Annotated in this window: 57 protein-coding genes (1 of these 57 running past the window's edge); 13 read left to right on the top strand and 44 right to left on the bottom strand. The window is 44.1% G+C overall.

The features are described from left to right. Positions 1 to 1,121, top strand: the 3' portion of a protein-coding gene (locus AB4512_RS17310) for a hypothetical protein (RefSeq protein ID WP_372052274.1). It extends 337 nt beyond the left edge of the window; only the last 1,121 of its 1,458 coding nucleotides appear in the window; its start codon lies off the left edge, out of view; it ends in the stop codon at positions 1,119 to 1,121. A gap of 151 nt (positions 1,122 to 1,272) precedes the next feature. On the opposite strand, the gene AB4512_RS25510 is transcribed toward AB4512_RS17310, so the two are convergent. From AB4512_RS25510 to AB4512_RS17285, 5 genes are all read right to left on the bottom strand, one after another. Beyond that, positions 1,273 to 2,661, bottom strand: coding sequence for a hypothetical protein (locus tag AB4512_RS25510; RefSeq protein WP_408063695.1), 1,389 nt, complete (start codon positions 2,659 to 2,661; stop codon positions 1,273 to 1,275). A 201-nt stretch (positions 2,662 to 2,862) separates the two neighbouring features. After that, positions 2,863 to 4,260, bottom strand: a complete 1,398-nt coding sequence (gene pntB, locus AB4512_RS17300) for a Re/Si-specific NAD(P)(+) transhydrogenase subunit beta (protein ID WP_102320801.1) — start codon at positions 4,258 to 4,260, stop codon at positions 2,863 to 2,865. A gap of 10 nt (positions 4,261 to 4,270) precedes the next feature. Next, positions 4,271 to 5,818 carry a Re/Si-specific NAD(P)(+) transhydrogenase subunit alpha gene (gene pntA / locus AB4512_RS17295; protein WP_136974587.1) on the bottom strand — a complete coding sequence of 516 codons (1,548 nt, stop codon included), beginning with the start codon at positions 5,816 to 5,818 and terminating at the stop codon, positions 4,271 to 4,273. A gap of 300 nt (positions 5,819 to 6,118) precedes the next feature. Further along, positions 6,119 to 6,400: an HlyU family transcriptional regulator gene (locus tag AB4512_RS17290; protein WP_004731023.1), complete on the bottom strand. Its 282-nt coding sequence runs from the start codon at positions 6,398 to 6,400 to the stop codon at positions 6,119 to 6,121. Between the two features lie 39 nt (positions 6,401 to 6,439). After that, positions 6,440 to 6,808 (bottom strand): late competence development ComFB family protein, encoded by a 369-nt coding sequence (locus AB4512_RS17285; protein ID WP_017060104.1) that lies wholly within the window; start codon positions 6,806 to 6,808, stop codon positions 6,440 to 6,442. A 476-nt stretch (positions 6,809 to 7,284) separates the two neighbouring features. Between AB4512_RS17285 and AB4512_RS17280 the strand changes: the two genes are divergently transcribed. After that, entirely contained in the window at positions 7,285 to 8,526 is a 1,242-nt protein-coding gene (locus AB4512_RS17280) for a GGDEF domain-containing protein (RefSeq protein ID WP_032545705.1), read from the top strand. Positions 8,527 to 8,670: 144 nt separating this feature from the next. Here AB4512_RS17280 and AB4512_RS17275 read toward each other — a convergent pair whose 3' ends face one another. Beyond that, the gene (locus AB4512_RS17275) at positions 8,671 to 9,681 is read right to left on the bottom strand and encodes a Solitary outer membrane autotransporter beta-barrel domain (RefSeq protein WP_029235232.1); all 1,011 of its coding nucleotides are present in this window, start codon (positions 9,679 to 9,681) and stop codon (positions 8,671 to 8,673) included. 78 nt (positions 9,682 to 9,759) lie between these two features. After that, complete coding sequence (locus AB4512_RS17270) at positions 9,760 to 10,731, bottom strand: diguanylate cyclase (protein ID WP_170791831.1); 972 nt, start codon at positions 10,729 to 10,731, stop codon at positions 9,760 to 9,762. A gap of 131 nt (positions 10,732 to 10,862) precedes the next feature. Between AB4512_RS17270 and AB4512_RS17265 the strand changes: the two genes are divergently transcribed. After that, positions 10,863 to 11,300: a DUF3069 domain-containing protein gene (locus tag AB4512_RS17265; RefSeq protein WP_017060108.1), complete on the top strand. Its 438-nt coding sequence runs from the start codon at positions 10,863 to 10,865 to the stop codon at positions 11,298 to 11,300. Positions 11,301 to 11,611: 311 nt separating this feature from the next. Here AB4512_RS17265 and modC read toward each other — a convergent pair whose 3' ends face one another. From modC to AB4512_RS17245, 4 genes are read right to left on the bottom strand one after another with little or no spacing between them, the layout of a single operon-like run. Then, positions 11,612 to 12,718, bottom strand: a complete 1,107-nt coding sequence (gene modC, locus AB4512_RS17260; RefSeq protein WP_017060109.1) for a molybdenum ABC transporter ATP-binding protein ModC — start codon at positions 12,716 to 12,718, stop codon at positions 11,612 to 11,614. Further along, positions 12,715 to 13,413 carry a molybdate ABC transporter permease subunit gene (modB, locus tag AB4512_RS17255; RefSeq protein WP_372175236.1) on the bottom strand — a complete coding sequence of 233 codons (699 nt, stop codon included), beginning with the start codon at positions 13,411 to 13,413 and terminating at the stop codon, positions 12,715 to 12,717. The genes modC and modB overlap by 4 nt, the downstream gene beginning before the upstream one ends. Beyond that, on the bottom strand, positions 13,414 to 14,172 hold the full coding sequence (gene modA / locus AB4512_RS17250) for a molybdate ABC transporter substrate-binding protein (protein ID WP_372175235.1): 759 nt from the start codon (positions 14,170 to 14,172) through the stop codon (positions 13,414 to 13,416). 56 nt (positions 14,173 to 14,228) lie between these two features. Continuing rightward, a complete protein-coding gene (locus tag AB4512_RS17245; RefSeq protein ID WP_372175234.1) occupies positions 14,229 to 15,695 on the bottom strand; it encodes a cobyric acid synthase in 1,467 nt (488 codons plus the stop codon). Positions 15,696 to 15,966: 271 nt separating this feature from the next. Here AB4512_RS17245 and AB4512_RS17240 point away from each other — a divergent pair, with 271 nt between their 5' ends. Further along, entirely contained in the window at positions 15,967 to 16,359 is a 393-nt protein-coding gene (locus AB4512_RS17240) for a YgiW/YdeI family stress tolerance OB fold protein (RefSeq protein ID WP_017064574.1), read from the top strand. Between the two features lie 98 nt (positions 16,360 to 16,457). Further along, positions 16,458 to 16,982, top strand: a complete 525-nt coding sequence (locus tag AB4512_RS17235) for a hypothetical protein (RefSeq protein ID WP_017060115.1) — start codon at positions 16,458 to 16,460, stop codon at positions 16,980 to 16,982. Between the two features lie 137 nt (positions 16,983 to 17,119). Here AB4512_RS17235 and AB4512_RS17230 read toward each other — a convergent pair whose 3' ends face one another. From AB4512_RS17230 to AB4512_RS17215, 4 genes are all read right to left on the bottom strand, one after another. Further along, complete coding sequence (locus AB4512_RS17230) at positions 17,120 to 18,727, bottom strand: ABC-F family ATPase (protein ID WP_080582218.1); 1,608 nt, start codon at positions 18,725 to 18,727, stop codon at positions 17,120 to 17,122. A gap of 324 nt (positions 18,728 to 19,051) precedes the next feature. Continuing rightward, positions 19,052 to 19,738, bottom strand: a complete 687-nt coding sequence (locus AB4512_RS17225) for an ATP-dependent zinc protease (RefSeq protein WP_017069095.1) — start codon at positions 19,736 to 19,738, stop codon at positions 19,052 to 19,054. 11 nt (positions 19,739 to 19,749) lie between these two features. After that, positions 19,750 to 20,934 carry an amino acid aminotransferase gene (locus AB4512_RS17220; RefSeq protein WP_017060118.1) on the bottom strand — a complete coding sequence of 395 codons (1,185 nt, stop codon included), beginning with the start codon at positions 20,932 to 20,934 and terminating at the stop codon, positions 19,750 to 19,752. Positions 20,935 to 21,145: 211 nt separating this feature from the next. Continuing rightward, positions 21,146 to 21,982, bottom strand: a complete 837-nt coding sequence (locus AB4512_RS17215) for an AraC family transcriptional regulator (protein ID WP_372175233.1) — start codon at positions 21,980 to 21,982, stop codon at positions 21,146 to 21,148. Between the two features lie 211 nt (positions 21,983 to 22,193). On the opposite strand from AB4512_RS17215, the gene AB4512_RS17210 reads away from it, so the two are divergent. Beyond that, positions 22,194 to 23,579, top strand: a complete 1,386-nt coding sequence (locus tag AB4512_RS17210) for an MATE family efflux transporter (RefSeq protein ID WP_372175232.1) — start codon at positions 22,194 to 22,196, stop codon at positions 23,577 to 23,579. 104 nt (positions 23,580 to 23,683) lie between these two features. On the opposite strand, the gene nrdG is transcribed toward AB4512_RS17210, so the two are convergent. Beyond that, entirely contained in the window at positions 23,684 to 24,154 is a 471-nt protein-coding gene (nrdG, locus tag AB4512_RS17205; RefSeq protein WP_017069098.1) for an anaerobic ribonucleoside-triphosphate reductase-activating protein, read from the bottom strand. A gap of 155 nt (positions 24,155 to 24,309) precedes the next feature. Beyond that, entirely contained in the window at positions 24,310 to 26,430 is a 2,121-nt protein-coding gene (gene nrdD, locus AB4512_RS17200) for an anaerobic ribonucleoside-triphosphate reductase (RefSeq protein ID WP_102394372.1), read from the bottom strand. A gap of 303 nt (positions 26,431 to 26,733) precedes the next feature. Between nrdD and AB4512_RS17195 the strand changes: the two genes are divergently transcribed. Further along, on the top strand, positions 26,734 to 27,609 hold the full coding sequence (locus AB4512_RS17195; protein WP_017064569.1) for an endonuclease/exonuclease/phosphatase family protein: 876 nt from the start codon (positions 26,734 to 26,736) through the stop codon (positions 27,607 to 27,609). Positions 27,610 to 27,772: 163 nt separating this feature from the next. On the opposite strand, the gene AB4512_RS17190 is transcribed toward AB4512_RS17195, so the two are convergent. The 5 genes from AB4512_RS17190 to AB4512_RS17170 form a co-directional block, all read right to left on the bottom strand. Then, on the bottom strand, positions 27,773 to 28,204 hold the full coding sequence (locus tag AB4512_RS17190; RefSeq protein ID WP_016787649.1) for a YeeE/YedE family protein: 432 nt from the start codon (positions 28,202 to 28,204) through the stop codon (positions 27,773 to 27,775). After that, complete coding sequence (locus AB4512_RS17185) at positions 28,204 to 28,665, bottom strand: YeeE/YedE family protein (protein WP_010429747.1); 462 nt, start codon at positions 28,663 to 28,665, stop codon at positions 28,204 to 28,206. The genes AB4512_RS17190 and AB4512_RS17185 overlap by 1 nt, the downstream gene beginning before the upstream one ends. 202 nt (positions 28,666 to 28,867) lie before the next feature. Beyond that, the gene (locus AB4512_RS17180; protein ID WP_372175231.1) at positions 28,868 to 30,100 is read right to left on the bottom strand and encodes a glycosyltransferase; all 1,233 of its coding nucleotides are present in this window, start codon (positions 30,098 to 30,100) and stop codon (positions 28,868 to 28,870) included. A gap of 97 nt (positions 30,101 to 30,197) precedes the next feature. Next, a complete protein-coding gene (locus AB4512_RS17175; protein ID WP_029235379.1) occupies positions 30,198 to 30,662 on the bottom strand; it encodes a GNAT family N-acetyltransferase in 465 nt (154 codons plus the stop codon). Positions 30,663 to 30,684: 22 nt separating this feature from the next. Further along, a complete protein-coding gene (locus tag AB4512_RS17170; protein WP_017060124.1) occupies positions 30,685 to 31,782 on the bottom strand; it encodes a ketoacyl-ACP synthase III in 1,098 nt (365 codons plus the stop codon). A 122-nt stretch (positions 31,783 to 31,904) separates the two neighbouring features. On the opposite strand from AB4512_RS17170, the gene trxC reads away from it, so the two are divergent. Continuing rightward, positions 31,905 to 32,339 (top strand): thioredoxin TrxC, encoded by a 435-nt coding sequence (gene trxC, locus AB4512_RS17165; protein ID WP_017060125.1) that lies wholly within the window; start codon positions 31,905 to 31,907, stop codon positions 32,337 to 32,339. Between the two features lie 102 nt (positions 32,340 to 32,441). Here trxC and AB4512_RS17160 read toward each other — a convergent pair whose 3' ends face one another. Continuing rightward, positions 32,442 to 34,121 (bottom strand): GMC family oxidoreductase, encoded by a 1,680-nt coding sequence (locus AB4512_RS17160; protein ID WP_136978230.1) that lies wholly within the window; start codon positions 34,119 to 34,121, stop codon positions 32,442 to 32,444. Continuing rightward, on the bottom strand, positions 34,114 to 35,718 hold the full coding sequence (locus AB4512_RS17155; RefSeq protein WP_372175230.1) for a long-chain fatty acid--CoA ligase: 1,605 nt from the start codon (positions 35,716 to 35,718) through the stop codon (positions 34,114 to 34,116). Before AB4512_RS17155 ends, AB4512_RS17160 begins: the two co-directional genes overlap by 8 nt. 369 nt (positions 35,719 to 36,087) lie before the next feature. On the opposite strand from AB4512_RS17155, the gene AB4512_RS17150 reads away from it, so the two are divergent. Continuing rightward, positions 36,088 to 37,113, top strand: a complete 1,026-nt coding sequence (locus AB4512_RS17150) for an AraC family transcriptional regulator (RefSeq protein ID WP_372175229.1) — start codon at positions 36,088 to 36,090, stop codon at positions 37,111 to 37,113. 57 nt (positions 37,114 to 37,170) lie between these two features. Here the strand turns inward: AB4512_RS17150 and AB4512_RS17145 are convergent, their stop codons facing one another. Then, complete coding sequence (locus AB4512_RS17145) at positions 37,171 to 37,410, bottom strand: hypothetical protein (protein WP_017060129.1); 240 nt, start codon at positions 37,408 to 37,410, stop codon at positions 37,171 to 37,173. Here AB4512_RS17145 and AB4512_RS17140 point away from each other — a divergent pair. Beyond that, positions 37,382 to 38,533 (top strand): MFS transporter, encoded by a 1,152-nt coding sequence (locus AB4512_RS17140; protein ID WP_029235229.1) that lies wholly within the window; start codon positions 37,382 to 37,384, stop codon positions 38,531 to 38,533. The genes AB4512_RS17145 and AB4512_RS17140 overlap by 29 nt on opposite strands. A 136-nt stretch (positions 38,534 to 38,669) precedes the next feature. Here the strand turns inward: AB4512_RS17140 and AB4512_RS17135 are convergent, their stop codons facing one another. Next, entirely contained in the window at positions 38,670 to 39,563 is an 894-nt protein-coding gene (locus AB4512_RS17135; protein ID WP_136978232.1) for a helix-turn-helix domain-containing protein, read from the bottom strand. Positions 39,564 to 39,613: 50 nt separating this feature from the next. Here AB4512_RS17135 and AB4512_RS17130 point away from each other — a divergent pair, with 50 nt between their 5' ends. Beyond that, the gene (locus AB4512_RS17130; protein ID WP_372175228.1) at positions 39,614 to 41,011 is read left to right on the top strand and encodes an MATE family efflux transporter; all 1,398 of its coding nucleotides are present in this window, start codon (positions 39,614 to 39,616) and stop codon (positions 41,009 to 41,011) included. 108 nt (positions 41,012 to 41,119) lie between these two features. Here AB4512_RS17130 and AB4512_RS17125 read toward each other — a convergent pair whose 3' ends face one another. Together AB4512_RS17125 and AB4512_RS17120 are read right to left on the bottom strand one after the other, a co-directional pair. Next, complete coding sequence (locus tag AB4512_RS17125) at positions 41,120 to 41,515, bottom strand: nitrous oxide-stimulated promoter family protein (protein ID WP_372175227.1); 396 nt, start codon at positions 41,513 to 41,515, stop codon at positions 41,120 to 41,122. Between the two features lie 3 nt (positions 41,516 to 41,518). Beyond that, positions 41,519 to 42,034 carry a GNAT family N-acetyltransferase gene (locus AB4512_RS17120; protein ID WP_372175226.1) on the bottom strand — a complete coding sequence of 172 codons (516 nt, stop codon included), beginning with the start codon at positions 42,032 to 42,034 and terminating at the stop codon, positions 41,519 to 41,521. A 97-nt stretch (positions 42,035 to 42,131) separates the two neighbouring features. Here AB4512_RS17120 and AB4512_RS17115 point away from each other — a divergent pair, with 97 nt between their 5' ends. After that, the gene (locus AB4512_RS17115; RefSeq protein WP_017060973.1) at positions 42,132 to 42,341 is read left to right on the top strand and encodes a DUF2986 domain-containing protein; all 210 of its coding nucleotides are present in this window, start codon (positions 42,132 to 42,134) and stop codon (positions 42,339 to 42,341) included. A gap of 114 nt (positions 42,342 to 42,455) precedes the next feature. Here the strand turns inward: AB4512_RS17115 and AB4512_RS17110 are convergent, their stop codons facing one another. From AB4512_RS17110 to AB4512_RS17070, 9 genes are all read right to left on the bottom strand, one after another. Further along, entirely contained in the window at positions 42,456 to 43,379 is a 924-nt protein-coding gene (locus AB4512_RS17110; RefSeq protein WP_372175225.1) for an ABC transporter substrate-binding protein, read from the bottom strand. A 2-nt stretch (positions 43,380 to 43,381) separates the two neighbouring features. After that, a complete protein-coding gene (locus AB4512_RS17105) occupies positions 43,382 to 44,257 on the bottom strand; it encodes a metal ABC transporter permease (RefSeq protein WP_065206162.1) in 876 nt (291 codons plus the stop codon). After that, complete coding sequence (locus AB4512_RS17100; protein WP_372136568.1) at positions 44,257 to 44,991, bottom strand: metal ABC transporter ATP-binding protein; 735 nt, start codon at positions 44,989 to 44,991, stop codon at positions 44,257 to 44,259. The genes AB4512_RS17105 and AB4512_RS17100 overlap by 1 nt, the downstream gene beginning before the upstream one ends. Continuing rightward, positions 44,991 to 45,926, bottom strand: a complete 936-nt coding sequence (locus AB4512_RS17095) for a metal ABC transporter solute-binding protein, Zn/Mn family (RefSeq protein WP_372175224.1) — start codon at positions 45,924 to 45,926, stop codon at positions 44,991 to 44,993. Before AB4512_RS17095 ends, AB4512_RS17100 begins: the two co-directional genes overlap by 1 nt. 16 nt (positions 45,927 to 45,942) lie before the next feature. Next, positions 45,943 to 46,521 (bottom strand): DUF6162 family protein, encoded by a 579-nt coding sequence (locus AB4512_RS17090; RefSeq protein ID WP_372175223.1) that lies wholly within the window; start codon positions 46,519 to 46,521, stop codon positions 45,943 to 45,945. After that, a complete protein-coding gene (locus AB4512_RS17085; RefSeq protein WP_017062543.1) occupies positions 46,518 to 46,853 on the bottom strand; it encodes a hypothetical protein in 336 nt (111 codons plus the stop codon). The genes AB4512_RS17090 and AB4512_RS17085 overlap by 4 nt, the downstream gene beginning before the upstream one ends. Before the next feature lie 116 nt (positions 46,854 to 46,969). Further along, on the bottom strand, positions 46,970 to 47,806 hold the full coding sequence (locus AB4512_RS17080) for a DUF4198 domain-containing protein (protein WP_017062544.1): 837 nt from the start codon (positions 47,804 to 47,806) through the stop codon (positions 46,970 to 46,972). Positions 47,807 to 47,906: 100 nt separating this feature from the next. After that, complete coding sequence (locus AB4512_RS17075) at positions 47,907 to 48,425, bottom strand: DUF2271 domain-containing protein (protein WP_372175222.1); 519 nt, start codon at positions 48,423 to 48,425, stop codon at positions 47,907 to 47,909. 71 nt (positions 48,426 to 48,496) lie between these two features. Continuing rightward, positions 48,497 to 49,126: a PepSY-associated TM helix domain-containing protein gene (locus AB4512_RS17070; RefSeq protein WP_372175221.1), complete on the bottom strand. Its 630-nt coding sequence runs from the start codon at positions 49,124 to 49,126 to the stop codon at positions 48,497 to 48,499. Between the two features lie 343 nt (positions 49,127 to 49,469). Between AB4512_RS17070 and AB4512_RS17065 the strand changes: the two genes are divergently transcribed. Beyond that, positions 49,470 to 49,790: a hypothetical protein gene (locus AB4512_RS17065; RefSeq protein WP_372175220.1), complete on the top strand. Its 321-nt coding sequence runs from the start codon at positions 49,470 to 49,472 to the stop codon at positions 49,788 to 49,790. A gap of 129 nt (positions 49,791 to 49,919) precedes the next feature. Here the strand turns inward: AB4512_RS17065 and AB4512_RS17060 are convergent, their stop codons facing one another. The 7 genes from AB4512_RS17060 to AB4512_RS17030 all read right to left on the bottom strand — a co-directional run bounded on the left by AB4512_RS17060 (position 49,920) and on the right by AB4512_RS17030 (position 57,129). Next, the gene (locus AB4512_RS17060) at positions 49,920 to 51,098 is read right to left on the bottom strand and encodes a tetratricopeptide repeat protein (RefSeq protein WP_372164754.1); all 1,179 of its coding nucleotides are present in this window, start codon (positions 51,096 to 51,098) and stop codon (positions 49,920 to 49,922) included. Next, positions 51,095 to 51,715 (bottom strand): energy transducer TonB, encoded by a 621-nt coding sequence (locus AB4512_RS17055; protein WP_008219721.1) that lies wholly within the window; start codon positions 51,713 to 51,715, stop codon positions 51,095 to 51,097. The genes AB4512_RS17060 and AB4512_RS17055 overlap by 4 nt, the downstream gene beginning before the upstream one ends. 19 nt (positions 51,716 to 51,734) lie before the next feature. Further along, on the bottom strand, positions 51,735 to 52,139 hold the full coding sequence (locus tag AB4512_RS17050; protein WP_004739212.1) for a biopolymer transporter ExbD: 405 nt from the start codon (positions 52,137 to 52,139) through the stop codon (positions 51,735 to 51,737). After that, complete coding sequence (locus AB4512_RS17045) at positions 52,136 to 52,696, bottom strand: MotA/TolQ/ExbB proton channel family protein (RefSeq protein WP_010429842.1); 561 nt, start codon at positions 52,694 to 52,696, stop codon at positions 52,136 to 52,138. The genes AB4512_RS17050 and AB4512_RS17045 overlap by 4 nt, the downstream gene beginning before the upstream one ends. After that, positions 52,696 to 54,072, bottom strand: coding sequence for a MotA/TolQ/ExbB proton channel family protein (locus AB4512_RS17040; RefSeq protein ID WP_372175219.1), 1,377 nt, complete (start codon positions 54,070 to 54,072; stop codon positions 52,696 to 52,698). The genes AB4512_RS17045 and AB4512_RS17040 overlap by 1 nt, the downstream gene beginning before the upstream one ends. Beyond that, entirely contained in the window at positions 54,072 to 54,839 is a 768-nt protein-coding gene (locus tag AB4512_RS17035) for a DUF3450 domain-containing protein (protein WP_102333605.1), read from the bottom strand. The genes AB4512_RS17040 and AB4512_RS17035 overlap by 1 nt, the downstream gene beginning before the upstream one ends. Positions 54,840 to 55,032: 193 nt before the next feature. After that, positions 55,033 to 57,129, bottom strand: coding sequence for a TonB-dependent siderophore receptor (locus AB4512_RS17030; RefSeq protein WP_372175218.1), 2,097 nt, complete (start codon positions 57,127 to 57,129; stop codon positions 55,033 to 55,035). Positions 57,130 to 57,671: the final 542 nt, after the last annotated feature.

Genomic DNA, 57,671 nt, shown 5'->3' with positions numbered 1-57,671 from the left:
TTTCTTATCGTGGGCTCGAAAAAAAATCAATCAGCAAAATTACTGAAAATAAAACGGTAGGAGTTGCAGGTTCAAGGGAATCATACACCGTTTCAACTTTTTCTGTTTACGATTACGTGAATGGTATCATTTTGCCGAAGAAGGCAAGATTTCACTCAGTAAAAGCAGCACCAGTACGAAGTATTGTTGCCAACGTTGGTCACCTTGAAAGACTCCAAGCCGCTTACGCAAAATTGAAACAGTCAGGAACAGAATCAAGCCTATCTTGGCAATCATCTCTTTCAACAGCCAAAGACTTACTGAGAGAAGGAGAGCAACGATTATCTATAGTAAAGTCTGAAATTGAACAACTATCAATTCAGAAAGAACTAACTCAGAACACCTTTATTGCAACCAAAGAAAACGTAGACTCACTGAAAGCTTTAGAGGTTGAGACTCAAGATTCCATCGAGTCAAAAACAGCAGAAGTAAACGAACTGACGAGTAAGTCCGCCGCTCTGTTTCTGGAAATTGATAAACTTGGAAAATCAAGAAAAAGCATATTCGATAATCTAAACAGTGACAGAGATGAGCTAACCGAAATCCGTACGGAGTTAAACGAGGCCAAAAAACAAAAATTACTCACTAATTACGAATCGATAGCCCATACAAAAGAAGCGGGTAAGCAAGCCCTTATGTACTACACTGCCTCAGCTATCGTATTTGCTGCGTTGTGTCTGTTTGTTAAATACTTATACAAAAATGCCATGAGTTTTGAAGAGCTTCTTCCTCAATTGGCGTCAAAAGACCTCAGTTCGTGGGACGTTTTAATAAGTCGTTTACCACTGGTCACAGCTACAACTCTTATCATTGGTACTTTATCTGCCCTACTATTGTTCTTAATACGTCAAATAGTTACTTTAAATAAAGAAAAAATGACGATGTTAAAAGCAGGAATATTAGCTCAACAGGTCGTAGGCACTTTAGCGACTGAAGGAAAAACAGATGAAGAAATAAGACAGATTAGGCAAGGTATACAGATTAAGCTAATTGCTGACGTATTTGACAATCATGCAGAACATGTAAAAGGAAGCTCACCGAAAGATTTGATTGCACTAGCAAAAGCACTTAAAGAGAACTAAACAAGCTCTGTACAAAAAAAGCCCCGATTTATTCGGGGCTTTTTATATCAAGTTCACAATTCCACTTAAAGATGCTCTAAAATCTTAGAGCAACTCGCCTTAGCATCACCAAACGACATAGTAGAGAGCTGATGAAATATTAATCACTACGTTAATCAGTTTCTTTTTCAAGATAAGAGAAAACCTTTAAAGACATGCGCTCACCATTTAGGGCTATTTCGTATTCTTCGCCTGTGTCGACATTGTAATAATGCTCAGTAAATACACTACTGCCTGCACCATCAGGTCGATACTCTTCAACCAGTTTAAATTCATTGTATTGCGTTGCGATAGCGACCGAAAGTTGATAACCATCATCCCAGTGCCCGTGAATGAAGTTCATGTCGAAAGCGTGATTAGACCCATTCCTTGTATCGAAAATAAGTCCTCGTGTTGAGTCATCAATTTCAGCTCTAGTGCACATGAGATAATCTTGCGACGCCACTATGCTATCTCTACTATTAATCCGTTGACCGAAGTAAGTATCAGCCACCTCGCTTACGCTGTAATCATCGATTTCATAAACAATGCATCTCTCAGGTTCAAATGCCATTATGTAGTTACCGCGACTGACACCGCCTCTGGGCATGTATGTAAATTGGGATTCTGACAATTCAACTCCAGATTCGTTAAACGAGACTTTCAAATCCTGAGGCATATAATTCACACTTGTCCAGATGTAAATATCCCCATTCATTACACTTTTTATGTTGATATTTTCTTCGTGCGGTATTATGCCTCGCCCCCCAATTGCACTGATATATTCAACGTAGTTGTCTGAAGGGTCACCTCTGCCTACATCTCCTATCAGTAGTAAAATATTGTTATCTTTATCAACTGCGTAATCAGCGATTTCCTTACCGTCATCCGCTATGTACACTTCAGATACTTCAAAAAATCCCGTTTCCTCATTGAGGTTATGCTGCAATAATTTGTATGGTCGCCAAGTCTCACCTTCGCCCGTATGCTCGATGTAATATAGCGAATCATTATAAGCTACTTTGTTAGTGCTATTGACGCTCGCAAACTCATCAGTGAGCCACAATGCCTGTAATTTACCGTCTCGGAGAATCGGGTGTAGTTCGCCCGTTAGCTTATCTTGGATAAATGCGTATCGACCAACGTACTTGACGTCTTCATAATCGATTGTCGCATTATCAATCTGAACTAATGAATATTTTTTATTGATATCAAAGACTCGAAGAATATCAGGCTCTACGATATCGCATTCATTGATACCATCCTCATCTACTTTACAAGATGGGTTTACAGGGATGCCAACACCTGTATCTGGGTTTATGTGTTCGTACTGGTTAATATCACCGCTTGAATAAGCGGTTCTTGTGTTGCCTTGAACTCGGTCGAATGTTTGATATCCAACTTTCGGTGGTGTTAGGTACTTTAGTGAATCGTTCTCACCATTCCCGTTACTATTGTCACCATCGCTACCGCCACATGCCACCACAGACAGAGATAGTAAACTAGCTATCATTTTCTTCATTTTCTAAGCATCCATACATCTAGATTGGGTTTACATAGATTGATGCTAATTTTGTTGGATTTCGATAACCTATAAACACATGGTTACAATTTAAAATACTAACTCTTGTTATTGTTGACCACCTCACCAAATGCGCTAACTGTTAGATAGAAAAAAGCCCCGCAATAGCGAGGCTTCACATCAGTGGGTCAGCGTACCCACTTATAAGTGCTCTAAAATCTTAGAGCAACTCGACTTAGCATCGCCAAACAGCATCTGCGTGTTCTCTTTGAAGAACAGTGGGTTTTGCACACCGGCGTAACCTGTGTTCATCGAACGCTTGAATACGATAACATTCTGAGCGTTCCAAACTTCAAGTACTGGCATACCAGCAATTGGGCTGTTTGGATCTTCAAGTGCTGCAGGGTTTACGGTGTCATTCGCACCAATTACCAATACAGTATCTGTCTCATCGAAGTCATCGTTGATTTCGTCCATTTCTAGAACGATATCGTAAGGCACTTTCGCTTCAGCAAGCAGTACGTTCATGTGACCCGGTAACCTACCAGCAACTGGGTGGATACCAAATCGAACATTAATGCCCTGCGCTCGTAGCTTCTCAGTGATTTCATGCACTGGGTATTGTGCTTGAGCTACTGCCATGCCGTATCCAGGAGTGATGATTACTGACTTAGAGTTTTTCAGCATATCAGCCACATCTTCAGCTGATGTTTCGCGGTGTTCACCTTGCTCTTCATCGCCATCAGACACAACCACTTCTTGGCCGAATCCACCAGCAATAACGCTGATGAAAGAGCGGTTCATCGCCTTACACATAATGTAAGACAGAATCGCACCCGACGAACCAACCAATGCACCAGTTACGATAAGCAGATCGTTTGCAAGCATGAAACCTGCCGCTGCTGCTGCCCAACCAGAGTACGAGTTCAGCATAGAGACAACTACTGGCATATCTGCGCCGCCAATCGATGCCACTAGGTGGTAACCGAATGCGAATGCGATAAGTGTCATCACCATTAGTGCGAACATGCTGCCGTCTGCTTTAACGAACATGATCATCAGCAGTGTAGAAACTACGATAGCCGCTAGATTCCACTTGTGCTTATGAGGGATGTTCAATGCAGACGAAGAGATAACGCCACGAAGCTTACCAAACGCAACAATAGAACCCGTGAACGTCACCGCACCGATAAACACGCCAAGGAACACTTCCACTAGATGGATAACGTGCTCTGCATGAATATCTGCAGGGTTGATAGAAACAGCAGCAGGTGGATCGATGTAGCTGTTGTAACCTACAAGTACTGCAGCCATACCTACGAAGCTGTGCAGAATTGCAACCAGCTCTGGCATTTCAGTCATTTCTACTTTTCTTGCGTAGTGGATACCAATACCACCACCGATCACCATAGCAATGATGATCCACACAATACCAGCAGAGTGAGGGCCAAAGATCGTTGCGATCAACGCGATTGCCATACCCGTGATACCGTAATAGTTACCTGCACGCGCAGATTCCTGTTTCGATAACCCAGCCAAGCTCATAATAAAGAATACAGCAGCAACAATATAAGCTGCTTGTACTAATCCTTCAGACATCTGTTACTCCTTAGTCTTTACGGAACATTTCAAGCATACGTTTGGTCACGGTAAAGCCACCAAAGATATTGATACTTGCAATTAATACGGCAATAAATGATAAGAACGTGACGACGCCACTTCCTTGTCCGATCTGTAACAGTGCACCTACTACAATGATGCCTGAAATCGCGTTAGTCACGGACATCAAAGGCGTATGCAGAGAATGGCTTACATTCCAAACTACGTAATAACCCACCACACAAGCGAGAACAAAAACGGTAAAGTGAGATAAGAACGCAGCTGGAGCAACCGAAGCTACCCAAGCGAATGCACCAACAGCTACCGCCATACCCGCCACTTTCTTAATTGGAGAAACAGGTTCTTCAACTTTAGGCTCTGGTTTGGCCGCTTTTGGCTTAGCTTGTTGTGGTTGAGCTGAAACTTGAATTGGTGGAGCTGGCCAAGTGACCTCGCCCTCTTTAACCACAGTAACACCACGCAGAACAACATCTTCAAAGTCGATTTTGATGTTGCCATCTTTCTCTTTGCAAAGCAGTTTCAGAAGGTTAACTAGGTTCGTTGCATACAGTTGAGATGATTGAGTCGGCAGTCGACCAACCATATCAGTGTAACCAACCACCTTCACACCATTAGCCGTTGTAATGACTTGATCCGCAACCGTGTATTCACAGTTACCGCCATTGGCCGCCGCAAGGTCTACAATCACACTACCTGCACTCATGCTGTCTACCATCTCTTTGGTAATCAGCTTCGGAGCCGGGCGACCTGGAATCAGCGCCGTTGTAATGATGATATCAACGTCTTTTGCTTGAGCTGCATAAAGCTCTTCCGCTTTCTTATTGAATGCTTCAGACATCTCTTTTGCGTAGCCGTCACCAGCACTGGTATCTTCCTTGAAATCCACTTCCAAGAATTCAGCACCCATCGACTCAACTTGTTCTTTAACTTCAGGACGAACATCGAATGAACGAACGATTGCACCTAAGCTACCCGCAGCGCCGATTGCCGCTAGGCCAGCAACACCAGCACCTGCAACCAGTACTTTTGCTGGCGGAACTTTACCCGCAGCCGTAATCTGACCCGTGAAGAATCGACCAAACTCATGCGCCGCTTCAACAACAGCACGATAACCCGCGATGTTTGCCATAGAACTCAATGCATCTAACGCCTGAGCTCTTGAAATTCGTGGTACAGAATCCATCGCCATCACGTTGATGTTACGACTGGACAATTGTTCCATTAATTCTGGATTTTGGGCAGGCCAAATAAAGCTGACCAATGTTGCGCCATCTTTAAGAAGATCGATTTCATTTTTAGACTCGTCAACGATCGGAGCGTTAACTTTAAAGATAATATCGGATTTCCAAGCTTCATCTGCGGTGACAACTTTTGCTCCAGCTTGTTCATAAGCTGCATCTTCAAAACTTGCTAACGCACCTGCTTGTGATTCAACACAAACTTCAAATCCTAATTTTAGAAGCTGTTCTACCGATTTCGGCGAAGCAGCGACTCGCGTTTCACCAGCGAGCGTTTCTCTTGGTACACCAATTTGCATAGCTATTCCTTGACTATTGGCACGAATGACTTATTCGTTTGTATCTAACGACAACTAATACTTCAAGCGTTTTGTTCAAAGAACAGGAAAAGTTATTACTTATAACGATTTGGATGGAGTTTGAGCGCTTCATTTGGATAAATGACGACCGTCTCGAACGAAGAGGTCAAACCACTTGCAAATAATCCTTTTAATAACAACCTACTAGCTGTTCTTTGTCCCTAAAACTAAAAAGAGCTTTCAGCATATACACTGAAAGCTCTCTAAATTATGACCAACATCAATTCTAACCCTAATTGGCTAGCTAAATATATTGTCGCCCATTTGGTCGATGAACATCTGCGATTTTTTGAGCATCAATTCGTCGGCATCTTGTTTGTTTGAAACAACATCTGAACGAATAAAACGGTGAGTTTTGATTTCACCATCGAATTCTTTCTCGATTCGCCCAGCAACACGGTATTGACCAGACTCTGCAATGGCATCTTGATAGATATTGAAACCCTTATATTCGACTGGCTCAATCTCTACTTTTTGTTCGGTTTTTTCTTTGCCACCAAATAATCTAGAAAAGAATCCCACGTTTTTTACTCCTTAAATGACCGTATTCACCCTAAACTATCATGACTGTTTACGGTTCAACAACGGCTTTTCATACCATTGCAATTCTACGTCATCGTCAAAATTGTGTTGACTAAATATAACAGGCACATTGTCATCACGTTCACGTCTTCGATCGTCAATAATCATACTTTCTGCATTTTTGACCGCGATCTCACTATTGCGTTTATAGAGCACCAATTTGTCTTCTGGCAATGCTGACAGAAAATCGATATCAAAACGAATATAGATAGGTTTTAGCTGACCCAAAGCCAAGCACGCGAGATCGGCCAACTGTTCGTTGGTATAACTAGACACATATTCCTCGGTAGCCAATACATGACCGACCAGAGTTTCCATATAGTTATGTACATCAACACTAATTTGCATACCACACCTCCATTTGTAGCGGTTTTTCTAGTCGCAGTCGCTTCTAAAGTCACTTGAAACCATGCAATTCCTAATAGCTTTCTATAACTCAGTTATAGGTTTTACTGTCCATAGTTGAAACTTAGGCATTATTTAATCTTACTCTGACTTCATTACAGATCTTCGTCGCTTAATGAAAAGGTCACTCAATGATAACTGATCATCAAGCCCTTTAAGTGACAGCGCCAACGTAAGAGCAGCAGAGCAGATTTTGTTAAGTATCTATAACGACTAATTAATTTCTCATATATACTGTGTAGTTCGTTCTAAGGTTAATAGCAACTCAAAATACATATAAAAATGATTGCACCAATAGCGACCTATGACTATGTTTTTGCTCTAATTTAGGCAAAAAGCTTGGCAATCGCTTGTTTAACCGTATCCTACGCATAGTATTAAATAATAAGATCATCAATATAGTTAGGCTCACCACATAAATGGCATCATCTTTTGTAACGTCGAGCATGTTTCGATTTTGCTTCCCTTTAGTCCTGTTAACAATTTTGCTCGTTGGTATGGACAACGTCATTCTCGTGACGGACTCAAATTTAGGGTTTGCTAGCAACCTCCCTTACATTTTATTGAGCGTTGCGGTTCTGCTATGCCATACGTTCAGACAAGGTCGAATGGCGATGGTATCGGTGACCATGCTTGTCGCTTATCTGATCATCCAAGTTCGCTTACAAACGCCTCTCAATACTGGCACAACGCTATTAGAGCTCTCGTTACTTGCGGCATTAGTACCTGTCACTTGCTTACTTGTTTATGCCTTCCCTGATAACGGCGTAAACTCAAAGTCGATGCTGCTCTACGCCATCGTTCTTGTTCTGTTTATGGTGTGGGCACAATTGATCGTCTCTCACTTCCATGCCGGCGGTTTTGAATCATGGAGTGATGGTCTTCTATTTATTGTCAGAGACTTCTCCAAACTGCCTTTTGTTTTGGTGTTGTATAGCCTTTGCTTACTTGGCCTTACTGCCATTCTCGTGTTGGTGTATAACCGCTCTATCGATGTTGTGGTTTATAGCGCTATCCTGCTTTCTTCTTGCACGTTCATCTTCTTCGACGTTCAGTACATCTCGAGCACCATGTTCTCGTTGTCAGGCACGTTGATCATCGTCTATGTCATGTCCGCTAGTCATGATATGGCCTTTAATGACCAACTGACTAACATTCCAGGTCGACACGCCTTAGAAGTCGATATGAAGCACTTAGGGCGTAAGTATTCGATGGCGATGGTCGATATCGATCACTTTAAGCAATTCAACGACACCTACGGCCATGACATTGGCGACGATGTGTTAAAACTGGTGGCGCGTATTCTGAGGGAAACCACAGGCGGCGCTAAAGCTTATCGCTATGGTGGAGAAGAGTTCACGATTATCTTCAAAGGCAAACATTCGGAACAAGTTAAAGAGCACCTTCAAGCTCTGATTTCCGAAGTTCAAAACTACGACATGACGATTCGGAATAGCCATGAGCGCCCCGACGATCATGAAGTGGGTATGAAAAAGCGTGGCAAGAACGGTAAACCATCGGAAGTGGTGAATGTGACGGTGAGTATTGGATTGTCTGATAGTACAACCACCAGACATCCTGAAGAGGTATTGAAGCTTGCTGACCAAGCGCTGTATAAAGCGAAAGAAACCGGTCGAAACAAATTATGTATTGACCGTTAACGATGGTTAAAAGCTAAAGATATTAAGTACTAGAGATCTAAATAGCTTAAGCCATTAATAGCGAACTGCTTCAATAACTATCACTTCCAAGTTCAACGAGCCTCATTGATTTGAGACCGTATGGGCTTAACTGGAAAAAAGAGCTTAATCTTGGTTGAAGAATATAACCAAGCTGCCACCTTTTAAGCTACTTCCGTAGTTAATCGTAAAACCTATTCCCACGTTATCGACCCACTCATTAAACAGGTTTGGGTTAAGCAACCAACCAACACTGCCCTCGTAGTAAGATGTGGTGCCCATAGATGCCACGGTGTCACCACCAATATCAATTCGTCTTATACTCGAGTACATCGAAGTGATGTTCTTATCCCAACGCACGAGATCATAGAAAACCTTGGCTTCATTGGCGATATACCACCCTTCAGGATGACCGACATTGCCATTATTCGCCTCGCCCCAGCCGATGCCATTAAAGTAATGCCAACTGGTGCTCAATTTATACTTTCCCCAGTCATTCTTATCTTCGTACATCAGCTTGATTTTAGGCTCGATGATGTAAGCCCAAGCATCAGTATTGAGATATACGCCATCCAGTTGGTCTTGAATAGGCTTTAGCAACGAAGCGCGATATTCATAATCATTGCGGTAGTAAGAGATGTGGTTACCGATTGCAGAGCTGAAGCTCCAATATTCGTCTAGCTGGGACACATTCGCGAATTCGACGTAGCCAGACACTACCGACTCTTTTTGAAAATCGTTTCTGTTTGCTGCCGCGTACTCGACATCGTTCTCGATTCGCAATGCAGACAAGCGTAGCGTCACCTCTTGATGGTTGTCTTCGATGTAACTTGGTAATTCAAATGTGTAAGGCAAACTCAGGGAGGTGATGTTTTGGCGACGACTTACCGAATCATTCGAACCGATGTCTTCATTGTCCAAACTAAACACTTTATTGGGGTCAAAGTTATTGATACCAAAAGTGAAAACATCGGTGTCGTTGAGCAATACACTGGTGGCAAAGCTCTGCTCTAGATCCTTTCGAAAAAGATCAGATAGCGTATTGGCATTAACAGTGGTCGCCAAAGCGGTAAAAAATAGAGGAACCGCAAGCGTCCAAGATGTGTTAGTCATAGAAAATGACTTCGAATGTGGCATTTCTTTTATCACTTAAAGCACTTCCTAGCTCAAACGCTATTAGAAGTATAAATTCAAATATCGAAAAGAGCTCGCCAACTAACGCGCAAGCTCCAAAATGTTACGTTGTACAAAGGTATTTCTACCACTTTGCTTCGCTTGATAAAGCGCTTGATCGACCTTTTCGTAAATAGACGCAATAGATTCGCCACCTTCTGGCACAAATGACAACACACCTTGTGACGCTGTCACTCTATCCGATACCGTTGAGTGTTCATGAGCGTAGTTCATCTCATGCAATGCCTCTTTAACTCGAGTCGCGTGTACCTTAGCGCCTTCACTGTCTGTATCGCTAAGAATCAGAACAAACTCTTCACCGCCATAACGACCTACAAATTCTCCCGCACGAACAAACAGCTGTTTCAAGGTATTAGCAAGCCCTTGTAAGCACTTATCCCCTTGAATATGACCATAATTATCGTTGTAAGGCTTAAAGAAGTCTACATCTAGAAGTATGACTGTCATGGATATATTACGTCTTCCGTGCCACGCTATGCTCTCTTCAAGCTTAGTATCCATATATCGACGGTTATACAATTTGGTCAGGCCATCTTCGTTGGCTTGTTGCTGCAGAAGGATGTTCAGTTCTTCGAGTTTGGCTGTGCTTTGTTTTAGCTCTCGTCTCATGTGCGCGATACGTTGCATCGCAATCAGCTTAGAATTCAAAACAACCTTGTTTACTGGCTTGATCAGGTAATCATCGCCACCAGCGTCAATCGCTTTTGCGATCATCTCAGGTTCTTCGTGACCACTAAGAAAGATGATGGGAACCCATTCTGGGAATCGGCTTCGAACTTCATTCGCCACTTCAAAACCATCCATATCAGGCATGCTGATATCAAGTAACACGAGTTCAGGATCAAAATCAGAATAAACACTCAGGGCTTCTTTTCCGCTACCGACAGCTTCTACAATATGACCCAGTTGCTTGAGTCGGATAGCAAGTTGCATCCTGTCTAGTTGAACGTCATCAACCAGCAATATGCGCATTGAAGATCCCTTTTCTATCATCACATCACCTTTATCTAGTGTTGAATATTCAAAGTAGCTCAAATTTGGGCTTAAATCATGCCCTAATCTCTATATTAGATTGACTTTTTTACAGATCTTTTTAGCATTGTTTCTTTTTAAAGAGAAATACTATGTCAGACGCTACAAACAACGAACAACAAGAAATCGATTTAACCACCATCTCACCAGAACTTCGTCAAGTTATCGAATTTGATGGCGTACCAAAAGAGATGCACTTTATGGTTACTTCTATTCACGAAGTGTCTGAAGAAGCAGTACGCGAAGCTTGGGATAGTCTTCCAGCAAGCGCACAAAATGTTTTAGACAACTTCGAGCAGTTCCACGCTCTAATCTCAGTTAGCCAAGCTTTCGCTGGTGTTAACGTGATGGAAGAGTTCCCTACTCTTAAACTTCCAGAAGACATGTCTGACGAAGAAAAAGAAGAGTACCGTGCTCAACTGCTAGACCAAGTTCTACACAACTGTGTAAAAGACATGGTTAAACAAATCAAGAAAGCTCGTCGTGATGCAATCTTGAAGCGTGATTTCAAAGAAGTTTTTACTAAGTAAGTCGCTAGTCGCCTAAACTAGGCTAAGCGCTAACAGTACTACTTAGAATTAAGCCGCATGTTTCTTTAAACACGCGGCTTTTTTATATCCGCTATTTTCTGTTCGTCGATCGTTACGTCTGTATGTTCTTGTTGCTAATGTTCATATGATTCGACAAATCATATGCTTTAACACTCATATAGTGTGGCGCAAAACTGGCAGTTATACCGTATAAAAATGACGCATGTATCCATTCATGGAATCAAGACCGAATTTTCAGAACCTATAACAGGCAGTATCGCGGCAATATCGAAAAACTGACCTTGTCAGGTTTAATGCGTTACCGCGATATCTCTTTGAGCGACACTCACACCTTTAATTTGAGCGTAAACACGCTGCCCGATTTCTAGATTTAACTCATCCAGCGCCCACAATGTAATGGTTGCCCATAGGTAGCACCCAGACTCTAACTCTAGCTCGACCTCGACACTCTGCTTATTTGTGCCTTGTTGGTGCGTCTCTACGCTTTTAATGGTGACAGGAAGGATGTTACGTATAGAAGTCCCTTTCGGCCGTTCTAGCGTGATAGAGACATCATTTGCCCTAACTTGCAGCCTCACTGTCGTACCAAGCTCACTCGATACTTTCTGAACCCATAACGACGTCGACTTTCCTAGCATCAGGCGAGACAGCGCATAATCGTCATTGTGTTCCGCTAATGTCGCTTCAAACAACGAGCTTTGCTCTGAGAAAGATTGCCAAGGTTGCATGGCTCTCGATGCCCACACCTCTTCCGTCACACCCGACGAAATCACTTTGCCTTGGTCAATAATCACAAGGTGATTTGCCAAGCGTAAAATTTCATTGAGGCTATGAGTGACATAGATGATCGGTATTTGGACGGTTTCGGATAAGTTTTCCAGAAATGGCATCACTTCGCGCTTACGAGGCAAGTCGAGAGACGCTAAAGGCTCATCCATCAACAAAATGCTCGGCTTTGATAACAAAGCGCGGCCAATCGCCACACGTTGCTTCTCACCGCCAGACAAACGAGCTGGGTATCGGTCAAGCAATGAACCCAAAGACAACAGCGAGACTATTTGCTCAAAGTGCGCTTGATCGACGCTTTTCATACCGTATTTAAGGTTCGCTGCCACCTTCATATGTGGAAACAATCGCGACTCTTGGAACACATAACCGACGTTGCGTTTGTGAGTCGGCAAATTAATGCCATTTTCACTATCGAACAGTGTGGTTCCAGATACGCTGATCAGACCTTTATCGGGCTGTTTAAGGCCACTGATTGCATTGATAAGTGAGGTTTTACCCGCGCCAGAACGACCAAAAATTGCCGTAATGCCGCTACTTGGTAATTCCAAGTCGATATCAAAGAACGTTTCACCAAGTTGTTGTTGATATTGGAGGATCAAAGCACTCATGCATTGCCTCCCAAGCGTTGTGCTGACTTTTTGTTGAGCCACTCAGATAGCATCAATGAACCCAGCGCTATCACAATAGAAATGACACACAAACGCGCGGCTTCCATTTCAGCGCCAGGGGTTTCAATAAAGGTATACATAGCCAAAGGAATGGTTTGAGTTTCACCGGGAATATTTGAAACGAAGCTGATGGTCGCGCCAAACTCCCCTAGGCTTCTTGCGAATGAAAGCATGGTGCCGGTAATGACCCCTGGGATCATCAAGGGTAAAGTGATCGTGAAAAACACACGAAGAGGTGAAGCGCCTAATGTAGCAGCCGCCTCTTCAAGCTTACTGTCTACGGTTTCTAGGCTCAATCTAATAGAGCGAACCATCAGCGGCAACGCCACAACCACACAAGCGAGTGCCGCGCCCTTCCAGCTAAAGCTGAATACAATACCAAACACGTCATTGAGCCACGAACCTATGATACCTTGCCTGCCCATCATCACTAGCAGTAAATAGCCAATAACTACAGGTGGAAGTACCAGAGGTAAATGGATAATGCTCTCAACAATGCTCTTACCTACAAATTGTTTCTTAGCAAGTAGCCATGCTAAGCCAATACCGATAGGGATAAGCCATAAGATTGCAAACCCAGCGACTTTTAAGCTCAGCATTAAGGCTTGGTATTCGTATTCCGATAAATACATCATTTAACGCACTTCAAATCCAAAACTGTTCAAGGTGTCTTTCGCTTTTTCGCTCTTTAGGAAAGTATAGAACTCTTCTGCCACAACTTTATCACTCAACTTCGCTACAGGGTAACGTATTGGTGTGTGCAGTTCTGATGGGAAGGTCGACACTAGGTTTACTTCTTTAGAAAGCAACGCATCCGTTTTGTAGACAATGCCAAGCTTAGCTTCACTGCGCTCGACTAAGGCTAAGGCCATACGAACATTGTTACTTGGTGCCAATCGAGTTTTCACATCGTCCCATACACCTAACGTTTCTAACGCTTCTTTTGCATAGATACCAGCAGGAACCGACATGGTGTTACCCACTGCAAGCCTTTCATTAGTAAGCAGTTTAGCCCATTGTCCACCTTTTGATAGGTCTAACGTTACCGATGTCTCTTTAGGAGCAATCAGCACCAGTTCGTTTTCACATAGGTTTGTGACATTGTCACTATAAACCAATTTACGATCGACTAAATGCGTCATCCATTTCTCATTTGCCGAGATAAAAATGTCTGCTGGTGCTCCTCTTTCGATTTGTCGCACCAAAGACGACGTACTCGCGTACACAGGAATCACATCGACAGAATGGTCTTTCTCAAACTCTTCAACCAACAGATTAACCGCATTGGTCATCGACGATGCAGCGTAAACTCGTAGCTTTTCCGCAGCAAAAAGATGACTAGAACTCAATGCCGAAGTTAAAGCCATGGTTAAAAGGAAGACTCGCTTTTTCATTGTTATCACTTATCTATTGTTCGTTTAAGTTCTTTAGCTAACTTCTAAATGGCGGCTTAAGCTGTTAACTCTGGCCAAAGCAGATCAAGATTTAAGTACTCTTCGATGGCATCAGCGATTCGATTAATACCCAGCTCTTTAAGCTGTTCGTGGTCAATCGCGGTCACATCGTTGGCTCCTGCCCATTCGCAAATAAGCGACAACGCATCACTGTTGTCGAATACGCCATGCAAGTAAGTACCAAAAATCGAGTTATCTTGATTCACAGCGCCATCTAGGCTGCCAGATTCTAACTGAACCGGTAAGGCTGTTTCTTTGACATCAGTCCTACCTACGTGGATTTCATACCCTTTTACTTGTGCTGTTTTGCCATCCAGCGTCATGGTGCCGCGTACGTTGGTTAAGGTTTTCTGCTGTGTAAGGGTTGTTTCAGTATCCAGATACCCTAACCCTTCGCTGCTGCCGGGCGCGCCTTCAACACCATCAGGATCGTGGATGATGTTACCTAACATTTGGTAGCCGCCACAGATACCCATCACTTTGCCGCCTAAGCGCAGATGGCGTTGAATATCTTTATCCCAACCTTGTTGCTTTAGGTAGTCCAAATCTGCCCTTACCGATTTTGTACCCGGCAAGATAATTAAATCAGCGTTGTTTACACGTTCACCTTTACCGACATAACGTAAATCAATTGAAGGATTCAATCTTAACGCGTCAAAGTCTGTATGGTTGCTGATTCGGGTTAGCACGGGCACCACCACCTTAAGCTTAGCTTCTCCGTCAGACTCTTGAGCAGAGGTAATGGCATCTTCCGCTTCTAAGTTAAAACCATGCAGATATGGCAACACACCAATGACTGGCTTACCGGTTTTTTCCTCTAGCCAATCTAGGCCAGATTGAAGCAGTGCGATATCGCCTCTAAAACGGTTTATCACAAAGCCTTTTACGCGAGCTTGTTCAGATTCAGACAACAAAGCTAATGTCCCGTAGAGATGCGCAAAAACACCACCACGGTCAATATCAGCAACGATGATCACAGGGATGTCCGCTTTCTCAGCAAATCCCATGTTAGCGATATCATTTTCACGAAGATTGATTTCGGCTGGGCTCCCCGCACCTTCAATCATCACGCTTTCATATTCTTCAGAAAGTCGAACAAACGAATCGATAACTGTATCCATCGCCACTTTCTTGTAATCATGATAACCCGTCGCTTCCATGTTGCTCAGCGCTCGGCCTTGCAAAATCACTTGCGCGCCGGTATCTGAGTTGGGCTTTAGCAATACAGGGTTCATGTGAACGGTTGGCTCTATATTACAAGCTTGCGCCTGAACCGCTTGAGCACGGCCAATTTCGCCACCATCTTTTGTCACAGCACTGTTCAACGCCATGTTTTGTGGCTTGAATGGTGCCACTTTGATTCCTTTCCTTGCCAAAACACGGCATAAGCCTGCCACCAAAACACTTTTCCCGGCATCTGACGTTGTCCCTTGAACCATAAGGGCACTTAATGGTGCTCGCATTTGTACTTAAATCCTTAATTTCTTAATTTATAGCTATGGGCAATCTCTCTCTGCCTCCATCTTATCGTCATTGCCGAGTAGATGCTCAATAAAATGAATGGAAAATGAATGTGTTACTCACTCTGGATTCAACCCCAGTGTTGTTTAATAGCTCCATCGAAACAAAGCTTGTGAACGATAACAGGCGACTAAACAAAAAACGTACTAACGAAAAGAAACGTTTCAAATTCAGAAAAACGTTTCTACTAAAAACAACATTAAGGGATTCACCATGAAAAAAACTGTATTAGCTATCGCATCTACTATTATCCTTGCTCCTACTTTCGCAATGGCTAGTGACCACAACAGCAATAATAATGTCAACAGCAAGCACGAAAGCGCTATTGCTTATACTGGCCCAATTGAAACCGTTTCTGTTGCGACACTACTTGCCGACACAAGCATGTTCGCAGAGCAAGAAGCAATTGTGGATGGCAAGATCGTTCGTCAACTTAAGAATGACACGTTTGTCTTCTCTGATGGCCAGAGTGAAATTCAAATCGAACTTGATGATGATATCCGCCTAGCACAACCACTGACCGCTGATACAAAAGTTCGTATCTTCGGTGAATATGAAGGTGGTAAGACACCTGAAATCGAAGTGGACCACATCCAGGTTCTATAAGCGATTAATATAAAAATACCGACTTCAAATAATTGGCCTGCATATTGCAGGCTTTTTTGTATTATACTGCCGCAAAATACAATTTATATGGAGTCACCATGCTAGGTTGCACGAATAAGACTGTCCTTTTAGGACTCGCTGCACTGTGTTCATTCTCTGCGTCTGCAAACAACTTTAACTACAACACATTCGAGCTGCGCATGGGTACTAGCCCAAGTACTTTCGGTGGTGAAGTCACAACAATGTTCACTCAGAACTCTCATTTTGTTGCTCGTATCGATTCAGAATTTGAAAGTGATTGGGATGCAGCGGTAGGTATGGGATTCAACGGCCCAATCAGTCAATTTGCTGACGTTACTGGCCAAATGTTACTGCACAACATTGAACGGAATGACGATAACCACATCAAAACAGAAATTAACCTTGGCTTGAGAGCTTGGTTAATGGCAAACGTTGAAGTTAACGCACGCCTTGGTCAACTGATCGACAACGATGACACTCGTTCAATTTTGGGTATCGGTGCTCGTTTCCATTCAACTGATCAACTGTCTGTTGGTCTTGATATGCGCAATAACGGCACATATGGCCACCAAATCTTAATGTCGGCTCGATTCGGATTCTAATCTAGATTTCAATTACTGAGTAATAAATAGCTAAACGTATTACATAGAAAAGCCCCGAACATATTAATGTTCGGGGCTTTTTTGTTTGTTAGTTTCGCTGGCTTTTAGTCGTTCACGACCTGAGCCAGCGACTTGCTTTATAAGCTAACCATCAGCATCTTTTTCTGGTGATCTAAGTACTCTTCATAAGTACCTTGGAAGCTCACTAGCTGTTGATCTTTTACATCGATGATGTGTGTTGCTAATGAAGAAACGAACTCTCGGTCATGGCTTACGAAGATAAGCGTGCCAGTGTAAACCTTCAACGCGTCGTTCAGGGCTTGGATTGCTTCCATGTCCATGTGGTTGGTTGGTTCGTCCATTACAAGCACGTTGATGTCTTGCATCATTAGCTTGCCGAATAACAGACGGTTCTTCTCACCACCAGAACAGTTACGCGCTTTTTTGTTCGCATCGTCAGCAGTAAACAATAGGCGACCTAGAATGCCACGTACCATAAGGTCATCGTGCTTCACTGTGCGCCATTGTGAGATCCAATCGAAGATGCTCAGGTCGTTATCAAAGTCAGACGTACTATCTTGTGGGCAGTAGCCTACAGATGCGTTTTCAGACCATTTTACGATACCTTCGTTTTGCTCTAGCTCTTGAACTAGGCAACGTAGCAGCGTGGTTTTACCTACACCGTTCTCACCGATAACCGCAAGACGAGTACCCGCTTCAAGCAGCAAGTTACCACCGGCAAACAATGTTTCGCCATCGAAGCCGTGACCAAGGTCTTGAAGTTCAAGCGCTTGACGGTGTAGTTTCTTACCTTCGCCAAAATCAATAGATGGGCTCATACGGCTCGATGATTTCACTTCATCAAGCGTGATCTTATCCATTTTCTTGGCACGAGAGCTTGCTTGTTTTGCTTTAGATGCGTTAGCACCAAAACGGTTTACGAAATCTTGAAGCTCGCTGATTTCAGCCGCTTTCTTAGCGTTGCTTGCTAAAAGCTGTTCACGAATCAAGCCAGATGCTTCTAGGAAGTACTCGTAGTTACCAGGGTAGACACGTAGCTCACCGTAGTCGATGTCTGCCATGTGTGTACACACAGAGTTCAGGAAGTGTCTATCGTGCGAAATGATGATCATTGTACATTTACGCTGGTTTAGCTCTTCAGCAAGCCAGTTGATCGTGTGAATGTCCAAGTTGTTGGTTGGTTCATCAAGAAGCAGGATATCTGGGTTTGCAAACAGAGCTTGTGCCAATAGCACACGCAGTTTCCAACCTGGAGCTACTTGCTGCATCAAGCCGAAATGGAACTCTTCTTCAATACCCGCTTGAATTAGGATGTCGCCAGCACGGCTTTCTGCTGTGTAGCCATCCATTTCCGCGAATTCACTTTCAAGTTCTGCGACTTTCATGCCGTCGTCTTCGCTCATTTCTGGCAAAGAGTAAATGCGGTCACGTTCTTGTTTTACTTCCCAAAGTTTTCTGTCGCCCATGATCACAACGTCGATAACGCTGTACTGTTCGAAAGCGAACTGATCTTGGCTTAGCACACCCAGTTTTTCTCCTGGAGTGATAGAAACGTTGCCCGAGCTTGGCGTTAATGCGCCACTTAGGATTTTCATGAACGTTGATTTGCCGCAACCATTAGCGCCGATCAAACCATAACGGTTGCCGTTACCAAATTTAGCAGAGATGTTTTCAAACAGCGGCTCTGCGCCAAATTGCATTGTGATGTTCGCGGTAGATATCAAAGAACTAATTCCTAAGCGTGTACTGACAGATAATTATTAGGCTATTTCAAGAACCTAAATAAGAAGTACGAAAGTATGGATTAAACAAAAATCGAAGCGCGGATTATATAGAGATCTCGATCACGTTGTCGAGGCTAAACAGTAAACGAATAGTAAACATAGACCATTTAGATGCTTTTCATACGTTATGGGGTGTAAATAAAAAAATCCCCACCAGCAGAACTGGTAGGGATTTCATTTATCAACACTAAAAGTCTTTTAAGCCCGTCACCTTTGAAACTATAGCTCTTCAAAACGAAAAGCTTTGATGACGAGCAGAACTTGTTATTTAGTAATTTTCTTCTGAACGTATTTTTTGCTCACGTCGACAACCGCAACATCTCTAAAGAAGCTTCTACCCAACAGAAGTGGGAAAGAAAGATGCGTTCGGTCGGCTAGCGTAAATTCAGTTTTGTCTTTTAGATCGCCAATTTGAATCGAAGCTACAACCACAGCGCGTCGTTGTGTGCCTTCTGCGCTTGATTGCTTGATCTTAACCCAGCGTTCTACTGGTAAGCTGATCTCTTCAGTTGTAATTCCGTCGTGTTCAATCTTGAACTTAACCCAGTCTTTGCCGTCACGTTCAAAATCAACAATATCAACTGCACTGATTGAAGAGGTTGTTGCACCGGTATCGACACGTGCTTTAAACGCTTCTTTTAAACCAGGAACAAACACCCACTCTTCTTCACCAAGAATCAGTTTGCCGTCACTTGTTTTTCTAACCTTCTCTACTGGTTTTTCAACAGGTGCAGGTTTTACTTCCGGCTCAGTTGGTTTTACTTCTTCAGGCTTCTCAGTAGGTTCCGTTACTTTCTCGCCTTCTGTTGCGTCAGTTTTTGAAGAGTCATCCACAACAGGTTGTTCGATTTGAGGCTTTTGCTCTGGCTCAACAGGAGCTTGAGTTGTAGCCGAACAAGCAAACAGGCCACCACTTAGCATTAAAACTACAATCGCTTTCCAATTATACATTCAGTCACCTTCTATTTTGAAACGTTTGCTATCGCTTTTGCTACATAAGGAATATGAGATTCGGAAAGGCCTGCGATATTGATGCGTCCATCACCAACACCATAGACTCCATATTCTTCACGTAATTGATTCATTTGAGTTTCTTTAAAGCCTAGTACACTAAACATGCCTTTATGGCTTTCAATGAAGTCAAATTGTGACGTGTTATAAGTATTTCGCAATTCATCACATAAACTTTGGCGCAGATTTAACAAACGTTGCTGCATTTCACTCAATTCTTGCTTCCAAATCGAGGTTAGCTCTTGATTCTGAAGAATTGTTTTAACCAAAGCTGCACCATGATCTGGCGGCATTGTGTAAGTTGAACGAGCAAGCGTTAGAAGCTTACCTTTAGCATTGCCAACGTGTTCGCTGTTTTTGCCAATCACGATAGCGGCACCCGTTCTTTCACGGTATAAACCGAAGTTCTTCGAGCAAGATGTCGTAATCAACATCTCTTCGACGTTGTTAGCCATGTGTTGAAGACCTTTTGCGTCTTCTTCTAAGCCATCACCAAAGCCTTGGTAAGCAATATCAACGAACGGCAAGAAGCCATTTTTCTGCGATAGTTTGGTAATTTCCTGCCACGCCTCAAAGTCGATATCCGCACCCGTTGGGTTATGACAGCAACCGTGCAGTAGTACCACATCTGATGGACCCGCTTTTGAAAGGTCATCCAACATTCTTGCAGTATCAACTTGCTTCGTTTCAGGACTGAAGTAATTGTAATATCGAACTTTTAAGCCTGCCGCTTCCATCACCGGTTTGTGGTTAACGTAGCTTGGGTTTGAAATCCAAACCGTGGTGTCTGGTTGAGAAACTTTCATTAAGTCACCCAACATGCGAAGTGCACCACTTGCACCCGGTGTTTGAATCGCAGCAACGCGATCCATTGCAGAAGTCCCTTTAAGCAGCAGATCAACCATGCTCTGGTTGAACTCTTCACAGCCTGCTAGGCCAACGTAAGCTTTGGTTTTCTGCGTTTCAACAACGATATCTTGAGCCATAGAAACGGCTTTCATGATCGGAGTTTCGCCTTGATCGTTTTTGTAAACGCCAATGCCTAAGTCGACTTTATCAGTACGAGTATCGCCGCGGTAAGCAACAGAAAGAGATAGAATTGGATCTAAAGTTGGTTTTGGTAGATGTGAAAACATGAAAGTCACAACCCTTTGAAATTCAAGTAATGAGTTTCACGTTAACATTATCGTAGACAAATCAGAAACATTTTTTAATAGAAGCGCTTAGTTAGAATAAGTAAACAGAGATTGGTCATTTTACGTCACAAAACAGCGTAAATTTCGAACACTTTTAGTGCTTTATCAAAAGAGCAGTAGCTTGTTTAAGAAGTACCTTGTTGATTCTCAGCTAAATGCCTTGTTTGAATTGCCTTGGTGTCATGCCCGACCAAGCTTTAAATCGAGTACTAAAGTTCGCTGCATTCGGGTACCCCACGATCTCGCCAATATGTTGAATCGACCAATCACTCGATTTCAACAAACGAGCAGCGTATTCCATTCTCATACGCATAATATGAGTCATCGGGCTATGAGAGTAATAACGTTGGCACAAACGATGGAAGTGCGGCTCTGAACAAGGAAATAGGTTTGCTAGCTCATGCACATTCCACTCTTTATGAAGCTGCTTTTGAACACTGTCGAACACACGTCTCAAGCGAATCAAAGTTCGAGACTGTTGCTGCGGGACTGGTGCATTAATCATGAACTCTATTTGGGCTACGCTGTGAATGGCAATCGCTCCGCCTAAATCAATGGGCAAGGCAATACTTCTCAGCAAGGTATGAATACAAGTCGAGACGACTTCGGCTGCAGGAGAGAGCGTATAACTCACTTCATCATTGACGACATTATCCCAATGCTTATCAGGCGATAGAAAGATCCACGCTATCTGCCATGTTTCTTCTTCAATCCCAAAGCCATTCTCAACGCCTGCAGGCACAGTAATGCACGACCCCGGCTCTAGAATATAGCGACACGCCCCACTTTCTAACCACCCTTTGCCCCTAACCGTGTAAAGCAGCATGTGTTTCTGTGGATTCTTCCGATGGACAGAAAAGAAATCTCGGCACGACGCCGTCCCACACTGAACGATACCCAATTCTTCGAATGCCAATACATGGCTTTGATCGACAAACTCTTGGTGTGTCTGATCAGAGATCTCGTACCGTTCGTGTTTCTCACTCATTTCACTGGTCGCTCATTAGGTTTGTCTGCAATTAAATCGCCACATTAGTCATTCGATAGTTTTGAAATAGATGATTTTGAAAACAGGTCGTTTTGACAAATAGGAAGCTTTTGAAAATAGATAGTTTGGCAAAAGTTTGTGATGAACCTGAACAATACAGCCAAAACAAATACCGATAAACTTCTCGCATATTAACCACAGGGGAAATGCGATGCGCTCGACATATCGTCATCTAGACAAAGATTTTTGGCAAAAGCTTTTACACATCGGTTTGCCTGTATCGCTACAAACCATGTTGTTTTCATTACTCGGCGTGGTCGATATTTTTATGGTTAACCAACTGGGTGACTCTGCAACTGCGGCGGTTGGTGTGGGTAACCGCATATTTTTCTTCAACTTGATCATGGTATCCGGGATTAGCGGCGCTGTCAGTGTGCTAGCTTCGCAATATTTCGGTGCGGGAGATTTCAACGGAATTAGACGCACATTAGCACAGTCATGGACATTGTCTGTCTTTACCATCATCCCCTTTGTGTTGATTTATACATTGGCTCCTGAATCAGTCGTGTCTGTGGTGGCCTCAGACCCTGATTACGTCCGCTTGGCAACGGATTACCTTTGGATAACAGGAGCCAGCCTTTTTGGTACCGCGATCGTAGTGCCCTTAGAAAGCGCACTGCGATCGGTCGGCGAAGCCAAGCTACCCACCAAGATCAGTATTTGGGCAATCATCGTTAATGCGATTCTCAATGCATTGCTGATCTTTGGTTTGTTTGGATTTCCAGAACTGGGCGTAGTTGGTGCGGCTATTGGCACCACGGTGTCTCGATTCTTTCAGACGATAGCGCTGCTTATCATGGCGAAGAAATACTACGCGCATCTATTCCCGACATTAAGTAATTGGCGAGAAGCGATATTACCGAAGCATAGAAAGAAGTACTTCACGATAGCAATACCTATGTTGGTTCATGACACAGCATGGGCGGGCGGGATTCTTATTTATAACGTGATAGTTGGGCAAATGGGTGTTGGAGAGCTTGCGATCATTTCGCTGTTATCGCCAGTAGAAAGTATCTTGATCTCGGCGTTCATGGGGTTTGCGGTCGCCGCTTCGATCATTCTAGGCAACGAGATCGGCGCGAAGAACTATCAACGTGTTGAGAACACCGCATGGGGTTATGTATTGGTCAGCTGTGGGCTTGCGGCTATATTAGCCTTGGTGTGTTGGTTTGCTAAACCCGCGATCGTATACATGATCGGCCTTACTCACTTAGAGCTCAAAGAGACAGCCGTTAACGTCACCTTAGTCATGGCACTCGGCATGATACTAAGAGTCTTCAATATGGTTGGTATTGGTGGCGTGCTGAAAAGTGGTGGAGACATCAACTACAGTATCTTCATCGACCTGTTTGGCCAATGGGCAATCGGTATTCCCCTTGCTTACTTTACTGCGCTGGTGTTGGGTTGGCCGCTAGAATGGGTTTTGATGATTGTGTTACTGGAGGAGTTAGCGAAGATCGCTTTAACTAGCCAGCGAATTCACTCTAAGAAATGGATCAACAATCTAATCGACGAGCCTGAGCACATTCCTATATAAACAGGCGATAGATTCAAAGAACTCACACCCAAGGGCTGATTTGTAGCATTGCGCTAACGATGAAGCCCTTTTTCGTTTACGAGTGTGCAAAGTCACGACAGCAGTTATATATCAGTAAATCGATGGATGATTTGGTTTGAACTACCACGCCAATCCAACATTGGATCCGCTTTATCTTGCTCAAAACGACCATCAATCAAAGTATCAACATATTCAAGTACTTGCCTCTGCTTTTCGTCGAGTTCGTCGAGCTCGTAGCCCGTCCACATCCAGATGTCTTTGCCTTCACATTCTGCTTTTACACGCTGAACAAGCTTAAGCACTTCAGACACGTTTGCAGGATGCAAAGGATCACCACCAGAAAGCGACAAGCCACGACGCTTGATTCGTGGATCATTGAGATCAGCGATAATGTGGTCTTGCAGCTCTTGAGTAAACAAATGCCCGGAGTCCAACCTTTGCGTTGATTGGTTATAACACCCGCGACACTGGTGTACACAACCCGACACAAACAAAGTGCAGCGTGTTCCAGGGCCATTTACAACGTCGATTGGGTGATATTGGTGATAATTCATAAGGCAGTATTGAAAACTCGTGATGGCTTAATGGTTTAACTCGAAAAGTAGCGAGAGTTGAAACAAATGAATTGGTATCGACATAGCGCCGATACCAAACATATTTCTTGAAACGTAGCTCTTCTAAGTAAGCTAGCTAATAATCTTAGAGCTTACTAAAGATGCTTCACGCGGCGTTTAACTTCTTCTTGCTTACCGAAGTTAAATGGTCGTGCATCTGGGCTACCAAGGTAACCACAAACACGGCGCGTCACCGATACTTTGGTTGAGTCATGGTTGCCACATTTAGGACACGTAAAGCCCTTACTTGTACAGTCGAACTCACCGTTGTAACCACATTCGTAACACTCATCAATCGGTGTGTTAGTGCCGTAGTAAGGAACACGTGTGTAGCTGTAATCCCATACGTTTTCTAGTGCTTCGATGTTCTTCTGCATGTTCGGGAATTCGCCGTAACAGATAAAACCACCGCTAGAAATTTCAGGATAAGGCATCTCGAAATCGATCTTGTCGTATGGGTTCACTGTCTTCTGCACATCTAAGTGGAAGCTGTTGGTGTAGTAACCACGGTCTGTCACACCATCAATCACACCAAATTCTTTGGTGTCGATGCTGCAGAAACGGCTACATAGGTTTTCACTTGGTGTGCCGTATAGGCTGAATGCGTAACCTGTCTCTTTCGTCCAAGATTCCACTTCACGCTTCATGTACTCCACCAGCTCAAGCGCTTTAGCACGCATTTCGCCATCGTCGTACAGGTGAACGTCAGTACCGTAAAGCGCAGTCATTGCTTCGTGGATACCAATGTAACCAAGAGAAACAGAAGCACGGCCGTTCTTAAAGATATCAGCGATAGAGTCGTCTGCTTTCAAGCGAACGCCACATGCACCTTCCATGTATAGGATTGGAGCAACACGTGCTTTCACGTTTTCTAGACGAGAAATACGAGTTTCTAATGCACGACGAGCCAGCTTGAGTTTATCATCAAGCAGTTCGTAGAACTTAGCCATATCTTGTTTTGCGTTAATCGCAATACGTGGCAAGTTCAAGCTAACAACACCTAAGTTGTTACGGCCTTCGTGAATCAACTCACCATTTTCTTCGTAAGTATTCAAGAAGCTACGACAACCCATAGGAGTTTTAAATGACCCTGTCACTTCTACTACTTTGTCGTAGTTAAGAATGTCTGGGTACATACGCTTAGACGCACACTCTAGCGCTAATTGCTTGATGTCGTAGTTTGGATCTTGCTTCTGGTGGTTCAAACCATCTTTGATCGCAAATACCAGTTTAGGGAACACGGCTGTTTTACGGTTCTTACCCAAACCTGCAATGCGGTTTTTCAAGATTGATTGCTGAATCAATTTCGAGCCCCAGCTTTCACCTAAACCAAAACCAAACGTCACGAATGGTGTTTGACCATTAGCGGTGTGCAGCGTGTTTACTTCGTACTCCAGAGATTGGAACGCGTCGTAACACTCTTTCTCTGTGCGAGAGATAGCAAAAGCTTCTGGGCTATGAATGTCCCACTCTTTCGCTAGCGATAAGTGCTTCTCGTAGCTCGCCATAACGTAAGGTTCAAGAACCTCATCGATGCGGTTAATCGTTGTGCCGCCGTAGATGTGACTCGCCACTTGCGCGATGATCTGCGCGGTTACCGCTGTCGCCGTAGAAATAGACTTAGGTGTGTCGATTTCCGCGTTACCCATCTTGAAGCCATGCGTTAACATGCCTTTCAGATCGATAAGCATGCAGTTAAACATTGGGAAGAACGGTGCGTAGTCTAGATCGTGGTAGTGAATATCACCACATTCGTGAGCATGTACGATATCACGTGGCAAAATGTGAGTTTTCGCATAGTGTTTAGCCACGATACCCGCCAGCAGGTCACGCTGAGTTGGGATTACTTTGCCATCTTTGTTCGCGTTTTCATTGATTAGATCAACGTTGCTTTCTTCGATCAAACCTTCGATCTCACGAGTTAAAGCGCTTTGCTTCTCACGGGCGATGTCGCGGTCATGACGATATTCAATGTAGGCACGAGCCAGAGACTTGTATGGTCCCTGCATTAGCTCGTTCTCGACCATGGTTTGAATTTCAGAGATATGAACTTCATCGTAGTCTTCGAGCTTCAACTCAACTGCTAATGCCACATTCAGTGCATAAATAGCAATTTCCTTATCGGCTTTGTCTGATGCTGCTTCCACTGCAGCTTGGATGCGATCTCTACTGAATGGAGCTCTTGAGCCATCACGCTTGATTACGATTGATTTCACCACTTCTCCTTACTCTTGAGGTATTCACAGACTTATCCACAAACACACTATATAGAGCGATTTATCGTTTAACTAACACTAGATATTGTGGCGTATTTAACGAGAACCACCAACTTTGAGTATTGATTTGGATCAATAAAAAGAGAACGCTGACTAAGATCAATTCAATATTATTACGCTAGTTCTCAAGTCGAAAAGAAACAATGTAACAATAAAAAAACTCCTAAAAAGAGTTGAATTTTTGGTAAGTGTTGTAGGATAACGGCTCATCAATATTGGCAGACAAAATTAGGGATATTTGGCATGAAACGACTTCAAAACTGGATAATGTTAGGCTGCTTACTCAGTAGCCAGACATTTGCTGAACCTTTGACCATATCCAGTTGGAATATCGAATGGTTATCAACCAACGAGGCTGTGAATAAGTTTTCTGACAAACGTGATCAAGCTGATTTCGACAAACTCGCAACTTATTTTCAATCCTTAGACGCAGACGTGGTTGCGTTTCAAGAAGTCGATAACGTAAATGCCATTCAGCGTGTGGCTGGTGATCAATACAAGATATTGATGTCTGACCGGGCGCTATCTAAGAACAGCAACCGCCAATTTAAAGAAGTGAACCAATACACGGGATTTGCAGTTCGTAAAGGAGTAGCCCTCACCGACTACGCTGACTTTCCGCTTGAAACCACATCCAACAGTAAACTTAGGTTTGCCAGCTATATCGTTGTAGAAACAAACTTTAAACCCATTCACATGTTGTCTGTGCATTTAAAGGCAGGTTGTAGCGGAGCGTATAAGTCCAACCGCGATTGCTCTCGTTTAAAAGAGCAAGCTCAGCAACTGAACAAGTGGATAAAGCAAAGAGAGCGCAATAACGAAGACTACGCCATTCTTGGCGACTTTAACCATAACCTCGCTTACTCACGAGATTGGATGTGGAAAGAGTTATCACAATATACTGATGCGCAGTTAGCGACACGAAAGACCCGTGCAGATTGTAAGGTACGCTCTAACCGCAACAATTATCGCACACATCAGTTCCGCTCTGTTATTGATCATATTGTGGTGAGTGAGTCGCTAAATGCTTCTCCTGCAAAGCAGAAGGTATTTGAAACACAAGATGTTCTGGACTACAAACTCAGCGACCACTGTCCAGTTTCAACGACTATTAAATAGTAGATTTTAGATAACAGCAGATTGTAGATAACTGAAAATAATAGAAACAGTAAATATAGAAAGAGGCTGACTGACTTTCGTGCTGAAAGCGAGTCAACCTCTATGCTTGGTCAGCTCAGAACGGATAACGTCAAAGCCAATGTAATCAGCTATAAGCTTGCTACTAACACGTTTTGTTCATACGATCCGCCAGCCACATTCCCACCAGCATGCTTATCATAAACACCCACACCGTCGGGTTGCCGCCACTTAGGCTGGTTACCGCAGGGCCTGGGCAAAAGCCTGCAATCCCCCAGCCTAAGCCAAACGCTGTAGATCCAAGAATCAGCTTTCTGTCTATCAACGGATTGTTACGGCTATCTAACGGCTCGCCATTGATGGCTTTAGCGCGCTTTTTAATGACCAGATGATAAAACGGTGCAAAGACCAATAGCGCGCCACCCATGACGAATGCCAAACTAATGTCCCAGTTACCGGTAATGTCTAAGAAGCCGAGTACCTTCTCAGGATCAACCATCCCTGAGATGATCATGCCAGAGCCAAAAAGAATACCTGCGACCAAACCGATAACGATAGTAAATGAAGCGTTTTTCATTATGCCCCCAAGCCAGTCAGATTCTTGATAAACACGGTTACGATTGCCACACCCATAAATACACAGGTCGCAACAATAGAACGTTTAGATAAACGCGCCATTCCGACAATGCCATGCCCGCTAGTACAACCGTTCGCTGTTTTAGTACCAAAGCCCACCAGAAGGCCAGCAATAATCACTAAAGCGAGATTCATCTCTTCTAACTGCGGAAGTTGGTAGCCCGTCGGAATTAATAGCCAACCACTTGCGACCATTCCCACAACAAAGGCGATACGCCAGTGTTTTTCGGTGTTTGCTGTATCCGCATCTTTACGTTCTTTGTTGCTGGTGCCAGTTGGCAATAATCGGCTGACAATGCCACTAATGCCAGCAACTCGACCAATCCCCAACATTAAAACAATGGCCGACACGCCTAACAACATGCCGCCGAAAAAAGCATCCCAAGGAATCAAACTAAGCACAAACCTCTCCTATCCACAAACATCATAAACTCATAACAACCTATAAATTAGAGTTTACTAATAAATATAAATTAGTCAATGCTAATGTACTGCGAGTATGTATCGTTTTGTAAGTCTGGAATTAACAAGCGCCCTGCATGAAAAAAGCCCCTAGGTGTTAACCTAAGGGCTTAAGATTTATTCTGTCTTTGGTAAAGCACAGCTATTTGACCTTGTTCTTCTCAGCAATCCATTGCGACATGTACTTAGTGCTCGCCATACTATGGTGCTTAAGCATTGAACCAAAGAAATTATTCAGTCGATGCGCATCAAGCTCAGAACCTAGCGCAGTCAGTCGCTCGATCAATTTGTCGCCCAGTTGATTCTGTTCATAGTGCGCTTCAAGAATTGAATGACATTGGCTTTGAGCTTTAAGCCATTTCTTTTCATCTTTATAAAGAGCGACAGCTTGTTCAACAAACTCATCAATATCATCTGACACTGCGCCCGGCCATTGCAGTTCACCTTGCGGTAGCATGCCTTCACTGCCGATCTCGCTGGTTACATTCGGAGTCTGTAGCTTCATCGCATCAAGTAACTTGCCTTTAATGCCTGCGCCAAATCGTAAAGGTGCAACACACACACGAGCCTGCTCCATCACTTCTTGAGCGTCTTTCGCCCAACCTTTGATATGGAAGCCAGTTTTAGGGTTATGCAAAGCGGTTGCTTTTGGCGGCGGATACGATCCATAAATATGAAGTTCAGTGTCAGGTAACTGTTTACGAATCTTCGGCCAAATCTTCTGTAGCTGAAGTACGGCATCCCAGTTCGGTGCGTGTCTAAAGTTGCCTATCGTCATGAAATGCTTACGTTCTTCAAAGCTTTTCGTGCTTTCAGGAAGCGTATTAAGATCAACCATGAACGGCAGATGATGAAGCAGTTTGGGATCGATATTGAACTCAGATTGAAGCAGTTCCATCTCGTAACTTGAAATGATCAACGAAAGATCACAGCGCAAAATCGCGGCAATTTCACGTTTAGCCAAGTCACTGTACAAGTGTGCTTTGGTCAGATCTGTTTCTTTCTTAACCGCTTCGTGTCGAGCATTACGCAGAAACTGTAAGTCTTCCGTATCCAGTAACTTAAAGGCATTCGGGCATACTTTCTCGACACGCCAACCAAACTGTTCTTCCATCATAAAACGGTCAAACATCACAACATCGGGCTGCAGCTCTTCAATGTAATCGTCAAAGCTATCGCAATTTAACTGTATAGATTGGCTTGTGATGCCCTCTTCAGAGAGATCAATCATGTGCTCGGTTTCTTGAGCGGGTGTTGCAAATTCAACTGACCAACCTTGTCTCTTAAATAGACGTAAAAGAGACATCATATGGCTGCCAGCCGCCGATGAATTCGGTTCTGGCCAAACGTAGCCAATTGCTAAAACTTTCTTCAAAATACTTCCTAAGAAATAACAAAAGGGCCACAGAAGCCCCTAATAAAACGTTAATCGAGTTATGCCGCTGATAATAATGGTTCTAAGAACTCAGCGATCAGATTCGTTCACCTACATTGCGAGCTATCATAAGCACTTCATCGGCTGAGTAAAAGTTTGAAATCGTGGTTTCGACTTGAGCGCCCAATGTCGACTGATAGAGCTTTTGTGCAAAGTTATCTGCTCTGGTGGTCACTAATACATGTTTTAGTGTCGAGCCCTGCTCTGATAGCTTCTGCTTCACTTGAGGCAAAGAGTCTAGAATCAACTTTTTGCCCAATCCTTGCCCCTGAGCACTCGGTAACACAGCAAGTTGTTCTAGCTCCAAAACAGCTTCAGGCCTAAACCCACTCTTTTGAACCCAAATAATGTAGCCGACAATCTCGCCATCGCTTTCAGCAACAAAGTTAAGAAAGCGTGGCGCAGCATTTAAGTTACATTGTAACCAATTTTTTGAGTTTTGCTGTCGAACAAAAGTAGCTTGGTGAACTAAAGCCGCTCCATCGAGGTCGGCTTCTGTCATAAAACGAACTTGCGCCATGCTGCTACTCATTCTCAGAATTAGGACGCGTTTTACAGTGTAAAATGGCTCTCTCTAGAAGTTCTAATGCCGAGCTATCTGCTTCTGGAAGCTTAGCGTCCGATTGACCTAACGGATCAACACGGCTACCCCACTTAATATGGCCTGCCCCCCAAGTTAAACCGGCACCGAATGCCGCCACAAGGATGTTTGAGTTCGGTTTAACAAAGCCTTGCTCTAACGATTCACACAATGCAATTGGCACAGTCGCAGCCGACGTGTTGCCATAGTTTTGAATGTTCACAAACGCTTTCTCACGTTCAATGCCCGCCATATCACACAGAGTTTGAATAATTCGGATGTTCGCTTGGTGCGGAATCACAACATCGATGTTTTCAGTTGAGATGCCAGTGCGACTCAATACTGTATGTGCTGCAGCGCCCATTCCTTTCACTGCGCGCTTGAAGATCTCTTTACCAACGAAATCAAAATCCCAGTAACCGTTATCAGCAGCAAAGCGGTCCATAGACGTACCGAATTTTGGTACTGCTAGAATGTCACGGCCCTCTGCGTCACAACCGATTTGAGCTTCTTGTAAACCCACTTGTTCTTCAGTACGCGATAAAACCACAGCGCCAGCGCCATCACCGAATAGAACCGCAGTATCACGCTTGGTCCAGTCGATGAAGAATGAAAGACGCTCTGCACCCACAACGATCGCATTGCGGTAGTTGCCCGCTTGAATCAATCGAGTTGCTGTTTCAACACCGTAGATAAAGCCTGTACACGCTGCATTAAGGTCAAAAGCTGCTGCGCTCTTGATGCCTAAGTTCTGTTGAACTTTAGACGCGGTATTTGGAATAAGAGAGTCTGGACTGCACGTCGCTACGATCACAAGATCGATATCTTCGGCTGTTAAACCAGCACACGCCATTGCATGTTGAGCAGCAACGGTCGCTAGCTCAGAGGTATTTACATGACTGATACGACGATTTTCGATACCAGTTCGAGTACGAATCCACTCGTCAGACGTATCAATGAAAGTGCTTAAATCATCATTGGATAGCACGGCTGGTGGCAGACACTTTCCCCAGCCCGTAATTTCAGCGTAAAATTTTGTCATCATTTACCTGTTTATTGTTTGTTTTTATTTGAGTATCTTATTCTTGTTTTAAACAGTATAAGCGTTCCGTACATGATTCGTAAATCGCGTTAGGCACGGAGACGCAATAAAAAGAGAAAGTTATGTCTACATTCAACACACGTTGCCCTTCTTGCGGTGGCGTAAACCGAGTTCCTTCAGAAAGAATTTCAGAAAGCCCTACTTGTGGTAAGTGCAAAAACGCACTTCTAGACGGTGCACCAATCGAAGGTACGTCACTGAATTTCCAATCAATTTTGAACAGTTCACAGCCTGTCGTTGTCGATTTTTGGGCGACATGGTGCAACCCATGTGTAGGTTTCGCACCTGTGTTCAGCGATGTCGCTAAAGAGCGCGCTGGCGATGTTCGATTTGTTAAAATTGATACCGAAGCTCAACAGCAACTGGCGGCTATGTATCAAATCAGAAGCATCCCAACGGTGATGGTGTTCAAGAACGGTCAACGTGTTGATACGATTAACGGTGCACTGCCAAAAGGTCAATTTGATCAGTGGCTTAATCAAGCACTAACTAAGTAATACTATTGGTTAAGCTATTGATTTAGCATTACTTAATTCTAAGTAAGCACACAAAAATAGGTTAGAGAGTCTTACCAAATCAAGACTATCTAACCTACTGTTTTATTTATGGTTATCACTTAACTTCTTGAATAAAACTACAGCTTCGCCTTTCGCTTGAATATTAGATTCTTGCTTGCCAAACCCGTATTGCTGTTTGATTTGATCTGCGACTTTCTCAGCAATCATAATGGTTGGTGCATTGGTGTTTGCCCCAATCAGTGTCGGCATCACAGAAGCATCAATGACTCTCAAATTATCCAATCCATAAACTTTGAGATCTTTATCTACCACAGCTAAAGAATCGCTACTAGGTCCCATTTTACAGGTCCCGATCGGGTGATACTGAGTGTCTGCACGATTGCGAATATCTTGCTCGATAGCCTTGTCATCACTGGCGTCCACAGGGTAGAAAGCATTGCCTCGGATATCATCAAACGCGGAACTCTCTAACATTTGATACTGCTTCTTCCAGCCCTTAATCATGATCTCCATGTCTTCAGGATGACTGAAAAACGCAGGATCGATCTTAGGCGGATCATAGGGATCATTACTATTGAGCGTTACGGTGCCGTAGCTCTTCGGTCGCAATAAGGTGACATGAGAGGTAAAGCCATGACTGGTATGAATTTTTCTAGCATGGTCATCTACAACAGCGACCACAAATACAAACTCTAAATCAGGTACAGCGATATGATCTTCGGAACAGAGAAAGCCTATTCCCTCTGCAAAATTACTGCTCATTTTACCGCGGCGTTCTTTGTGCCATAGTGGTAAGGCTTTGGTCATTTCAGAGGCCATTTGCAGCGAGATACCAAAAGTTTCACGCTTTTCACTGCATTTATACGAATGTACTAAGTCGATATGATCTTGAAGGTTCTTGCCCACTCCAGGTAATTCATGAACCTGTTCGATTCCATGTGTCTCTAGTTCAGTTTGAGCACCGACACCAGACAGTAACAGCAATTGGGGAGAACCAAACGCGCCAGCGGAAAGAATCACTTCTTTGTTGCATCGTATCTGATAACGCTTTCCGCTAGAACCATATTCAACACCAATCGCCTTCTTGCCTTCAAACAAAACCTTATGTGTGGTGGCTTTAGTCACGACCGTGAGATTCGATCGTGAAAGGTTTGGCGTTAAGTAAGCCTTGGCAGCACTGCATCGTTCACCATTCAGCTGTGTTACCTGCGTCGGCATCGCCCCAAACTGAGCAGCGCCGTTAATATCCTCATTACGAGGTACACCTATCGATTCACACGCCGTTAAATAACGTTCCAACATAGGGCTTGGCGATCTAAGATTGGCCACATTAAGAGGACCACCTTGGCCATGGAACTCATCTTGGTGGACTTCGTTGTTTTCTGCTTTCTTAAAGTAAGGCAAACAGGATTCATAGTTCCAGCCAGCATTGCCCAAGCTTTCCCATCTATCGTAGTCATAGCGATGTCCACGAGCGTACATCATGGCATTGATAGAGCTAGAACCGCCAAGTGTCTTACCTCTAGGCTGATAGCCTTTACGACCGTTCAAACCCGGCTGTTCAACCGTTTCGAATGCCCAATTATTGAGTTTGGTTGGCATCATCGCCACCACGCCAACGGGTGTGTGAATGAATGGGCTGGTGTCTTTACCACCCGCTTCTAACAAGCAAACCATCACATCAGGATCTTCCGACAGCCGAGAAGCCATCACACACCCAGCTGAACCACCGCCAACAATAATAAAATCATAACTATCCATTTGCCATCTCCGCTATTTCTAGTGGGTGTAACTCACGCTTCAAGATTTTTCCGGTTGCTGTCATGGGTAAGGCTTTACGAATGAATACCTTACGCGGGTATTTGTAGTCGGCGAGTTGCTCACGACACCATGCTATCAAGGCGGCACTATCACATTGCGTATGTTCGTGAAGAACCACATGCGCGTGGATCTCCTCGCCTAAATGTTCATGATGCTCGCCTACCACCGCGACCATTTCGACATCGGGGTGACACATCAACACTTCTTCGACTTCACGTGGATAAACGTTGTACCCACCACGAATAATCATGTCTTTAACACGGTCAACAATGAACAAATTGCCATGCTCATCGACGCGACCGATATCTCCCGTTAAGAACCAACCATCACGAATAGATTCAGCTGTCGCCTCTGGCCTTTGATAATAGCCTTTCATCACACTTGGGCTTTTAATGCAGACTTCGCCGAGTTCACCCAGAGCGACAGAGTTGCCTTGTATATCAGTAATCTTGATGAGGTGGCCGCATAAAGGCTGACCGACACTACCCGATAAACGATCGCCATCAATATGATTAAAGGTCGCAACCGGCGCCGTTTCCGAGAGCCCATAACCTTCTAAGACTGGTAATTCAAAACGAGATTCAAACTGTCGTATAACCTCAAGCGGCATAGAAGCACCGCCAGAAACACCTAACCTCAAGCTGTGTTTAACCTGTTCAGAGCGTTTGCTTGTGTTTTCTAAACTATCAGAAGACTCTTCTCCCGCCTTTAATAGCGCGATATACATAGTAGGAACACCCGCAAACACGCTGACTTTATGGCTAATGATCTGTTCAATAACCAATGACGGTTCAAAACGAGGAATCAACACCATGGTGGACCCTGTTAGCACACTCGCGTTCATCATCACCGTCTGACCGAAGCTATGGAATAAAGGCAGTGTAGCCATTGTGGTGTCGCTGTACTCCAATCTCATTAGATACTGTGACGACATCGCATTGGTTTGCATGTTGGTGTGGGAAAGCTCAGCCCCTTTTGGTTGACCCGTCGTGCCAGAGGTATAAAGGATCACAGCGGTATCATCGCCATGACAAGCCACAGACTCAAAAGGAGTAAAAGGTTGTGCCAACCAATCAGCGATTGATTCATGCTCCTCATTACTTTCTAAAGTAGTGTCTGTGTTTGTTGGGATAGGCATCTCGACAAAGTGTTCACAGTGGTTTGCCTGCTCAAAACCTTGTAAACCATAGCGACCAATGGGAAGCTCTTCACTGCCGTCAAAACATAAATAGGCCTTCGCGTTAGAGTCATTAAGGTGATAAGCGATCTCTCTGGCCTTGAATAGCACGTTCAAAGGCACGACTACACAACCCGCTTTTAGAATCCCGTAATAGGCTATCGGAAAGTAAGTCACGTTCGGGCATGACAACGCTACCTTATCTCCGTTCTGCAACCCAAGTCTTTTCAAGTTAGCAGCCACGTTTCCAGAAAGTTGTTCTAACTGAGAAAAACTCATTTCATCCGATCCCATACGCAGAGCGGCTTTAGTTGGAAAAAGCGAAGCGCTACGCTCCAAATTAACAGCAAGATTGTGCATCCATGATCTCCTTGTGCGGCTTAGACCTGTTTGTGACGGTCACCGTAGACGTTCTAATCGTTGTAATAAGTCTCTTTCTTGTCATCACGAGCCTACACATTGGTGTGTCATGTAGATAAGAGTCGTTATTGAGCAAAATGTTTGAGACGCTCCAATGTGCAGCCCAATAAATTACAACATTTCGATAACATTTCGAACAGGTTTCAAAAAGACAAAAACCGGTGATATTCGGACACAGCCCGCGCTAGCACAATAAAACCTTGCACACATAAACCAAAATTTGGAACAAGCTTGCGAAAGTGAGAACAAGCAACAGGCGTAAATGTTAAAAGTTCGGTTAAGATATCGATATTCAACAAGAGGCAGCTTATGGAATACACCGCAGTTTACGAACCCGACATGCAAGCATTCGGCATTCTGGATCTTCAGTTGCTGCATCGTTACCTGTCGCCTGTTCTCAGTATCGAAGAGTTGCTCGAAGGAAGTAACATCGATGCTCTCCAACTCAACACACCCGATACACACATCACTTTGGCGCAAAAGCTTGCTGTGTTCAGTAATGCGTTAGCGAATTCCAACGAAGACGGATTGGGGCTTAAAGTTGGCCAACAAGCGAGGTTCAGCGATTTCGGCGTGCTCGGTTATGCGGTGTTTAGTAGCGAAACACTACTCGATGCCTTTTTAATCGGGTTCAAGTATCTGCAACTTGCTGGCCCTGTCCTCAGGAAAACCATGTCTGTAGAAGACAACATTGGTTACTTTCGCGCAGAGCAACTTATCGAACTCGATTCTTTACTGCCCTTTTGTTGTGAATACTGGTTCGCGGCGATACACAGTTTGTGCGAAGAGGTCTTGCAGCAGCCCTTTCCTTCTCAAGTGATCCGCTTCCCCTATCCAAAACCTGAATACGGCGATCTATACACAGAGATTTTCCGCTGCCCGGTTGAATTCAATAGTGACCGGCTTGAATGGGAGTTCGACGCAACCACCTTGTATTCATCTCTTCCTACCGCCAACCCCATCACTTTACAGATGTGCTTAAAATCGTGTGATGACATGTTGGCAAAAGTCAGTGCACCCAGTAGCCTCAAAGAGAAAGTCTCTCAGATGCTGATTGAAAGGCCAAGATGTTACCCTTCTATAGAATCCATTTCTTCAGAACTGGGCATGTCTTCTCGAACTCTGCGTCGTCACCTGAAAGCAGCGGATACGAGCTATCAGAAGATACTGGACCATGTTCGCTTTCACCTTTCCCGGCACTACCTTTCTTCAACTCGAATGAGTATTGAAGAGATATCTGAACGAGTTGGCTTTTCTGATAGCGCTAACTTTCGTCATGCCTTTCGTAAGTGGAGTGGTAACTCGCCACGTCAATACCGTAAAGAAACGGTCTAACACTTAAAATCCCACTCAATCCAAATCATAAAAAGACAATCACGCTGCAATCTTTTTCTAAATTAAACCACCAATGAACAACGGCTTAACGACTTTTTGCCCGCATAAAATCTCGCCAAACCACCAAATATCGCAACCGTATTTTAGTTTAGTTGGTCGATAAATTTCTTTTATCTTAACGACCATTTTTATTTGTTTTACCCAATTCAGTTTCTCCCCCATAGTCGCGGAAAATTCATCGTTTCTTTTACTATCAGAGGCTCCTGCATTGGACAACATCCAACCAACAACTCGCATAACTGTTCCTGTTATTGCATTGTCTTTTTACGCGATCGCTTCAGGCTACTTAATGAGTTCATTACCATTAATGCTGTCTGAGTATGGCTTAGACAAAGATCTATCGAGTTGGTTGGCGAGTGCATTCTATGCAGGTCTACTGGCTGGTACATTATTGATTGAACGTGCCATTGCGCGTGTTGGCCACAAAGATGCGTTCGTCATCGCATTGAGTGTGTTCATCGCAACGATCCTTGTATTGCCATTGATCCCACACCAAGCAGTATGGCTACTAGCTCGCTTTGTGGCTGGTGTGGCGGTTGCAGGTATCTTCGTGATTGTAGAGTCTTGGCTAATGAGCGGCGACGAGTCACAACGCGCAAAACGTCTCGCTATCTACATGTGTTCACTGTACGGCGGTTCTGCAGTTGGTCAGCTTGGTATCGGTTACCTAGGTATTACTGGTGGCGTACCTTTCATCGCAATGTTCACCCTTCTGTTTGGTGCGATCATTGTGCTGATGTACGGACAAGCAACTCCACCACAGATCCACGATGCGCAATCTTTGTCTTTAAAGCAGATCAGCAAATTAAGCCACAGCGCGCTAATTGGCTGCATTGTTTCCGGATTAACGCTAGGTGCGATTTACGGCTTGATGCCAGTTGAACTTGCTCAACGTAACATTGCACACGAAGACATTGGTGGTTTGATGGCTTTGGTTATCATGGGTGGTATGGCTGTACAGCCGATGGTGACTTGGTTATCTCACCACGTAGGACAAGTGTTATTAATGGCTTTGTTCTGCCTGCTAGGGGTTGCAAGCATTGGTGTGCTGACTATCAATCACGATTTCTACGTGTTAGGTATGAGCTTGTTCGTATTAGGCATGGCCACATTTGCGCTATACCCAATCGCGATTAACTTAGGTTGCCGTAACCTTGACCCAAGCTATTTGGTGTCAGTGACTCAAATCATGCTACTTTGCTACAGCATCGGTTCTGTTGCGGGACCAATCGTTGCAGACAGCTTTATGGATTCACAAGCAGGATTGTTCACTTACCTGTTCGCGTCTCTACTTGCTACAACGATCTACATGTTGATTGCTAGCCTAAAGCGCTCTCACCTACAGATTGCAGGCGAGTAAGCTTAAATAGACAGACACTAGATGCGTGTCATTAGGGCTCCGAGTTCAGACTTTATGTCTAAGCGAAGGGCCCTTTTCAACTCATGCCTATATGTAACCTTCTTCTCCCACACTTCTCATTTCATCGTGCAAGATGCTAACCGCGACCTCGATGGCTTTTACGGTATTGGCTTGGTGATAAACCGAAATGCTTTTTGAAACGATGCGAAAAGTTATAAGGATCTTTGTAGCCTAAGCGATTAGCAATCATAGAAACTGACCAATCTTGATATTTCAGTAGACTGGTGGCTTTGTCCATGCGTAATTGAATCAATTTACTGCGTGGTGAGAGGTTGAATAGCGTCTTGGTGACTCTATTGAGTTGCTCTTCACTGATGAACACTCTTTCAGCCATCCCTGCCACTGTCCATGGCTGATGCAGACTACTTTCAATTTCGTTATAGAGCGCTTGAACACGTGCAGTGGTGCTGGTCGACTTAGGCTCAAACCCCGTCAATGTTCGGATAATTTCACTCAAGAGTAACTTACGGTAACTGGCTCTACCGCCTATCTCAAAGTAAACCAAGTTCATTAATGACCAGATCTGCTCACACTCTCCAAAAGGCACAACCCCCTGACCTAAACTTGCAATGTGCTGCCACTGCTTGGTGTCAGGCGTCAACATCCACGCCATTTTCCAATAATTATATTGAGGATCGAGTTCAAAACGAAATGGGGTTTCAGCAGGAAGCACCACGAGTGTATAAGGCGTAATCGCTTTGACCGATGCTGCGGTTGTTAGAATCCCGCCACCTTCCATAGTGAAAATCAACGTATGAACATTAACAGATTCGCGCTCAACCCAGTAGCCATCATATAGCTTCGCCATGCCGCCCATATAGACACCAAAGCTTTTCATCTCTGGAATATCTTCAACGGTCAAAAAACGTTCTTTACACTGTTCAGCGAGAAAAACATCATCATGCCAAGTTGATTTTGGTCTCATTGAATCAATGACGGATTTGCACAGGTTTTGTTGTTTTTTAAACATGTTGTTACTTCGCTCAAATCACTATAGTTCTGCCATAAATCGGAGAACTTATGACAACTAACATCAACCCTAACTCATCTATGAATAACAAGCCAGAGAGCATCTTACCTCGTATCGTTAAACTTGGTTTGCCTGTTGCTTTGCAAAGTGCGCTTGTCGCTATTCTTGCCCTTGCTGACGTATTAATGGTCAGTGATTATGGTATGGAAGCAGCTGCGGCTGTGGGAATTGCATCAAAATGGCACTTCGTTGCTATTATGATTATGGCAGGGTTGGCCTCAGCAAATGGAACATTAGTCGCTCAATACTGGGGAAAGAATGACCGAAAAAGCGCGCGAACAGTATCATCTATCGCGATGGTGTTTGGCTTAAAAGTTCTGTTGCCTGTTACTGCAATCATCACTCTTGGTTCTCAGTTTTTAATGATGTTGCAAACCAGCGATCAAACCGTGATTGAACTTGGCGCGACTTACCTATGGTATGGCTTCCCCGTTCTACTGCTGACTCACATTGTGGTCGTGGTAGAAGCAAGCATGCGCTCATCAGGTGACACCGTAACCCCGCTGCTATTAGGCGCGGTGACCATTGCACTCAACATTGCGCTTAACTTCGTTCTAATCAAAGGTGCCTTTGGTATTCCCGCTATGGGCGTAGCAGGTGCAGCACTAGCGACGACACTCGCTCGCGCAATTCAAGTCGGCTTGATGTATAGCTACATGCGCATGCGTAAACATTGGTTGTTAACCACGCCTAGCTCACCACATCGTCCATCATTGTGGATATCTTACCGTCGTATTGCTTTGCCACTAACGATGAATGCCGTGTTATGGGCAATGGGTACTATGGCATACCAAATGATCTTCGGTCACATGGGCACAACGGAACTTGCTGTGTTCTCTATGCTCGCGCCTTTTGAGTCGCTGTGTTACTCGATATTCTTTGGTATTTCTGTAGCGTGTTCCGTGTTGCTTGGTCACTCACTCGGTCGTGATGAGTTTGATGACGCTATGAGTATGGGTCTGACGTTCATCAAAGCCGTGGTTGGTTTTGGTGCGGTTGTAGGCTTGCTATTGTTTATGGGTAAAGAGCACGTTCTGTCATGGCTAAACCTGACCAAAGACGCTTTATACCCGCTTGCTTCACCTGCGATGATGATCATGTGCTTTGCGGTCGTGATTCGCATGCTCAACATGGTGATCATTAACGGTATTATTCGTGCTGGTGGTGATAATGCGTTCTGCCTTCGCATGGATTTCATCGCGATGTGGATGGTGGGCATTCCAGTATGTGTTTACGGCGCGTTTGTCGCTGAATGGGACTTTAAATACATCTATGGTCTAATGTTGGTAGAAGAAGTCGTGAAATTGACCATCTGTTCACACCGTTACTTGAGCCGACGCTGGATCAACAACCTAACGGTGACCTACGAAGAGCCTCAAGCGGCGTAAGTTTCAGTTACCTGGCTATATTCAAACTTAGATAAAACGTATCTACATAAAAAAGGTCTGAGAAATCAGACCTTTTGCATTTCTTTAGAAATTACTTTAAAGCGCCACTTACTTCTTGTTCATTCGGATATGGCGGTTCGACACATTCGACAACGGCTTTTCAGGCACTTTCCGTTTCTCATGAATCAGATGTCGAATCGCTAATATCGGATGCTTAAGTAGCATTCTTGGCCCGGCATAGCGCATCACCAATCGCATTTGCTCTTTCGGGTCTGGTTTATAGCAATGAATCGGACACTTATTACAGGTCGGTTTTGCTTCGCCATAAGGACATCTATCCAGTCGTGTTTCGGCGTAACGCAACAGTTGCTCACACTCCTCACATAACGCGTTATTCTGACGAACTTCACCGTGGTGATCTTTGCAATAGATGTGCACCATCGCAATAACGGTTTTGTACTCCGTTGCGAGCTCACCTTGTAGAATATTGCTATGTTGGAACATGTTTTAATTACCTAATGAGAAACCGTACAGGTTGAGATTAACGCTTTCGCTTATCACATCTTCAACTCGCTCGAACACAAAGCCTAACTTAGTCAGTAGTTTGATACTTCGAATGTTATCAGAGGTAGTGATGGCAACTAAATGATCGATATCAGCATTCTGCTTAGCTTGTTCAATTATCGCCTCCGCGGCTTCTTGGGCAAAGCCTTGACCATAAAACTCAGGAGCAAACCCGTAGCCAATATCATGCGACGCTAAGGTGTCTCTTTTTATTAATCCGCAGATACCAATTGGCGTTGAAGTTTCTTTGATTTCAACCATCAACAAACAGACACCCTTCTCTTCATGCATCTTAAGAATGTTGTTTTCAATGTACTCGACAGCCTTTTCAGTGTCGTTGATTTCCTTATCACCAATGTAACGCAGGAAATCTTCTGAGCTGTATAGTCGTTGAATAAACGCCGCATCTTGAGGTGTGATCATTCTTAATCTTAAACGTTCGGTCTCGACTGACTGCATAGTGATATTTTCCTTGCTGAATACCATGTAAATATTGAGTTCTAGAGCTAAAATGATTATCCTCCACCGCCTAAACTAAATACAAGGCTATGCAGCAATGAACCGTAAGAAAAAAATCAATCAAATTCTAAAAAAGAAGCAGAAACAGGCGAATTCTAAACTGCATAGTAGCAACAAGCCTCGCTACATCTCTAAAGCTGACCGTGCAAAAATGGAAGCTGAAGAACAAGCGAAAGCAGCTCAAGAGCAAGCTGAAGGTTCAGTAGAAGCAACTGTTGAAGCTGAAGAGACAAAAGCTGCAGAGTAAGTTTATACTCGCAGTCCTCTTGTCTGACACTCTTTTCAGAGCCAACAGACAAGAACAAAAAAGCAGCCTCAAATTGGGCTGCTTTTTTGATCCTACCATTTTTAATCGCGCTGGTTAGCCTTTGAATGGCTGCACTTCCCAACGGGCAAACGGTGCTTTTGCGTTGATTCCCGCTCTGCCCCAACGATCAACAGAATCCACTACCAAGATACGCTCATTCGGTACCAATGATTTAATCAAGTTGCTTGGCTTTTTCGCTGTAACTAACCATAGAGCATCATCTTCCGAAAACATCTCTTTAAGCTTGGCTTTGTCCTGCTCTGTCCATTCCAGTTCAGCTTTGAACATGCGTTCTTCAACAAACAGTTGGCTGCCAGAGGCGAAATCTTCCAAGCTTTCTGAAAGCAACAATACTGAATCTACGTCATTGTCGAGCAATACTGCTTGCTGCTTGTTGATCAGTTCACGAACATCCAACATCACACGTTGTAAGTTGCTATCAATCGTTTCAGCTTGCGCAGGCCACAACAACTTAAAGTCGTCAGCCACAATCGCCGCCATACGTGTTAAGTTGGTCGGGTTTAACCATGCGTATTTAGACACATCACCATTCGACAATGTAAGCGCAGCAACGCCTTGTGCACGCGGTGTAATCGCTTGAGCGGCATCAACCTCAACCAAACGGATATTGCCTTGTCTTGCGTAGACAAAGGTAGGATCCGCTTGCCAGATCGATGATAGTGTTACCGCAACGGTCGCCTTTTCACCCGATTGAAGCACTTTACTCGCACCCTTGGTACCAAACCAATTCGGCAGACGATCAATACCGTAACGCTTGGGTGGCAGGTATTCAGTCGTAATGTCCGTGCCTTTGGTTAGCTCTGTCGCCAATGCATAAGTCACAGGTGTACTGGTTAGGATGTCTTCTGCATTCACGTTCAAAGACATCACAGAACCAGCCATTAACACACTACCCAGCACACTCACTTGAGCCGCTGCTTTTACTGAGCTAGCGATACGATTCATTAAACAAGTCATGATTACGCCTTTCTTACAATTCGGTATAGCGTTGCTGCTAGGAAAAACGTTGCAGAAACGATGATGATTGACGCGCCCGATGGCACTGGCAGTTTGAGCTCCATAGGCAATACTGTTCCAACCAAACACGCGATGGTCGCGAGTAATGCCGACAGCAGTACAAAGCTCCCCATACGTTTAGTCAACAATCGAGCTGTCGCACCTGGAATCAGCAATAACGCACCCACTAAAACCGCGCCCACGATCTTTACGGCTGCAATTGTCACTAAGGTGATCATCATGACAAACAAGTAATCGTAAAAGCTGGTGTTGTAACCGCGAACCTTCGCAATATCAGGGCTGATACAAGTCAAGAGAATGCGGTTGAACGTCGGTATCAAGAGCAAGATGATGATCGCGCAGCTACCTGCAAGAATCGCTAAGTCTTGGTCTGTTACCGTAAGAATCGAGCCAAACAGTACATTTTCAAGCATGTGGATGTTGATCTTACGAGCAACGTACATCAGTAATGCCGCGCCGACCGCTAGTGCTAGCGCTAGAAATACACCAACTAAGGTATCGTATGGTACGTTGGTTCTGTTTCTTACAAAGTGAAGAAGCAGAGCGAAGATCATACAGAAGCTAAACAGGCCAATGATTGGGTTTTCTGGTGGTTCGCCAAGCAAAACGCCAATGGCGATACCGGTTAACGCTGCATGACCAACTGCCTCAGAGAAGAAAGCTAAACGCTTGGCAATCACCAAGGTACCAAGACCACCTAACAGAGGGCCAAGCAATAACGCTGCAACAAGAGCATTGACCATGAAGGCATACATGAAGCTGTCTGATAACCAGCCCGCTTCAACACCACTAATGGCAAGTTGTCGTAACCAATCCATTACGCAACCTCCTGAGATTTAGTCATGGCAGAGCCACTGCTGTAGTGCTGGAATAGGCTCTCTATTTTACTTGGGTGTAAGACTTCTTCGTGTGGTCCACTATCAACCAAGAATCGATTCACAACATGTACGTTCGCTTCGAGTCGACGCACTGCCGTGACATCGTGGTGTACCGCAAGGATCGTACGACCTTCACTAACACATTCACGAATTAACGATTCAAGATAACGAACGCCCTGCTCGTCCATACCGGTCGTTGGTTCATCCAACACCAGTAGGCTTGGGTTATCCAACAATGCTTGGGCAAACAACACACGTTGCTGCTCACCACCGGATAACTGCCCCATGCGGCGGTCGCTACGTGTCGCCATACCAACGCGATCTAACTGCGCGAGAGCAAAATCCAGCTGCTTAGATTTACGACGCCAAAACAACGGTATTCGCGTTTGATTGAGCAGTACGAAGTCCATTACCGTCAAAGGTAAGCTCGACTCGAACGTCGCTTTTTGAGGTACGTAACCAATACTCGGCTTTTCTGGCCAGTGGATATTGATTTGACCAGAGAAAGGCGTAAGGCCAAGCACAGAGCGCAATAATGAAGTTTTACCGCCGCCGTTTGGCCCCATGATCACATGACATTCACCCGCTTTAAGTTCGAGCGAGATATCATCAAGAATTACGTTGTTATCGTATTGCAGACCGAGTTTATTAATTGAGATTGATGGACCTAACATTATGCGTTCCCGCTTTTAGCTTGGTTCGCCGCCGCAAATTTCATAGCTTCGATTAACGTCTCTAGGTTCTTCTTCATCTCAACTTCGACTTTATCGTCTTCATATTCGCCGTGCGTCATGTGAGAAAAACGGTAAAGCTGAACGCCTGTTTCCGCTTCAATGGTGTCAACAAAACGGTTTGGCATGTTTAGCTCGTAGAACAGAACATCAATGCCTGATGCGCGGATCTTCTCGATCGTCTCTTGCAATTGGCTAGCACTTGGCTCAACACCGTGTGCAGGCTCGATGACTGCTGCGACATCCACACCAAACTCTTGAAGGATGTAGCCATAAGCATTATGTGTAGTCGCGACCTTCATACCTGATGTATCGAGTTCGCCCAGTGACAGCATCGCGTCACGCTTCATAAAGCGGAATTGCTTAGCGTACTTACGCGCATTCTTGCGATAAAACGCAGCGTTGTCTGGGTCGAGCTTAGACACTTCACTAGCGATGGTGTAAACCTTTTGAATCGTTGTTGAAAGCCCAACAAAGGTATGCGGGTTAACGGCACCTTGACCAACAGACTGACCAAGTGCAGGAAGGAGAGGCACTTCTTTATTTGCTTCGATCACCACTAAGTCATCACGTTGCGCGGCTGAAATCACTTTAAGCGCGAAGTCATCGTGACCAATACCGTTTACTACGATTGCATCCATCTGGCTCAATCGCTTTAAATCATTGGGTTGTGGTAAGTAGTTATGTGGGTTGAAACCTGCGTCAACCAAAGGAAGAATGTTCACTTTGTCTCCTACAACTGCTTTCACGTAGCTGTAGTAAGGCTGAAGTGTGATACCAATCGTCAGCTTGCCGCTATCGATCTCGTATTCTTTTGCCAATGCATTGGGTGCCATGAACACCGCTAATAACGACATGAACAGAGTCATAATTCGCATAGTAATTCTCTTATTATTAGTGAGCATCGCTTTCATGATGCTGTTCAATTTCTGATTCGTTCACGACCATTTTCCAACCAGTAGACTCAAGCGTGTGTTGGTCAAAAGTTGCTGGCTGTTTCGCTACGCCACCCAAGAAGATCCAGATCTCAGGAGAAACGCTGTTCGCGTTCAAAATAAAGGAATCCGCAGAACCATGATCGGTTGGCGTAGCTTGTTCACTTGGAGCAGAGAAATAGTAACCACGCTCATCCAGTACCCAAGCATGAGAACCTTTGCGCTTCCAACTCTGATCTTCTACAAACGGGGCAACCCATTCATCTTTAAGTGACGCAACACTCGGCCATTCACCTTCGGAGTCCATACGAAGGTCACGGATTTCTTCATGCGCTAAACGCAGCTCTGATAGCATCGCCAAGTTTTCTTGTTCAACATCAGTCACTAGAATTTGATGATCAAGCACTGCTTTAACGTGGGATTCAGCCTGATGAAATGGGATAGCAACGCTTGCAAAGCAAAGGATGAACACAATGATCAGTCCTACCCATTTGCCCTCTCTGCCGCCCGTATCAGCACGTACGCTTTGAATCATCATTTTTCACTGATCTCTACAACATCAACTTCAACTGGAAACTCATGACCTGAATCGAACACAAGGTAGAACTCAGTGTCAGGATGTGGGAATTCAACGATAGAACGTTTATCTGTCATCTCTTTTGCAATCAAGTTGTCTTCGTAATCGTACATCTCAACTGCGTAATCAATCGCTTTGCTGCCATCCGAATAACCCGCTTCACAAGCAACAGTCTTACCTTCAAACCAGCAGCTCATCAGTGGAAAGTGTGCTTGCGCAGGTAATGCAGCGAAACCAAGTCCCAATGCTAAGCAAGGAGTCATTAAAGCGTTAAGTTTTGTTTTTATTGTCATGGTTCGTACCCTAGCCACAGTGCAAATTCTCAGAAGTAAACTGAGCGATAAAGGGCTCAAATGAGCCCTTAAGTTTTTTTGATTCTTAATCAGGGATCTAGCCCCGATATCACAGACTATTGAAGCAGCGCTTCGAACGTTAGGTGAACGTTCGCGCTTGCTTTGTCTGCCAGTGGGTTGTCAATCAACTCACCTTTGTAGTTCGCTTTCATTACGTAACGACCTGCTACGTCTGGAGTAAACGTGATTTCACCGTTCTCATCACTCACCACATCAATCTGCTCTTGGTGGTTGCGGTAAAGCGTACCTTCACGAGTAATCTCCGCTTTCACGTCTTTCTGGATTTCACCGTTGTAGAAGAACTGGAATGTCACAGGTTCGCCTTCAACGATATCTGAAGGGTGTGTCACAGGCTTCATTTCTAGAAGCTTGCCTTCAATTTTGAACACTGAATCCGTTGGCTTACCTACCGTGATGTAGCTTTCTGCACGAGTGAAGCTGATCTGCGTTACCACGTCACGTGATTTTTCAGGTAGAACTGAGTCACGCTCAGCTTTGTTTGCTTTAATCCACTTCACCGTGTCACGGCGACCCGCTTTGTATTGCGTGTAGTAAGACGGCTGGTTGTTGATCGCCACTTTGTGTGTACCTTCTTCTTCAAAATAGAAGTCGAAGATTGAACGACGCTTGCCACGAATCACAAAGTTAGGACGCTCGCTGCGGCCATCTGGCATGATGACATGAGCATTTTCGCTGCCAGCAGGCTTATCAAAAACAAACGTGCCGTGAGACGCAGTAACATCGAACGTTAGCCAATCACCACCTTCTTTCGATACGGTAAAGTGTGATGGCAAAATCCAGCGTGGGTGAGCTTGTGCCGTTGTCGTTGCTGCTAGGCCGAATGCCATCACACCCGCTAGAGCAAGTGCTTTGATTTTTGTCTGTTTCATCATGTTCAATTCCATTATTTATAATTGTTAGCCGTGTTGCTCTATCTGAGCCTACGATGACCACTGTCTATTCTGTTCAGCTTGGTTTTACTGTTCGCACTTACTATTTAGCGATGTAGTTCAGGGTGATTTCACCCGTCTCTTCCGTTGCTTTTAATTCGTAAGATACGTTTGAATCTGTGAGTGATACTTTTTGGCGAAGGTAGTTACGGCCACCATGTTCACGAACCACTTCGATATGAACCGTGTACTCGCCTTGTTCTAGTGCTTGGCCATCATCACTCTTACCATCCCAAGCGAAACGGTACTTGCCAGCTGGACGCGTTGCGGATGTCACAGCGTCAACAAGATCACGATCGTAACGGCCAACCTTTCTCCACCAGCTGCGTAGATCTTTCAGCCATTCATCTTTACCGACCCAAAGTTCAATGGTTTTCACTGACTTTCGTTCGCTGTTCTCTACCCACACCGCCACATAGGGACGCGCATACATAGAGGTATCAATCTTTGGAAGCTCGAAGCTCACATCAAGTTTTGCCGTATCAGGAGTCGCTTGTGCCATACCTAGGCTTGGCAAAAGAGATAAAGCAAGAAGCGCCTTGCCCCAGTTCATTTTTTTCATTTTTAACAACCTTTTAAATCCGTTTAACCTTAAGTTCGCTCTTCAATCCGATTCATCAATCGAATCAAGCGTTAAGGCACGGCGATAAAATAGATAACCAATGAGATTGCAGACCCAAACACCGTCCATTTGATGGAAGTATTAAGCGTCTTTTTCTTAGGTAACAGTAAGCACACGCCAGTAAGCACAAAGAAGATCATCAATAGCGCAGTGATATCGATAAACCATTTCCATACTTCACCGCTGTTACGACCTTTATGCAGATCGTTCAACAATGCGATAACGCCGTAATTAGTGGTTTCGACTTCTACAAACTCAGACGTAACGTCAACAAAAACGGAAGCGTTGTAGCCGGGTCCTTTGAAGTCCATAGATACCTCACCGATGAGCAACTCACCATCTTCAATCTCTGCATAGATGTCCAAACCAGAAGGAACGCCGGAGAGGTTGGCTTCTTCGAACAGAAACGTTTCAAAGGCTGTCTCGTCAGCTTTTAAACGTCCGTCTTGAACCGTAAATAAACTTGTAGGAAGCGTTAGCGTAGAGCGTTGGATATTGGGTTGGCTTGATTCAAATAACTCAGGTCGGTTCAGGGTGATACCGGTTACTGAGAAAAAAAGAACCACGAACAGAAGCGCCATAGAAATATAAACATGAAGTCGACGAGCCCATGACTGAACCGCCCTACTTTTTAACGACATACAAACCAATACCTATAAATTTTATGGCGACAATTTAGTTGATAATCATTCGTATTGGCATTCAATTTACATTGTTTACGTTTGCCGAGTGGCGTAAGGAAATTTACATAACATTACATGGGAAGTAATCGAACTGTATGCATATTCTTGCTAACGTGTACTAAAGGGATTTGATTCGTTTTATTAGAGGTTATTGATAACAGGGTCAAAGCTCAAAAAAGCTCAATCTCAACATGCTTGATTGAGATGGGTTTAAGGTAACAGTCGTAGCTTTAAGGATAGAAAGTTGGGACTATTTGATCACTGGTTTGATGATAGCTAATGAAGCTTAAAAGGATTTGAAATGCGTATTTTTGTTTTGGCTTTTGCTGCGCTAGTGACAGCGTGCACCAGCCAAATAATCAGCACGGAAGAACATATTCAAGAATACATCGGTTCAGACATAACCGATGTACAAAAACGTTATCTCACCGAACGGTCACGCCCTATCAGTTTTTGGGCGTCTCGAAACTATGCTTGGATTGAAACCAAGAAACCGTTAGACAATGGTTATACAGTACACGCATTCAAAAACCCTTATCGTGACTGCACCATTAATTGGGTTGCTGATACCAGCGGCGTGATTCAAAGTGCTACGTCCAGCGGCACGATGTGCGAGCCTTAACTGCCGCATTGGAACGATAAAGTTCAAAAAGCTTTAACCGCCAAAATTAAAAAGGGTGTCATTTGAACCATCAAATGACACCCTTTTCTCTATATTACTTTCTCTTGTCTTCTGTTGTGCTATTCGCAGTTAGACGTTGCCGTTATCACTCACTGTTCTTAGCTGAGTCAGATATTTAATCCAACCTTTTGCCTCAGAAGAAGGCTCAATGTTGTTCGCACGTTTCGCTTGAGCAAGAGCATTATCAAGATTCTTTAGCTTGTACCATGAACGTACTTTCGCTAAAGCAACATCAGCTTGCTTGTTCTTGTCTTTCACTTTATCCAAAACAACCAGAGCACGATCGTAGTAACCTTGCTGAACCAGTAATTGAGCCACATTCCAATGATATTGCGTGTCCTTTTTAGACGCTAACGTCCATACTTCAATAGCACTGTCCCACTCTTTCGCTAACTGCCAGTAGGTTGCTTGCTCAGCCAGAAGTTGAACATCGCTGTTCGCATCATCTAACTTACTAATTTCTTGTGCTGCGCGCTCTGGAATGCCACGTTTCGCGTAAAGCTGCGCTAACAAGCGGCGATCTGAGTTCTTCAGCTCAACACCTTGTAGATCAGCCAGTGCTAACGTGTTCAATGCATCACGATTACGATCTAACCTAAGTTGAATACCAACCAGTTGACGCCACCAGTTATCTTTCTCGGGTTGAAGTTCAATCAAGCTTTCCAGTGTAGGAATCGACTGTTTCCACTGCTTTAACTGAAGCTGTGCGCCCAGTTTTAGCGATAGAGGTGATAACTCTGGTTTTGAATTGAACTTGTCGTGATTACCGATGGCCACTAGGACTTTCGACCAGTTTTCAATTTGGTATTCAGCTTGTGCAATTCGCATCCAAAGCGTGTCTTTCTTTTCCTTTTCAGGCGCTGTTTTCACTAACTCGTAGTAGTGCGGAAGCGCGTTTTTAAACTGCTGATCGTTCAACAACAAATCAGCCAGCATACGCTTCGTTATCCAAGCTTGCTCATCGACTAACAAATTCGTATCGACGGCATAAGTGAGCTGCTTAATCGCCGCGTCAGTTTTGCCATCTTGCCAGTAAAACACACCCAACATACGAGCTACGTATGCTTTGTCGTAACCTTTAGAAAGCTCCAAGCCTGCGAGTACATCAATCGCCTGTTTAACCTGTTCATCTTGAGCAAGCTTATGCGCCTTTTGAACACGAATGGCAGTATATTGAGATAGCTCTTGCGCTTGTGTTGTAAGGGGCATTAACAACAAGCCCACTAATATCCATATCTGTTTCATCATTTTGCCAACTTAAACTCTAGTTTCACGGTTTGACCAACCTGAGCTATCGCTTTTCCATCGACGACTTTCGGTTGATATTTCCATTTTTTAAGTGCTCTCATCGCTTCACGTTCAAACATACGACGTGGGTTTGCGTCAGTGACTTGAATGTCAATTGGACGTCCCGTTTCATCGATAGTAAAAGACATAATCACATGGCCTTCAGCTCCACGCTTAAGCGCTTTCGCTGGATAACGAGGCTCTACTCGATACAAAGGCATTGCTTGTTGGTTTGACCCAAAATCAGAGAATGTCGGTGCGTTAATCGCTAAGCCATCAATGGATGTGTTCAAATCCAATGAAGGCAAAGAAGACATCGAATTCAGAGGCGTAACTTCAGCTTGTGACTGAGACGTTTGCGCTTCCGGTGGCGGCTCTGGCATTTCTGGTTTTTCAGGGACTGCGCGTTGTCTTCTTTGAACTTCTTGTTCTTGTTCCACCATTACCATGTTGAAACTTAACGTCTCGCTATCGTCTGGTGAACGTTGGTGGCCATTATCGACCATCCAAGCCATGAAAGAAAACAGCGCTAAGCCCAACGCGCCCGCTAGCGGTAAAGCAAGAAATAGGCGAATCATTTATGAAGATCCTCCAAGATCATCGCTTATCAGCAGCAAGCGCAATGTTTTTAACACCTGCACCTTTCGCGGCATCCATCACTTTAACAACAGTACCGTTGTAAGCGTGTTCATCCGCTTGAATAACCAAAGAAGCATCAGGTTGTTCTAGCAACAAGTGCTCTAACGTCGCTTGGACACGTTCAACATCTACGACACGCTTGTCGATGAAAATGTCGTTTGCAGAAGTAATCGCAACAAAGATGCCTGCATCCTTTTGGCTTACTACGTTAGAAGCTTGTGGGCGATTGACTTCCACCCCTGACTCACGAACAAATGAACTGGTCACAATAAAGAAAATAAGCATGATAAAGACAATATCAAGCATCGAAGTAAGGTCTATTTGAGCCTCTTCGTTTTTAGAATGACGTCGACCGAGTCTCATCGTTGACTCCTTAAAGATTTTTCTAATTTCAATTCTAAGCGGTTACATACTTTCGCTAAGCGAGCGTGAACGAACATGCCCGCTAACGCTGCAACCATGCCTGCCATGGTTGGCAGTGTTGCTAACGAGATACCTGAAGCCATCAATTTAGGGTCACTGCTGCCTTGTGTCGCCATAACATCAAAAACAGAGATCATACCGGTTACAGTGCCTAGCAAGCCCAACATCGGGCAAATAGCGACTAACAGCTTAATAAAATTCAAGTTTTGGTTAAGCAAGATACTCGCTTGCCCTAACCAACCTTCACGAATGGCTTTGGCATGCCAAGAAGAGTGATCTTCTCTTTCATGCCATTTCGCTATCCAAGCTTGGCGTTGCTTAGGAAAGTAGAACGCAAGATAAAGCACACGTTCTACCACAAGCACCCAATACACTAGGACGACAGCCGCTAGCCACCACAGGACGAAACCGCCCTGCTCCATAAAGCTTGATAAAGACAGCAGCCAGTCACTCGTTAACCAACTCGCTGGTAATAGAGAACCCGACAAAATATCCATTACGCAGCAGTCCCAACTGGTGAAACAACAGCGTTTGATTCAACGGTCTTTTCAGCCTGCTCAGCAACAAGACCAATACCTTGCTTCTCAAGAATATTGCGAATGTTTTCTGCTTGAGTGCTAAGAATGTTGTGTGCCAGTAGAAGAGGCATTGCCGCAACCAGACCAAGTACCGTAGTTACAAGCGCCATCGAGATACCACCCGCCATAACTTTAGGGTCGCCATTACCAAACTGAGTGATCACTTGGAATGTTTCGATCATGCCGGTTACTGTACCTAAAAGGCCCAACATTGGTGCTAGTGCCGCCAATAGCTTAAGCATCGATAGACCTTTCTCTAGGTGAGTCTGCTCATCAACTACCGCTTCTAAAAGTCGCAACTCTAACGCTTCAACCGTTTGGTTTTGTTCCTTGTTGTACATCGCAAGAACACGACCTAGTGGGTTATCACCCGCTTGCTCAGGGTTCTTAAGTTGCGCGCGAATTTTCTGGCGTGCGATAGCAAGAGAGACACCACGAACTAATGCGATGATTAGACCAATAGCTAGTAGGCCAAGAATCACTTTACCAACCACACCACCCGCTTGTAGACGGTCAGTTAAACTTGGCGTAAGTGCTAATTGCTCTAGCATAAACCCGCGAGAAGGATCGACAACCACGTTAGATACTTCACCATTCGCTAACGAAGAAAGTGACGCTAACGTTGGACCATTTTGTGGTTGCTTAAGGTAAGCGATCGCATCTTCACGCTGAGTGTTCCAGTTAACATAGCCTTGCTCTGTCACAAGACCAATCGAACCTAGTCGGTAAGCGTCAACCTTGTTTGTATTGCCTTCACCATTAATGAATGCAATTTGAGATTTGCTAAGCTCAGAGCTCGCTTGGATCTGTTCAACCATGCTCATCCACAAACCGGTCAGCTGTGGCATTGAAGGCAGTGATTTAGCATCAATGATTTGATCAACAGTTGCAGTGTGTTCAGCACGATCAACACTATTCACGGTTGAGCTAAGCTCTGCGCCGAGTTCTTTTGCGTTTTGACGAACGACACCGAACAGCTCGCCTAAGCTACCGGTTTCTAAACGCAGCTTCTCTTCTAAGCGAGCAAGCTTGTTTTCGTTATCACTGAACGTTTGAGTCAGAACATCTGTCGCACCTTGGATAGACGTACGCTTCGCTTCAAGCTGAGCTTTGATCGCTTTCAGTTCTTGTTCTGTCTTTTTGAAATCAGCTTCACGCACTACGTTGTGAGAAGCTTGAGTACGGTTTTCTGATTTTGCTTTGTTAACGAGCTGAGCCGTTGAGTCTGAAGCTGAGAAAGCAGAAAATGAAAGTGATGTAATGCAAAGCAATGCTGCTAATGATTTTAAGTTCATTACTTAACCTCCGCAACAATTAAAGAAACAGGTAAAGTAATCAAGCTTGGGGCAGCTTGTTGGCCAGCAATATCGTACGCTTTATCTAGCTCAGACTTCATAGAAGAATCAAGTTCTTGCCATTGAGCTTCTGTTTGATTCCAAGCCCAGTATTGGCTGCCATTTAGGTTACGAGCAACTAAAGAGATACGACCTAAGTGCAGAACATCTGCCTCGATTGTTTTATCACTCGCCAATGCGACACGACCTTGGTAAACACCCAACTTAATGCCGTAGTCCATCTCGATTTGGTATGCCTCTAGGATACGGCGGTATTTCTCAGCGTCACTTACGTCAGCACGAGTCATCATTGCTTGTAGCTTTTCTACTCTTTCTAGACGCTGTTCTTTCTTAATCGGCACGTCTTTCTCTACCAACTGTTCAAGACCATCGATCATTTGATACATCAATGGCACAACACCTTGGCGTGTGTATTTGATTTCTTCGATCTGCTCTTCAATGCTTTGAGCTTCTTGGTTTTGGCTCTCAACTAATGCAGCAAGGTGATCGTGATAGATTTCTAGGTTTTTAACTTCTTCTTGCAGACGCTCAATCTCAGCTTGCAGCATTAAAGTCGCTTGTGAGCTTTTATCAATAACCTTTTGGCTCGAAGCCGACGCGTTATTGGTCTTGTTTTGAATTGATTGAGCTTGATCCAAGCTGTTTGCCATAGAAGACGTTGCAACCAAACTGATGGCAAGCGCTAGGCTAGTTTTTAAAAGATTCATAATTGTAGTCATTTACTATAGAAGAAGGTCAAATACATTTTATTGATAAATACTATTATTGATAAGCAGTCTCATTATCATTAAAAGTCACTCACATTACTAGGGATATTTTACGAAATAGCAGAATCACGAAAGGGGAAAGTAGAAACCCTCCCCTTAATATTTAGGCTAACAATAGTACCCTACTAACAAATTAGTATTTTACCTGTAACGTTGCCATGTAGTTACGGCCTTCGCCGATTACTACGTCTTCAGCAAATTGGTGGTTTGAAGATGTTGAACCGCCACCCGCTAGGTATTCTTTATCAAATACGTTCTCGACTGTTAGACGCGCTACGAAATCAAGAGAATCGTCGTACTTAAGCGTGTATGCAGCACCCATATCTACACGTGCGTAGCCGTCTTTCTTGAATGTGTTCGCGCTATCGCCGTAACGAGAACCTTCGTAGATAAGACCCAGGTTCACATCAACTTCGTTTGTTGCTGCATAGGTAGACCAAACGCTTGCTGCAAACTCAGGTACGTCTACTGGACGGTTACCTTCATATGTTTCATGGTTCGTGATTTCAGCATCTAAGTACATTGCAGAACCAGACATTGAGAAGCGCTCTGAAATAAAGCCTTGTGCGGCTAGCTCAGCACCACGGTGAACTTGTTCGCCACCTTGTGTCTTCGTCCAATCGCCTGATGAAGTGTCTTCTACATCCATTGAAATGTTTTCTTGGGTAATATCGAATACCGCACCAGAAACGAATAGACGTTCGTCCATCAGTTCCCACTTAGTACCGACTTCGTAAGACACGCCCGTTGCTGCGTCAAGAAGTTCGCCATCGTTGGTGTAGTTGCGGCTTCCGCTAGACACAACACCTTGTGGTTCGAAACTTTCAGAGTAAGAAGCGTAGATACTACCGTTTGATGCTGGGTGGTAAATCAGGCCAAGCTTAGGCGCTACATTTTCTTCTGCTACGCCATCACTTACTTTACGGTCGAAACGAGCACCCGCAAGAACTTGCCATTCATCATTAATAGTAATCAAATCTTGGATGTAGAAGCCCCAAGTATCGTAAGTACTCATCTTACCTAGCGATGTTGGACCCACTGACGGCGCTGGTACTGTTGCATCTGGTGCGTATTCAGCGCTGCTGAAGCGATCCATACCACGGTAATAGCTGTAGCCTAACCAGTTAGCACCGAATAATAGTTGGTGCTCTGTGCCCGCAAGATCAGCGGTTGTTGTTAGATCAACGTAAGCCGTTCTGAAACGCCATTTATCATGACGGTAGTTACCGCCTTGAGTCACGGTGCCCGTACCATCAGGATTCATATTTGAAAAGCTTGGGTAGCTTTCCATATCAATACGTTCGAAATCTTGGTAGTTGAAACCTGTTTTTAATGACCATGTATCAGTCAGGTTAGCAGCAATATCAAAACCAACGTTCTCAACATCATTCTCGATCTGTGACCACTGTGCATCCCAGATGTGCTTGTCGCTACCTACTCGGTTGCCGTCTAGCGTGTATAAAGCGCCAGAATCTACGCTACCTTCGTCGTTAGTTTTGTCGTAATGAACAGAAACTGTCACGTCTTCAGTTACATCGTAATCAACGAATACACCACCAACAAAACGTTCTGTTTGTGGTTCAGTTCCGTCACCATAAGTTCTCCAAGAGCCGTAGCTTTCTTTAGATAGAATCGCGCGACCACGTAGAGTTTCAGCGTCGTTCAAAGCGCCACTTACGTCTACCGTTGTACGAGAATGGTCATTAGAACCAATATCTTGGCTAACACTTACTTGCGTATCGTAAGTTGGTTTTTTGCTTACCATGTTGATCAAACCACCTGGTGCAGAAATACCGTAAAGAAGACCAGAAGGCCCTTTAAGTACTTCAACACGCTCTAGCAGTTCAATTGGTTGACGGTAGTGAGACCAATGTTGCTGGCCATTTTTAAGGAAGCCCGAAGAGCTTTCTACCGAGAAACCACGTAGAGAGAAACGTTCACGGTTACGACTTGTACCGCCAGCACTTACACTCGCGTCATTCTTAAGCACGTCACCAAGCGTTGTTGCACGCTGTTCATCGATGATTTGCTCATCGATTACTGAAACTTGTCCCGGAGTCTCTAATTGAGTCGCCTCCATGCGCATTGCTGTTGTGTTCGTGTCGGCTTTATAACCGTAGTCACGACCTTCAACAACCATATGCTCGTCTGTTTTTACTGTTTCTGCCAATACTGCTGGTGAAGCTAATACTGCGCCGATCACTAAAGCCAATGGGCTCTTTGAAAACATGTCCTTTACTCCGCTTTTATTCTTTTAGACGAACACTTTGTTATTTATTCGATGTGTTCGCTGAACCGTTGCCGGTACCACTGAATTATTTCGGGAGTGAATATAAGTGATAACTATTACCATTTGCATTAAATTTACATTCTTTGCATTCGTAAAGTTTTGTAAAGGCCTGTCGGTGAGTCATATTTGAGGAGTTCAACAAAACCATTCAATACAAATAGTTAAGGCTCATGGACGTAAATCGACTGGTTATCTTCACCGAATTTTTTGAAACAACGGTATTTGTTCAGTCAATTGAAGACGTGAAGATTGATAAGAAAATCATCTCTTCTTATTTACTACCTTTGAAACGACAAATTTATGTATAAAACCCTCGATGGATGTAAATTAATAGTGAATTATTTTGTTTTTATTTGTTTAATTTACACAATTATCAGTGATTTTGATCACATCTATAATTCCAAACTCATTTTTTGTTTTTCGAATTGATTATCCGACTGCTAATCTCCTGCTCACTTTGAAAAGGTATCAAAGTTATAAAT

It is taken from the genome of Vibrio sp. 10N.222.52.B7, from assembly GCF_041474275.1.
Taxonomy (GTDB): Bacteria; Pseudomonadota; Gammaproteobacteria; order Enterobacterales; family Vibrionaceae; genus Vibrio; species Vibrio crassostreae_C.
Note: the sequence above shows the minus strand (reverse complement) of the source record. Positions and strands in the feature narration are given on the sequence as shown.

Excerpts from the sequence above, each read along its gene's own strand:
- modA (WP_372175235.1), bottom strand. The coding sequence starts at position 14,172 with ATGAAAAAGCGAGTCTTCCTTTTAACCATGGCTTTAACTTCGGCATTG.
- AB4512_RS17060 (WP_372164754.1), bottom strand. The coding sequence starts at position 51,098 with ATGATGAAACAGATATGGATATTAGTGGGCTTGTTGTTAATGCCCCTT.
- AB4512_RS17105 (WP_065206162.1), bottom strand. The coding sequence starts at position 44,257 with ATGGATTGGTTACGACAACTTGCCATTAGTGGTGTTGAAGCGGGCTGG.
- AB4512_RS17045 (WP_010429842.1), bottom strand. The coding sequence starts at position 52,696 with ATGGATATTTTGTCGGGTTCTCTATTACCAGCGAGTTGGTTAACGAGT.
- AB4512_RS17065 (WP_372175220.1), top strand. The coding sequence starts at position 49,470 with ATGCGTATTTTTGTTTTGGCTTTTGCTGCGCTAGTGACAGCGTGCACC.
- AB4512_RS17075 (WP_372175222.1), bottom strand. The coding sequence starts at position 48,425 with ATGAAAAAAATGAACTGGGGCAAGGCGCTTCTTGCTTTATCTCTTTTG.
- AB4512_RS17210 (WP_372175232.1), top strand. The coding sequence starts at position 22,194 with ATGCGCTCGACATATCGTCATCTAGACAAAGATTTTTGGCAAAAGCTT.
- AB4512_RS17145 (WP_017060129.1), bottom strand. The coding sequence starts at position 37,410 with ATGCGAGTTGTTGGTTGGATGTTGTCCAATGCAGGAGCCTCTGATAGT.
- nrdG (WP_017069098.1), bottom strand. The coding sequence starts at position 24,154 with ATGAATTATCACCAATATCACCCAATCGACGTTGTAAATGGCCCTGGA.
- modC (WP_017060109.1), bottom strand. The coding sequence starts at position 12,718 with ATGAGTGCTTTGATCCTCCAATATCAACAACAACTTGGTGAAACGTTC.
- AB4512_RS17070 (WP_372175221.1), bottom strand. The coding sequence starts at position 49,126 with ATGTCGTTAAAAAGTAGGGCGGTTCAGTCATGGGCTCGTCGACTTCAT.
- AB4512_RS17155 (WP_372175230.1), bottom strand. The coding sequence starts at position 35,718 with ATGCACAATCTTGCTGTTAATTTGGAGCGTAGCGCTTCGCTTTTTCCA.
- AB4512_RS17085 (WP_017062543.1), bottom strand. The coding sequence starts at position 46,853 with ATGACAATAAAAACAAAACTTAACGCTTTAATGACTCCTTGCTTAGCA.
- AB4512_RS17245 (WP_372175234.1), bottom strand. The coding sequence starts at position 15,695 with ATGCGAGCACCATTAAGTGCCCTTATGGTTCAAGGGACAACGTCAGAT.
- AB4512_RS17195 (WP_017064569.1), top strand. The coding sequence starts at position 26,734 with ATGAAACGACTTCAAAACTGGATAATGTTAGGCTGCTTACTCAGTAGC.
- AB4512_RS17170 (WP_017060124.1), bottom strand. The coding sequence starts at position 31,782 with ATGACAAAATTTTACGCTGAAATTACGGGCTGGGGAAAGTGTCTGCCA.
- AB4512_RS17035 (WP_102333605.1), bottom strand. The coding sequence starts at position 54,839 with ATGAATCTTTTAAAAACTAGCCTAGCGCTTGCCATCAGTTTGGTTGCA.
- AB4512_RS17095 (WP_372175224.1), bottom strand. The coding sequence starts at position 45,926 with ATGCGAATTATGACTCTGTTCATGTCGTTATTAGCGGTGTTCATGGCA.
- AB4512_RS17040 (WP_372175219.1), bottom strand. The coding sequence starts at position 54,072 with ATGAACTTAAAATCATTAGCAGCATTGCTTTGCATTACATCACTTTCA.
- trxC (WP_017060125.1), top strand. The coding sequence starts at position 31,905 with ATGTCTACATTCAACACACGTTGCCCTTCTTGCGGTGGCGTAAACCGA.
- AB4512_RS17240 (WP_017064574.1), top strand. The coding sequence starts at position 15,967 with ATGAAAAAAACTGTATTAGCTATCGCATCTACTATTATCCTTGCTCCT.
- AB4512_RS17225 (WP_017069095.1), bottom strand. The coding sequence starts at position 19,738 with ATGTATAATTGGAAAGCGATTGTAGTTTTAATGCTAAGTGGTGGCCTG.
- pntB (WP_102320801.1), bottom strand. The coding sequence starts at position 4,260 with ATGTCTGAAGGATTAGTACAAGCAGCTTATATTGTTGCTGCTGTATTC.
- AB4512_RS17055 (WP_008219721.1), bottom strand. The coding sequence starts at position 51,715 with ATGATTCGCCTATTTCTTGCTTTACCGCTAGCGGGCGCGTTGGGCTTA.
- AB4512_RS17125 (WP_372175227.1), bottom strand. The coding sequence starts at position 41,515 with ATGTTCCAACATAGCAATATTCTACAAGGTGAGCTCGCAACGGAGTAC.
- AB4512_RS17050 (WP_004739212.1), bottom strand. The coding sequence starts at position 52,139 with ATGAGACTCGGTCGACGTCATTCTAAAAACGAAGAGGCTCAAATAGAC.
- AB4512_RS17235 (WP_017060115.1), top strand. The coding sequence starts at position 16,458 with ATGCTAGGTTGCACGAATAAGACTGTCCTTTTAGGACTCGCTGCACTG.
- AB4512_RS17080 (WP_017062544.1), bottom strand. The coding sequence starts at position 47,806 with ATGATGAAACAGACAAAAATCAAAGCACTTGCTCTAGCGGGTGTGATG.
- AB4512_RS17265 (WP_017060108.1), top strand. The coding sequence starts at position 10,863 with ATGTCAGACGCTACAAACAACGAACAACAAGAAATCGATTTAACCACC.
- AB4512_RS17275 (WP_029235232.1), bottom strand. The coding sequence starts at position 9,681 with ATGCCACATTCGAAGTCATTTTCTATGACTAACACATCTTGGACGCTT.
- AB4512_RS17285 (WP_017060104.1), bottom strand. The coding sequence starts at position 6,808 with ATGCAAATTAGTGTTGATGTACATAACTATATGGAAACTCTGGTCGGT.
- AB4512_RS17160 (WP_136978230.1), bottom strand. The coding sequence starts at position 34,121 with ATGGATAGTTATGATTTTATTATTGTTGGCGGTGGTTCAGCTGGGTGT.
- AB4512_RS17175 (WP_029235379.1), bottom strand. The coding sequence starts at position 30,662 with ATGACAGAAGCCGACCTCGATGGAGCGGCTTTAGTTCACCAAGCTACT.
- AB4512_RS17130 (WP_372175228.1), top strand. The coding sequence starts at position 39,614 with ATGACAACTAACATCAACCCTAACTCATCTATGAATAACAAGCCAGAG.
- AB4512_RS17115 (WP_017060973.1), top strand. The coding sequence starts at position 42,132 with ATGAACCGTAAGAAAAAAATCAATCAAATTCTAAAAAAGAAGCAGAAA.
- AB4512_RS17190 (WP_016787649.1), bottom strand. The coding sequence starts at position 28,204 with ATGAAAAACGCTTCATTTACTATCGTTATCGGTTTGGTCGCAGGTATT.
- AB4512_RS17270 (WP_170791831.1), bottom strand. The coding sequence starts at position 10,731 with ATGATAGAAAAGGGATCTTCAATGCGCATATTGCTGGTTGATGACGTT.
- AB4512_RS17120 (WP_372175226.1), bottom strand. The coding sequence starts at position 42,034 with ATGCAGTCAGTCGAGACCGAACGTTTAAGATTAAGAATGATCACACCT.
- modB (WP_372175236.1), bottom strand. The coding sequence starts at position 13,413 with ATGATGTATTTATCGGAATACGAATACCAAGCCTTAATGCTGAGCTTA.
- AB4512_RS17220 (WP_017060118.1), bottom strand. The coding sequence starts at position 20,934 with ATGTTTTCACATCTACCAAAACCAACTTTAGATCCAATTCTATCTCTT.
- AB4512_RS17110 (WP_372175225.1), bottom strand. The coding sequence starts at position 43,379 with ATGACTTGTTTAATGAATCGTATCGCTAGCTCAGTAAAAGCAGCGGCT.
- pntA (WP_136974587.1), bottom strand. The coding sequence starts at position 5,818 with ATGCAAATTGGTGTACCAAGAGAAACGCTCGCTGGTGAAACGCGAGTC.
- AB4512_RS17030 (WP_372175218.1), bottom strand. The coding sequence starts at position 57,129 with ATGTTTTCAAAGAGCCCATTGGCTTTAGTGATCGGCGCAGTATTAGCT.
- AB4512_RS17100 (WP_372136568.1), bottom strand. The coding sequence starts at position 44,991 with ATGTTAGGTCCATCAATCTCAATTAATAAACTCGGTCTGCAATACGAT.
- AB4512_RS17150 (WP_372175229.1), top strand. The coding sequence starts at position 36,088 with ATGGAATACACCGCAGTTTACGAACCCGACATGCAAGCATTCGGCATT.
- AB4512_RS17280 (WP_032545705.1), top strand. The coding sequence starts at position 7,285 with ATGGCATCATCTTTTGTAACGTCGAGCATGTTTCGATTTTGCTTCCCT.
- AB4512_RS17215 (WP_372175233.1), bottom strand. The coding sequence starts at position 21,982 with ATGAGTGAGAAACACGAACGGTACGAGATCTCTGATCAGACACACCAA.
- AB4512_RS17135 (WP_136978232.1), bottom strand. The coding sequence starts at position 39,563 with ATGTTTAAAAAACAACAAAACCTGTGCAAATCCGTCATTGATTCAATG.
- AB4512_RS17090 (WP_372175223.1), bottom strand. The coding sequence starts at position 46,521 with ATGATGATTCAAAGCGTACGTGCTGATACGGGCGGCAGAGAGGGCAAA.
- AB4512_RS25510 (WP_408063695.1), bottom strand. The coding sequence starts at position 2,661 with ATGAAGAAAATGATAGCTAGTTTACTATCTCTGTCTGTGGTGGCATGT.